Origin of the sequence: Sporosarcina sp. P26b (genome assembly GCF_002743245.1) — a bacterium.
GTDB classification, from domain to species: Bacteria; Bacillota; Bacilli; order Bacillales_A; family Planococcaceae; genus Sporosarcina; species Sporosarcina ureae_C.
Window position 1 is genome coordinate 288358 of the sequence record NZ_PDYW01000003.1, and the last position, 49567, is coordinate 337924.

The 49567-nt window shown below is 41.2% G+C and carries 49 protein-coding genes, 2 pseudogenes and 1 other annotated feature (1 of these 52 cut by a window edge); of the genes and pseudogenes, 14 read left to right on the forward strand and 37 right to left on the reverse strand.

The window, feature by feature from the left end:
* Positions 1–474 carry the 3' portion of an MOSC domain-containing protein gene (locus CSV69_RS05245; RefSeq protein ID WP_099692891.1) on the forward strand. It extends 210 nt beyond the left edge of the window, so 474 of the gene's 684 nt are visible here — the last part of the coding sequence; its start codon lies beyond the left edge, outside the window; it ends in the stop codon at positions 472–474.
* Positions 475–749: 275 nt separating this feature from the next.
* Here CSV69_RS05245 and CSV69_RS05250 read toward each other — a convergent pair whose 3' ends face one another.
* Together CSV69_RS05250 and CSV69_RS05255 are read right to left on the reverse strand one after the other, a co-directional pair.
* Positions 750–980, reverse strand: coding sequence for a hypothetical protein (locus CSV69_RS05250; RefSeq protein WP_099692892.1), 231 nt, complete (start codon positions 978–980; stop codon positions 750–752).
* A gap of 364 nt (positions 981–1344) precedes the next feature.
* Complete coding sequence (locus tag CSV69_RS05255; RefSeq protein WP_099692893.1) at positions 1345–1572, reverse strand: helix-turn-helix domain-containing protein; 228 nt, start codon at positions 1570–1572, stop codon at positions 1345–1347.
* Between the two features lie 444 nt (positions 1573–2016).
* Here CSV69_RS05255 and CSV69_RS05260 point away from each other — a divergent pair, with 444 nt between their 5' ends.
* Together CSV69_RS05260 and CSV69_RS05265 are read left to right on the forward strand one after the other, a co-directional pair.
* Positions 2017–2442, forward strand: a complete 426-nt coding sequence (locus tag CSV69_RS05260; protein ID WP_099625200.1) for an SRPBCC family protein — start codon at positions 2017–2019, stop codon at positions 2440–2442.
* A 2-nt stretch (positions 2443–2444) separates the two neighbouring features.
* Positions 2445–2768: an ArsR/SmtB family transcription factor gene (locus tag CSV69_RS05265; RefSeq protein WP_085426164.1), complete on the forward strand. Its 324-nt coding sequence runs from the start codon at positions 2445–2447 to the stop codon at positions 2766–2768.
* 78 nt (positions 2769–2846) lie between these two features.
* Here the strand turns inward: CSV69_RS05265 and CSV69_RS05270 are convergent.
* The 7 genes and pseudogenes from CSV69_RS05270 to CSV69_RS05300 form a co-directional block, all read right to left on the reverse strand.
* Positions 2847–3290: pseudogene (locus tag CSV69_RS05270) on the reverse strand (SgcJ/EcaC family oxidoreductase); the annotation flags it as partial.
* An 80-nt stretch (positions 3291–3370) separates the two neighbouring features.
* Positions 3371–3577 carry an ATPase gene (locus tag CSV69_RS05275; protein WP_099692895.1) on the reverse strand — a complete coding sequence of 69 codons (207 nt, stop codon included), beginning with the start codon at positions 3575–3577 and terminating at the stop codon, positions 3371–3373.
* Positions 3578–3927: 350 nt separating this feature from the next.
* Positions 3928–5538, reverse strand: a complete 1611-nt coding sequence (locus CSV69_RS05280) for a catalase (protein ID WP_099692927.1) — start codon at positions 5536–5538, stop codon at positions 3928–3930.
* Between the two features lie 462 nt (positions 5539–6000).
* Positions 6001–6726 carry an amino acid ABC transporter ATP-binding protein gene (locus CSV69_RS05285; protein ID WP_085426161.1) on the reverse strand — a complete coding sequence of 242 codons (726 nt, stop codon included), beginning with the start codon at positions 6724–6726 and terminating at the stop codon, positions 6001–6003.
* Between the two features lie 14 nt (positions 6727–6740).
* Complete coding sequence (locus CSV69_RS05290) at positions 6741–7382, reverse strand: amino acid ABC transporter permease (protein WP_085428940.1); 642 nt, start codon at positions 7380–7382, stop codon at positions 6741–6743.
* 63 nt (positions 7383–7445) lie between these two features.
* Positions 7446–8270 carry a transporter substrate-binding domain-containing protein gene (locus tag CSV69_RS05295; protein WP_085426160.1) on the reverse strand — a complete coding sequence of 275 codons (825 nt, stop codon included), beginning with the start codon at positions 8268–8270 and terminating at the stop codon, positions 7446–7448.
* Positions 8271–8858: 588 nt separating this feature from the next.
* The gene (locus CSV69_RS05300) at positions 8859–9443 is read right to left on the reverse strand and encodes a uracil-DNA glycosylase (RefSeq protein WP_085426159.1); all 585 of its coding nucleotides are present in this window, start codon (positions 9441–9443) and stop codon (positions 8859–8861) included.
* Between the two features lie 477 nt (positions 9444–9920).
* Here CSV69_RS05300 and adhP point away from each other — a divergent pair, with 477 nt between their 5' ends.
* Positions 9921–10934: an alcohol dehydrogenase AdhP gene (gene adhP, locus CSV69_RS05305; protein ID WP_085428939.1), complete on the forward strand. Its 1014-nt coding sequence runs from the start codon at positions 9921–9923 to the stop codon at positions 10932–10934.
* A 224-nt stretch (positions 10935–11158) separates the two neighbouring features.
* On the opposite strand, the gene bluB is transcribed toward adhP, so the two are convergent.
* Complete coding sequence (gene bluB, locus CSV69_RS05310; protein ID WP_099692896.1) at positions 11159–11821, reverse strand: 5,6-dimethylbenzimidazole synthase; 663 nt, start codon at positions 11819–11821, stop codon at positions 11159–11161.
* Between the two features lie 169 nt (positions 11822–11990).
* Here bluB and CSV69_RS05315 point away from each other — a divergent pair, with 169 nt between their 5' ends.
* Positions 11991–12830, forward strand: a complete 840-nt coding sequence (locus CSV69_RS05315) for a pyridoxamine kinase (RefSeq protein ID WP_085426157.1) — start codon at positions 11991–11993, stop codon at positions 12828–12830.
* 65 nt (positions 12831–12895) lie between these two features.
* Here CSV69_RS05315 and CSV69_RS05320 read toward each other — a convergent pair whose 3' ends face one another.
* The 11 genes and pseudogenes from CSV69_RS05320 to CSV69_RS05370 form a co-directional block, all read right to left on the reverse strand.
* On the reverse strand, positions 12896–14359 hold the full coding sequence (locus tag CSV69_RS05320) for an MDR family MFS transporter (protein WP_085426156.1): 1464 nt from the start codon (positions 14357–14359) through the stop codon (positions 12896–12898).
* Positions 14360–14511: 152 nt separating this feature from the next.
* Complete coding sequence (locus tag CSV69_RS05325) at positions 14512–15381, reverse strand: conserved phage C-terminal domain-containing protein (RefSeq protein WP_099692897.1); 870 nt, start codon at positions 15379–15381, stop codon at positions 14512–14514.
* Positions 15382–15547: 166 nt separating this feature from the next.
* A complete protein-coding gene (locus CSV69_RS05330; protein WP_085426153.1) occupies positions 15548–15901 on the reverse strand; it encodes a hypothetical protein in 354 nt (117 codons plus the stop codon).
* 230 nt (positions 15902–16131) lie between these two features.
* Positions 16132–17067: a ring-cleaving dioxygenase gene (locus tag CSV69_RS05335; protein ID WP_099692898.1), complete on the reverse strand. Its 936-nt coding sequence runs from the start codon at positions 17065–17067 to the stop codon at positions 16132–16134.
* 78 nt (positions 17068–17145) lie between these two features.
* On the reverse strand, positions 17146–17595 hold the full coding sequence (locus CSV69_RS05340) for a MarR family winged helix-turn-helix transcriptional regulator (RefSeq protein WP_099692899.1): 450 nt from the start codon (positions 17593–17595) through the stop codon (positions 17146–17148).
* 96 nt (positions 17596–17691) lie between these two features.
* Positions 17692–18216: a YceI family protein gene (locus CSV69_RS05345; protein ID WP_085426150.1), complete on the reverse strand. Its 525-nt coding sequence runs from the start codon at positions 18214–18216 to the stop codon at positions 17692–17694.
* Positions 18217–18370: 154 nt separating this feature from the next.
* Positions 18371–18967 carry an NADPH-dependent FMN reductase gene (locus CSV69_RS05350; RefSeq protein ID WP_198166196.1) on the reverse strand — a complete coding sequence of 199 codons (597 nt, stop codon included), beginning with the start codon at positions 18965–18967 and terminating at the stop codon, positions 18371–18373.
* A gap of 16 nt (positions 18968–18983) precedes the next feature.
* Positions 18984–19966: pseudogene (locus tag CSV69_RS05355) on the reverse strand (ring-cleaving dioxygenase).
* 193 nt (positions 19967–20159) lie between these two features.
* Positions 20160–20897 (reverse strand): pirin family protein, encoded by a 738-nt coding sequence (locus CSV69_RS05360; protein ID WP_099692900.1) that lies wholly within the window; start codon positions 20895–20897, stop codon positions 20160–20162.
* Positions 20898–20996: 99 nt separating this feature from the next.
* Positions 20997–21302 carry a monooxygenase gene (locus tag CSV69_RS05365; protein WP_085426147.1) on the reverse strand — a complete coding sequence of 102 codons (306 nt, stop codon included), beginning with the start codon at positions 21300–21302 and terminating at the stop codon, positions 20997–20999.
* A gap of 14 nt (positions 21303–21316) precedes the next feature.
* Positions 21317–22228: a DsbA family oxidoreductase gene (locus tag CSV69_RS05370; protein WP_099692928.1), complete on the reverse strand. Its 912-nt coding sequence runs from the start codon at positions 22226–22228 to the stop codon at positions 21317–21319.
* A 263-nt stretch (positions 22229–22491) separates the two neighbouring features.
* Here CSV69_RS05370 and CSV69_RS05375 point away from each other — a divergent pair, with 263 nt between their 5' ends.
* The 3 genes from CSV69_RS05375 to brnQ all read left to right on the forward strand — a co-directional run bounded on the left by CSV69_RS05375 (position 22492) and on the right by brnQ (position 25789).
* On the forward strand, positions 22492–23049 hold the full coding sequence (locus tag CSV69_RS05375; RefSeq protein WP_099692901.1) for a TetR/AcrR family transcriptional regulator: 558 nt from the start codon (positions 22492–22494) through the stop codon (positions 23047–23049).
* A gap of 42 nt (positions 23050–23091) precedes the next feature.
* Positions 23092–23796 (forward strand): anthrone oxygenase family protein, encoded by a 705-nt coding sequence (locus tag CSV69_RS05380; RefSeq protein WP_233192329.1) that lies wholly within the window; start codon positions 23092–23094, stop codon positions 23794–23796.
* A gap of 193 nt (positions 23797–23989) precedes the next feature.
* Positions 23990–24242 (forward strand) — a binding site (T-box leader).
* 245 nt (positions 24243–24487) lie between these two features.
* A complete protein-coding gene (gene brnQ, locus CSV69_RS05385) occupies positions 24488–25789 on the forward strand; it encodes a branched-chain amino acid transport system II carrier protein (RefSeq protein WP_099692902.1) in 1302 nt (433 codons plus the stop codon).
* 160 nt (positions 25790–25949) lie between these two features.
* On the opposite strand, the gene CSV69_RS05390 is transcribed toward brnQ, so the two are convergent.
* The 3 genes from CSV69_RS05390 to CSV69_RS05400 form a co-directional block, all read right to left on the reverse strand.
* Positions 25950–27758 (reverse strand): M3 family oligoendopeptidase, encoded by a 1809-nt coding sequence (locus CSV69_RS05390; protein ID WP_099692903.1) that lies wholly within the window; start codon positions 27756–27758, stop codon positions 25950–25952.
* A gap of 270 nt (positions 27759–28028) precedes the next feature.
* Positions 28029–28229: a cold-shock protein gene (locus CSV69_RS05395; RefSeq protein WP_085130578.1), complete on the reverse strand. Its 201-nt coding sequence runs from the start codon at positions 28227–28229 to the stop codon at positions 28029–28031.
* Positions 28230–28502: 273 nt separating this feature from the next.
* Positions 28503–29024 (reverse strand): GNAT family N-acetyltransferase, encoded by a 522-nt coding sequence (locus tag CSV69_RS05400; RefSeq protein WP_099692904.1) that lies wholly within the window; start codon positions 29022–29024, stop codon positions 28503–28505.
* Positions 29025–29208: 184 nt separating this feature from the next.
* Here CSV69_RS05400 and CSV69_RS05405 point away from each other — a divergent pair, with 184 nt between their 5' ends.
* Entirely contained in the window at positions 29209–29904 is a 696-nt protein-coding gene (locus tag CSV69_RS05405) for a pseudouridine synthase (RefSeq protein ID WP_099692905.1), read from the forward strand.
* Between the two features lie 133 nt (positions 29905–30037).
* On the opposite strand, the gene CSV69_RS05410 is transcribed toward CSV69_RS05405, so the two are convergent.
* The 3 genes from CSV69_RS05410 to CSV69_RS05420 all read right to left on the reverse strand — a co-directional run bounded on the left by CSV69_RS05410 (position 30038) and on the right by CSV69_RS05420 (position 34961).
* Positions 30038–31795, reverse strand: a complete 1758-nt coding sequence (locus CSV69_RS05410; protein WP_085426141.1) for a GMC family oxidoreductase — start codon at positions 31793–31795, stop codon at positions 30038–30040.
* Positions 31796–31823: 28 nt separating this feature from the next.
* Complete coding sequence (locus CSV69_RS05415; protein ID WP_158232613.1) at positions 31824–32618, reverse strand: gluconate 2-dehydrogenase subunit 3 family protein; 795 nt, start codon at positions 32616–32618, stop codon at positions 31824–31826.
* Between the two features lie 663 nt (positions 32619–33281).
* Complete coding sequence (locus CSV69_RS05420) at positions 33282–34961, reverse strand: hypothetical protein (RefSeq protein ID WP_099692907.1); 1680 nt, start codon at positions 34959–34961, stop codon at positions 33282–33284.
* Positions 34962–35110: 149 nt separating this feature from the next.
* Here CSV69_RS05420 and CSV69_RS05425 point away from each other — a divergent pair, with 149 nt between their 5' ends.
* Positions 35111–35860 carry a MerR family transcriptional regulator gene (locus tag CSV69_RS05425; protein WP_099692908.1) on the forward strand — a complete coding sequence of 250 codons (750 nt, stop codon included), beginning with the start codon at positions 35111–35113 and terminating at the stop codon, positions 35858–35860.
* A 120-nt stretch (positions 35861–35980) separates the two neighbouring features.
* On the opposite strand, the gene CSV69_RS05430 is transcribed toward CSV69_RS05425, so the two are convergent.
* The 3 genes from CSV69_RS05430 to CSV69_RS05445 all read right to left on the reverse strand — a co-directional run bounded on the left by CSV69_RS05430 (position 35981) and on the right by CSV69_RS05445 (position 39426).
* Complete coding sequence (locus CSV69_RS05430) at positions 35981–37246, reverse strand: YbfB/YjiJ family MFS transporter (protein WP_099692909.1); 1266 nt, start codon at positions 37244–37246, stop codon at positions 35981–35983.
* Between the two features lie 496 nt (positions 37247–37742).
* Positions 37743–38498: an SDR family NAD(P)-dependent oxidoreductase gene (locus CSV69_RS05440; RefSeq protein WP_099692910.1), complete on the reverse strand. Its 756-nt coding sequence runs from the start codon at positions 38496–38498 to the stop codon at positions 37743–37745.
* Positions 38485–39426: an MBL fold metallo-hydrolase gene (locus CSV69_RS05445; RefSeq protein WP_099692911.1), complete on the reverse strand. Its 942-nt coding sequence runs from the start codon at positions 39424–39426 to the stop codon at positions 38485–38487. The genes CSV69_RS05440 and CSV69_RS05445 overlap by 14 nt, the downstream gene beginning before the upstream one ends.
* A 191-nt stretch (positions 39427–39617) precedes the next feature.
* On the opposite strand from CSV69_RS05445, the gene CSV69_RS05450 reads away from it, so the two are divergent.
* On the forward strand, positions 39618–40757 hold the full coding sequence (locus CSV69_RS05450) for an SPFH domain-containing protein (protein WP_099692912.1): 1140 nt from the start codon (positions 39618–39620) through the stop codon (positions 40755–40757).
* Between the two features lie 10 nt (positions 40758–40767).
* Positions 40768–41874 (forward strand): TFIIB-type zinc ribbon-containing protein, encoded by a 1107-nt coding sequence (locus CSV69_RS05455; RefSeq protein WP_099692913.1) that lies wholly within the window; start codon positions 40768–40770, stop codon positions 41872–41874.
* A gap of 90 nt (positions 41875–41964) precedes the next feature.
* Here the strand turns inward: CSV69_RS05455 and CSV69_RS16775 are convergent, their stop codons facing one another.
* A complete protein-coding gene (locus CSV69_RS16775; protein ID WP_157129906.1) occupies positions 41965–42108 on the reverse strand; it encodes a hypothetical protein in 144 nt (47 codons plus the stop codon).
* A gap of 72 nt (positions 42109–42180) precedes the next feature.
* Between CSV69_RS16775 and proC the strand changes: the two genes are divergently transcribed.
* Positions 42181–42990 carry a pyrroline-5-carboxylate reductase gene (proC, locus tag CSV69_RS05460; RefSeq protein WP_099692930.1) on the forward strand — a complete coding sequence of 270 codons (810 nt, stop codon included), beginning with the start codon at positions 42181–42183 and terminating at the stop codon, positions 42988–42990.
* Between the two features lie 276 nt (positions 42991–43266).
* On the opposite strand, the gene rnz is transcribed toward proC, so the two are convergent.
* The 6 genes from rnz to mce all read right to left on the reverse strand — a co-directional run bounded on the left by rnz (position 43267) and on the right by mce (position 49131).
* Entirely contained in the window at positions 43267–44214 is a 948-nt protein-coding gene (gene rnz / locus CSV69_RS05465; protein ID WP_099692914.1) for a ribonuclease Z, read from the reverse strand.
* A 16-nt stretch (positions 44215–44230) separates the two neighbouring features.
* Complete coding sequence (locus tag CSV69_RS05470) at positions 44231–45421, reverse strand: DNA polymerase IV (RefSeq protein WP_099692915.1); 1191 nt, start codon at positions 45419–45421, stop codon at positions 44231–44233.
* A 107-nt stretch (positions 45422–45528) separates the two neighbouring features.
* On the reverse strand, positions 45529–45993 hold the full coding sequence (locus tag CSV69_RS05475) for a chemotaxis protein CheW (protein WP_085426130.1): 465 nt from the start codon (positions 45991–45993) through the stop codon (positions 45529–45531).
* Between the two features lie 36 nt (positions 45994–46029).
* Positions 46030–47154, reverse strand: coding sequence for a M20/M25/M40 family metallo-hydrolase (locus CSV69_RS05480; RefSeq protein WP_099692916.1), 1125 nt, complete (start codon positions 47152–47154; stop codon positions 46030–46032).
* An 18-nt stretch (positions 47155–47172) separates the two neighbouring features.
* A complete protein-coding gene (locus tag CSV69_RS05485; RefSeq protein ID WP_085426128.1) occupies positions 47173–48720 on the reverse strand; it encodes an acyl-CoA carboxylase subunit beta in 1548 nt (515 codons plus the stop codon).
* 3 nt (positions 48721–48723) lie between these two features.
* Positions 48724–49131 (reverse strand): methylmalonyl-CoA epimerase, encoded by a 408-nt coding sequence (mce, locus tag CSV69_RS05490; protein WP_085426127.1) that lies wholly within the window; start codon positions 49129–49131, stop codon positions 48724–48726.
* Between the two features lie 123 nt (positions 49132–49254).
* Between mce and prli42 the strand changes: the two genes are divergently transcribed.
* Complete coding sequence (gene prli42, locus CSV69_RS16780) at positions 49255–49350, forward strand: stressosome-associated protein Prli42 (protein ID WP_158232612.1); 96 nt, start codon at positions 49255–49257, stop codon at positions 49348–49350.
* Positions 49351–49567 lie beyond the last annotated feature (217 nt).

Here is a 49567-nt window from a genome sequence, read left to right on the forward strand (position 1 = left end):
AGCTACTGGGAACGCGCGCTGGATCGGCCGCTTTCGTATGGTGCGTTCGGCGAGAATTTGACGATTTCGGGTATCACGGAGCAAGACGTTTGTATCGGGGACTCGTTTCAGCTTGGTGAAGCAATTGTGCAAGTGAGTCAGCCGCGCCAGCCGTGTTTTAAGTTAGGGCTTGTGTATGAACGAAAAGACATGCCGCTACTTGTGCAGGATACAGGCTATACGGGATTTTATTTCCGGGTGCTGCAAGAAGGAATGGTTTCTCCCGAAGATAAATTAGTTCCGTTAACACGCCAGGCGCAGGCTATTACGGTGGCAGAAGCGAATCGTCTGATGCATCATGATAAACAGGACTTAGTAGGTGTTCGTCGGTTGCTAGAAGTTGAAGAATTGTCTCCGAGCTGGCGCAAGACGTTTGAAAAGCGTATGGTGGGTCAGGAAGTTGATAGTAGTGAGCGGATTTCTGGGAAAGAATAGAGTTTGTGGATGTTATTCTTTTGTGGCGTTGTTTTTGCGAAGAACCAACGCTCTTTTTATGGTGCCAATGATGTTCGTTCGAAGTATTCTATAAAACTAATAAAAGGCATTCCTTCACTCGGCTCTAAGCGAAGGAATGCCTTTTATTTAGATGCATATTCTCTAGTAGAAACATTGACGTCACGAGTCAGTAAATTCACCAACTTTGATCGGTTTGAAAGTCTATGAAATAAGTAGATTCCGAATCATACTATTCAATTCTACTAACAAATTAGTCATAGTGAATAGTAAATATCGTCTTCACTTTCATAGCGGACAGGTATAGAATATCCTTGATCTGATTTGAATTGAAGTGCCTGTTTATCTAAGCAACCTGTGAGCACAGAAAATGAATGGTGTTGTTGTTGTTCAGGCAAAAGAGAATAATGAATAATATCATGTATAAGAGAAGACATATCTTCAAACGAAGTAAAAATATAATACTCATTAACCATATAAGCCGGCATATCGCCCATCTCCTTTGTAGTTAGCTAAGAGGCTTCGTGGACTGGAGAAGAATCTGCTAATAATTTTTCGGCAGATATACAATTACCCACCATCGATATATGGTCAGCAACAAAGTATTCTGAATAGAAAAACTACTACATAGTAAGTATATGATATTTTGAGATAAAACACTATTGACAATTGTTAATATTTGCAAAGATGATTCTATCGATTATTTTTGTAAAGTAAGTCGCTTTTAAAAAGAGTATGTGAAAACCATTTTTTTCATAAACTACTTTACTCGATCCTAGGAGAGGATTCATGCCATCGTGTTTCAGATTTACATCGTTCGGAGATGTTTTATTTTTTAAGGAAGGAAATCACTTAATCCACTGTTTCATTGGTTGCATAACCTGCTAATTTCAATAACATATTTGCATCGGTTTTTAGTTCTTCTGATAATGTATAAACCGCTTCACGTGTAGGTTTATACCTACCTTTTTCTAGAGAATCAACGAATGAATAGCTAAGATTGGAGCGCTCTGCTAAGTAACGTAAAGACATCTGTCCTTGTGTGCGTAATTTCCGTAGGCAATTTCCGAATTCGTTCAAATTTATCCCCCGCCTTATCTATTTTATATATAAGTAAAGTACAAATACTGGTTATACAATATAAAAATTTAGGTAAAAAGACTAAGTTTAATATTTTGTAAAACGCCCGAATATTTAATTGTCAAATAATGTAATTAATTTACTGTAAAACAACTATACTAGAATATGAAATCTGATTATATTAACCTATATAATGAATATACTTCTTTTCTATGAAGATTACTATGCTCCATATCCCTAATTTTCTACTTTTCCTAGTACATATTTGTGTCTAGTAAGTAAAAAAAGTAAAATAACAGCTCGTTTTATTTTAAAATTGTTGACTTATTATTTAATTCCAAACAAAAACTATGTTAATTAGATAAAAATTGTTTACCTAACACTATTAGGTGTTACAATAAAACATGACACCTTAAAGTGTTAAATGAAACGGAGGTTTGAATGATGAATTCACAGGAGAAATTAGAAGATATCTGTAAAACCATTGTGCTTAATGCGCCACTTGAAAAAGTATGGGAAGCTGTTTCTACATCAGAAGGGATTGCAGCGTGGTGGATGCCAAATTCACTTAAACCCATTATAGGACATGAATTTGTACTTCATACAGGGCAATTCGGTGACTCTATTTGTACAGTAACAGAACTTCAACCCCCTACTCGTTTGGGCTTTGATTGGGGTAAAGATTGGCATGTTTTAATTGAATTAAAAAAATTGAATGAAGAGCAAACGGAGCTTACATTAATACATTCTGGCTGGGATGCCAATAAAGTAACCGAATTTGAACAACCTCATACAGTCGTTCGTGGATTTATGGAAAGCGGTTGGGAACGTATTGTAAAAGAGAGACTTCCTGATCTAGTAAAGGCTTAAATGTGGAGAAACCATCTACGCAAGACATTTTTCAAGCAATTTCCGATCCCACTCGTCGTAGTCTGTTAAAACTGCTTGCTGAAAAAGAATTATCCATAACCGATATTGTGGAATTCTATCCTATAAGCCGCACAGCAGTAAATAAGCATCTTCACATTCTATTTGATGCGGGCCTCGTCCACCGTCAAAAGGTTGGACGTGAAACACGTTATATGCTTAATTCTGAACCATTGATTGAACTAAAGGACTGGCTTCGTTTCTTTGAACAATATTGGGATAAAAACCTACTCGCACTTAAAGAATATGTAGAGAAACATAATGATTAGTCATCAGTGAAACCGAGAGTAGGAAACACAAATCTCTCGGTTCCTTTTACATGATTCGGTTACGACTTTGTCATTAATCATTACTTGTCTTAACTCATCTGTCATTTGCTCAACTAATTCTGGTCTTCCATGAAATTGTGCAGGTGTATTTTGGAAGAGCTCAACTTTCCAATTGCCGTCTTTGTTAACGGTAACTAGAGTTTGAAGGGCATTTACTGTGGGCTCAATATCTGTTTTACCTGGTGGAATCATCCCTGCAATAGCTTGTACGATTGCGGTATCCGTTCCGATTACACGAACGTCTTTCTCTTTCGTTACAAAAGGTGCTGTAGGATGTTTTTCAAAGATTGATGTAAGGTGCGATAAAATTTCCTGTCGTCCAACCATTTTACTTCCATCAAAACCAATTTGAATTCCTTGTTCTGTAAATAGTTCAGCCATTCCTTTTGCATCACGGTTGTTCCATGCGTCTATTAATCTTCGATACAGACTAGTGATTTCATCTACGTTAGAAATATTCATGCACTGATCCCCTTTTATTACGAATTATAGTATTTCCCTTACTTCGTCTCCTGTACAACGGTTAGCCACTACATGCTTTACTAGTTGGCATGTGATTTCGATTTGATAATAGTTTCACTAATAAACCCCATTACCATGCCAACACCGATCGGTAGTAGTGAAATTTCAGTATGCGAAAGTGAGAAATTAAATAGTAGAATATCTATATTCGCTATAAAACCTATTACATATAGTACTACCATCGTTCCAAATGAAACTAGTAATGGAATCCAAAAGGACTTATTCACAACTTCACCTCCCAATCTTTTTAGTGGGATGTCAGTATGTTTTTATTATGATAACTAATATTCTGATCTACTAGCTCTTTCATCTTTTGCACAGGTTGATCATTCAGCGCAATCTCCTTTAGACACTTCTTAAAATAAAGTATATCATTTTTCTGGTAAACTATCTAACTACTCTGTTATTTACTTTGTTGAATACAGCATAAAACTGTCAATATAAAAATCAGGATTTGAAAATGAAAAAACATCTATATAAGACGCAAATGTAAGTGCTTGCACAATCACATTTGTTACCTATACAGATGCTATTCACCATACATTTTAACTTGGATAGAAAGAGCTATTCCTTTTCATCAATAAGGATCTGCTTCATGACCTTTGTCTACTGCATCTTTCACAGCCATTTTGGAATCGGGCGTGCCTTGTCCAAATCTCGATTGACCCGCATCACGACCAGGGACTTTACGTTCTGCCGCCATCCCTTCGAACTCTTTCATTTTCCGTTCAATACCTGCTTGTACAAGACGTCCGTATTCAAAATCAGCTTGTGTGAAGTGATCGACCATCGCTTCTTGAATACGCACATCACACGCTGCGAGTGCATCGGAGAGGTTAGTAATTAATTCCTCTCGTTCCCACTCTTCAAACTGTCGGAACGTTTCGCCTGCTTGTCCATAATTATTCGGTCGGTCAATCGGTGAGCTCATCGCTGCTGCATTATACGTAGGTCGATGCGGAGGACGACTTTCTCCTGTTGCTTCTTTAAATCCACCGAGCATGGATGGTTCATAATTAATATGCGGATTGTCTCCCGACTCGCTTGGGTCTCGATGATCCATTTGACCACGTTGCTGGTTTGTCCGAACTTCTTTTTTGGGTGCATTAACAGGCAGTTGGAGATAATTCGTGCCGATACGATGACGCTGTGTATCGGAATACGAGAATGTACGGCCTTGAAGCATTTTATCATCGGAAAAATCCATTCCATCAACAAGGACTCCGGTTCCGAAGGCGGCTTGCTCGATGTCCATATGGAAATCATCAGGGTTGCGGTCTAATACCATCTTCCCTACAGGCAACCAAGGAAACTGTTCTTCTGGCCAAAGTTTTGTATTATCAAGCGGATCAAAATCCAATTCTGGGTGGTAGCCATCTTCCATAATTTGCACAAAAAGTTCCCATTCAGGGTACTCTTTCCGTTCGATCGCTTCAGATAAATCTTGCGTCGCATGTGCAACGTTTTTCGCCTGTATAGCGTCGGCATCTTCCTGTGTTAAATTTCGGATGCCTTGCTTCGGCTCCCAATGATACTTCACTAAAACCGCCTCACCTTTGTCATTGACCCACTTGTATGTATTCACACCCGAACCTTGCATATGACGGTACGTGGCGGGAATACCCCATGGTGAAAATAAAAATGTGATCATATGGATAGCTTCTGGCGATCGAGAGACAAAATCAAACATGCGCTGCGGATGCGATATATTAGAAGCGGGGTCGGCTTTGAATGCGTGAATCATATCAGGAAACTTCATTGCATCTCGAATGAAAAAGATTTTCAAATTATTTCCTACAAGGTCCCAGTTGCCATCTTCTGTATACATTTTCACCGCAAACCCTCGTGGATCTCGTGCAGTTTCTGGCGAATCTTTAGCGCCTGCTACAGTAGAGAAACGAGCGACTAAAGGCGTTCTCTTCCCAGCACCCGAAAACACTTTGGCACGGGTATACTTTTCAACTGGCTCATTTCCAGCTTTCCCATACGTTTCAAAATAACCAAAAGCACCTGAACCTCTTGCATGGACTACTCGTTCTGGTATTTCTTCACGATCAAAATGAGAGATTTTTTCAATGTAATGATAGTTTTCTAGCGTAGCGGGACCACGGTCACCAATTGTCCTGATGTTTTGATTATCCTGTACAGGATGCCCTTGGCGCGTCGTAAGTATTTCTCGCTCTTCCATTTGACGGTCATTTGGTTTATGCTGTTTCTTTTCCACTGTATTCCTCCTCGACAAAGTGCTTTCCATTTCTACTGACAGTATGACCAGATCGTGGAATTATAAACACTAATGCTTGGAGGATCGGTTATATCGCTACGCTAGGTTAGCTGAATATTGTGCTTCATAGAAAACCTCATAACTATGGACTTTGATTGGGAATCTAGTATCCCTTATTGAATTCTTCATTTCATTTCTCCTTACTATTTCTTATCTTTATTCTTCAAATCCTCGATCAGCTCTTTCATTTCCTTGATTTCTTTTTTCTGCGTTTCAATTATACAGTAAAAAGACAGCGCGAAAAATCCTCAAACCTTGTTTCAAGATTTGAGGATTCTAGAATTTTATTCATTATTTAAATGTTTCCTGTTGTTAAGGAGCTTCAGTAACTCGTGTAACTTCGGAATAGTTGTTTTAATCCCGTTTTTACACATCCACCATTTCTAAAAATTGCAGCGTACGTTCATTTTTGGAGTGGTTAAAGAACGTATCTGGATCCGCATCTTCAATGATGACTCCGGAGTCTAGCATAATGACTCGATCTGCTACATTTTTAGCAAATTTCATTTCATGCGTCACGACGATCATCGTCATCCCTTCTTCTGCCAACGTCTGCATGACTTGCAATACTTCTCCGACGAGTTCAGGATCGAGTGCAGACGTTGGTTCATCGAATAATAGCACTTTCGGTTCCATGGCAAGCGCCCGTGCGATCGCCACTCGCTGCTTTTGTCCACCCGATAATTTATTCGGATAAACGTCCGCTTTATCGGATAAACCTACCTTTTTCAAGATTTCGAGTGCCATTTTCTTCACTTTTGCTTTGTCTATTCTTTTCACCATCAAAGGCGCTTCCATTACATTTTCTAATACGGTTTTATGAGGGAATAAGTTAAAGTGTTGAAACACCATACCCACCTCCGCACGCACCTTGGCTAAATTATCTTTTTTCTGATTGATACTCTTTCCATCAATTGTAATTACGCCTTCATTCGTCAGTTCTAAGAAGTTTAAGCACCGTAAGAATGTACTCTTTCCTGATCCACTGACGCCAATAAGAACGACTACTTCACCGCGATGTACTTCCATATCAATACCTTTTAACACGTTTAAATCTCCGAATGACTTATGGATATTTTCTGCTTTAATCATCGTATTCGCCTCCATTATTTATCTACATCCAATTTGTTCTCATACCATTTTAATAGAGCGCTGAAAATAAGAACGAGAATGAGATAATAAAGACCTACAACGAGAAACGTTTCGAATTGCTTGAAGTTCGAAGCAGCTACTCGGTTCGCTACACCAAACATTTCAGATACTCCGATGACATACACTAAAGACGAATCTTTTAATGTAATGATGAATTGGTTTCCAAGCGGTGGAATCGCACGTCGTAAAGCTTGTGGAAAGACAATTCGTCTCATCGTCAATGAACTGTTCATACCGAGTGCTAGACTTGCTTCCCGTTGACCTTTATCAATTCCTTGAATAGATCCACGGAAAATCTCTGCAATATACGCACCGTTGTGGACGCCTAAAGCAATGGCTCCTGCCCAAAAGTTATCTAATACGATAACTGAAGTAATACCGAAGTATAAAAACATAATCTGTACAATAAGTGGCGTTCCACGAATTAGTGTAATGTAAATATTTGCGATCGTTTGTAGTATTTTTGAATTCGAGATCTTCATCAGTGCGAAAAAGATACCTAAGACGGTTCCAATGACAATCGCAATCGCTGTGATCTCAATCGTTAATAGACCTGCTTCTAAAAATCCTTTATACGTACTTTTGAATACATCCATAAATGTAAGTAAAAACTCAGGCACCGGCTCACCAACTCTCTAGAAAATAGATAAGGATTGTATTTATTCCAATAGTTCGACACCTTCTAGATCGATATCTAGTAGATTTCGTCCGAACCATTTATCGGAAATTTCCTCATATGTTCCGTCTTCAATCATTTCTTTTAATGCTTCATCAAGCGCTTTTGTTAGTTCTGGATTTTCTTTATTTACAGCAATAGAAGGTTGTTCTACCCACATCGGCTTGTCGACTTCTTTGATTTCGAATCCATTTTCGATTGCTTCAAAACCAACAATATCTGCAGTAATAACGGCATCTATGCGACCTTTAACCGTTAAGTCTTTTAAAGCGACTACATCACTTGTGTAATACTGTAAATCATCCGATAGTTCTTTGGCACTCTCTTCATATGTCGACTGTGCAATGACACCAATCTTTTTTCCTTTTAAGTCTTCTGGAGATGTAATTTCGTCATTATCTTTTGCTACGAAAATCATTCCACCTGAATAATAGTAAGGCTCCGTGAAGTCTGCTTGCTCCGCGCGTTCTTTTGTATACGCCATTGAACCGATAATTGCATCAAACTTATTGCCAACTAAACCTTGTAAAATAGTTTCAAAAGGATTCGTTACGGGATTTGCTTCAAGTCCCATTTTCTCAGCAAGTGCGTTTCCAATTTCTATATCAAAACCTGTAAGTTCGCCGTCTTCTTCATAACTAAACGGTTTATACACACCACTCGCAGCAAATGTGAATTTACCTTCGTTCACTAATTTGTAAGCGGTATCATCCGTGCTCTCAGTTGACTTCTCTTCATCACTTCCACACGCCGCAAGTACTAGTACAGATACAGCTAGTAATAACATCATCATGGTAAATTTCTTCATTCTCTCCATCTCCCCTTTAAGTTAGCTAACTAGCCAATTTTTCATGCCTTTTAATAGTACCCTATTTCTCCGTAAGAAAACCAATAATTCTAATAAAAGTTAATATTTTATTAATAAACAGACCCTATTAAATCAGTGATCTATTCATTTATTTTGAAAGCGCTTACAAATAGTATAGCATACAGTAATGCAATACTTCTTTTATTATAGCCTCCATAGTTTTTCGCTACATACTGAACTTAAAATAGACTCCTAGTAGGATCGAAAACTATTGTCCCCTACTACCTTCCCCTCGCTTTCTTCTATATAAGTTATCATCTATTAAAACATAAAACGTCAGGAAAGTGAACGATTAATTTTATTTTTATATAATCTATTCTAGTTTTATAATGAAGTTAAGTGTTCATTCCATGCGGAAGTTCTTGTATTTATGAAGAATAATATGAAGAATTATCATAAACAATAATACCTTATATTTACTATTAAAATAATAATCCAAATGAGCTGGTATAGAGTCAGACATCCTTCTGATCCGATACCAGCCTATATATACCCTCTCTATTTCTACATGGATGGAGTAGCTCCAAATTAATATATTCTGTTTAACTCACGGAACGCCTTCGCCACAAACGATAAGTCTTCCTCAAACATAGTCGATAGATTCGGACGACGCCTTACCGCAAGTGGGTGATAGGCGACTGAAGTTTTAAATCCCCTGACTTCATGCCACTCCCCGCGCAATCCTTTGACGTCCACTTCGGTATTTCGAAAAAAGGATTGAACTGCTACATTCCCTAAACAGACGACAAGGGAAGGTTGTTGCTGTTGCAATTGAGTTTCTAGATGATGAATACAAACTGATCGCACTTTCTCTTTGTCATATTTACGAAGGGGCCGTCTCTTCAGAACATATGTCACGTAAACCCACTCTTCCTCCAAACCAACTGTCGATAGGGTCCGTCTCAACGTTTGGCGCGTTCCGCAAACTATCGGATTGCCTTCACGGTCTTCTCGTGCGCCCGGATTATCCAGTATGATCATAATCGGTGCTTTCGGATTTCCTTCTCCCCAAATCATACGAGACCCTTGGTTATATAGCCCACACTCTTGGCAATCTTGCTGACTTATTGGTGTCGGATCTTCCCGCCAACTTTCTGAACAACTAGCATTCATCTTATCAACCTCCTAGATTTTCAGTATTCCCTTCGTACAAGTAAACATACTTACATTCATTGGCATGCACATGCATGAGCACGGCATAAATAATTATAAGTTGAGCTTTTTCATTTAAAATCGAACAACAAAACAGAATTAACTAATATTCTGTCGTTTTATGTATAAATTGGATAATAGTTTACATTTATTCGGTAGCTTGCTATACTCAAAGAGTCTTAACGTGAAAGGTTGTTTTATTCTGTTTTAGCCAAGCTGAAAACGTCCTGATTGTAAGGGTGTCTCGCGTCAAACCATTTTTACTATCTCGTTTGACGTACATCATGATGAATTTTCATACAACCCCCTATAGTAGCGCGCTTTCATCACTGGCATGCTCTGGCACTATGTAAAATTTTACACAAGAAAAGGGAGGAATCATTCATGAAATCAGCTATCGAAGGCAAAAATGCACAAGGAATCGCACTACAAACGTCCATGAAAGCAGCAATCGTTAAGGAATTCCAAACAGAGCTACAAATCGAGGAGACACTAAAACCAACACCAGGTGTAGGACAAGCGCTCGTTAAATTAGAGGCTTGTGGTGTCTGTCACACGGATTTACATGCGATTAATGGGGATTGGCCTGTCAAACCAAAACTTCCGTTGATTCCTGGCCATGAAGGTGTCGGTATTGTAGAAGCGATCGGACCTAACGTGACATCCGTAAAAGTTGGAGATCGCGTCGGGATTCCTTGGCTTTACTCCGCATGCGGTGAATGTGAATATTGTTTAGCAGGTAAAGAGACCCTTTGTCACGACCAAGAAAACGGTGGCTATTCAGTAGATGGTGGGTATGCAGAATATTGCCTTGCAGCTGCTGATTATGTAGCGAAAATTCCTGAAAATTTAAGTTCTGTTGAAGCAGCACCGATTCTTTGTGCTGGCGTGACGACGTATAAAGCGTTGAAAGTATCAGGAGCGAAGCCTGGAGACTGGGTTGCTATTTACGGTATCGGTGGTCTAGGTCATGTTGCATTGCAATATGCAAAAGCTATGGGCTTCAATGTAGTCGCGGTTGATATCGCAGATGAAAAGTTGGAGCTTGCGAAGAAACTAGGCGCTGACATGACAGTGAACGGTAAAAATGAAGATCCTGCGGAAGCGATTCAACAGCAAATCGGTGGCGTACAAGCGGCTATTAGCGTAGCTGTTTCAAAGGTACCGTTTGAGCAAGCATACCGTTCTATTAAGCGTGGAGGCACGCTCGTCGCGGTCGGACTTCCACATGACGAACTACCAATTCCTATTTTCCATACCGTTTTGAACGCGATCACAGTAAAAGGATCGATCGTTGGGACACGTCTCGATATGAAAGAAGCGCTAGATTTCGCCGCTCGCGGAAAAGTAAAAGCGCAAATCGAAACAGCTCCTCTTTCCGAAGTGAATACAGTGTTGGATAAAATGGAAAAAGGTCAAATTAACGGACGCATTGTGTTGACGTTTGATTGATCTTGCGTGTAGTTGCTATGAAGTAAAGTAGATTCCTTTCGAAAATATAGTTTCATATAAAAAGCGTATCTTCTAGGTGAATGAACAGCCTAGTTAATACGCTTTTATTACATCCAGCGTATACGTACGGGTTAGAATTTCCCTGGAAATACATCTATAGGATGTTCATCTAATGAGATAGGCGGTTTTTGCGTTCGGCGTTGTGTAACAACTGTACAACTGCTTCAATTGCCATTAGTAGGATCTTTTTTGTTACCCCAACCATCTTCGAAAATCAATGCATCTAGTTCCCTTCTCTTTTCCCAATTCGCAGACTCCAATATAGGCTTCACGGGATAGTTTTCCGTATAACCGATCGACAGTAATGCGATGGGATCAATATGAGGAGGAATGTTTAAAATATCGCGCACATCATTTTTCTTATAAAAACTTACCCAACCTAATGCTAATCCTTCGGCAGTAGCGGCTAACCACATATTTTGGATCGCACACGCCGTAGACAGCGCATCCGTCTCAGGAATAGAATTACGCCCGAGTACATGCGATCCGCCACGTGTAGGATCACATGTCACGCAAATAGTGATTGGTGCTTCTTTCAATCCTTGTACTTTCAGCCCTAAAAACTTCGTTTGTTTTTCCTCTTCATAATGGATCGCAAGCGCTTGTCGTTCTTTATCTGCGGCCCATGCCAACTTTTCTTTCACTTCATCAGACGACACGATGATGAAATTCCATGGTTGCATGAAACCAACAGACGGTGCATGATGGGCAGCGGTTAATATTCTATGTACGATGTCTTCCGGTATGGCGTCAGGTAAAAAAGTTCGGACATCTCTTCTCGTGTAAATCGCTTTGTAGACTGCTTCTTTTTCGGGTTGTGAAAACATGTATTTCTCCTCCTAGTGTGTGTAATAGTATATGTTGATTGTAGCAGATAGTACCACGCGACAAAAAGGATGACTAAATTCACTTTTCTACCACCGTAGATCTGCCAGTATACTACAGGATTTTTATGCTATGATACGTATAATACAAAGCTAGTTACGGAGGATTTCCATGAAAAAAGTTGCTGTTATTCAAGACCTGTCATCATTCGGTAAATGTTCACTGACTGCCGCCATCCCAGTGCTTTCGGTGATGGGCGTTCAAGCTTGTCCGTTACCTACTGCGGTTCTATCGTCACAAACGGAATATCCGAGTTATTTCTGTGAAGACTTAACGCGTATAATCCCCGCTTTTACAAATGAGTGGAAAAAGCTTGACGTTTCTTTTGACGGTATTCAAACGGGCTATATTACAGGTAAAGAAGAAATTCACCATATTTTAGATTTCCTTGAACATTTCCATACGAGCGAAACACTTTTACTCGTGGATCCTGTGCTTGGGGATAAAGGCAAAGCGTACGATAACTTTGACGCCGAACTTCTCAAACAGATGAAAGTTCTTGTGGCACAAGCAGATATTATTACACCGAACATTACGGAATGCTGTTTGTTGACGGGGTATGATTACGACACGCTACATAGTTGCACTAGTGAAGAGGATTTCTTGAATATTGTAGAGGAAGCAGGTAAGCAGTTGCAAAACGCTACGGGTGCCGAAATTATTATTACAGGTGTCCATCCACCAAGTAAAGATCATTCTGTTGGGAATCTATATATAAGCGAAAATGAAACGTATTACAGTTCTGTCCCTTACAACGGCAAAAGTTATTCAGGTACTGGGGATTTATTTGCTTCTGTGCTGATGGGTGGACGTATGCGTGGTATGAAAACGGAACAAGCGATTCAACTAGCAGAAGAATTCCTCGTAGCTGCGATAGAAGATACCGCTTTACAAAATACGCCAATGGTGGCGGGAGTGAATTTTGAGACGTATTTGCGGATGTTGTTGTGAAAAGTAGATCATGAAAACGATATATAAAAACCTCAATTCCAATTCAAGAATTGAGGTTTTTTCTATTACTTGTTTTCTTCTACATAATCTTCAGGTGTTGCACGATAGACGATGAATGACAGCACGACCGCCACGAGCGACATAGCAAACGCGATGAAGTACACAAGCTCTACTCCAGCAACCAGTGCGAGATCTGCTGTTAACGCATCTGTAGGCGTCTGAGACTTCTCTAGGAAGTGCAGTTGCCTCGCGTTCATAATACTGATGAACACGGACACGCCGATTGCACCAGCGACAGGTTGTAGCGTCGACATCACCGCTGTACCGTGCGGATATAATTTCTTAGGGAGTTGATTTAATCCGTTCGTCTCGGCAGGCATCATAATGGCAGAGACCGCAAGCATTAGTAAAATATAACTGACGACGACAACCCAAATCGGTGTCTCGAGCGTTAACCGGCTCATCATGAACATCGTTGCACTCAATACGATCGTAGCAGGTATCATCAGCACACGAGGTCCGAACTTATCAAATAGTGAGCCCATGAATGGTGACATGATACCGTTTAGTATACTGCCTGGCAGTAAAATCAAACCGGCTGTGGCAGCAGTTAATGCGAGAGGACCTTGCATGTAAATAGGCAAGATAATTTCCGATGCGAACATCGCCATAATGATGATCAGAAACAGAATGACGGCGTGTGTGAACATCGGGTAACGGAACACACGCATATTCATGATCGGTTCTTCTAGCTTCAACTGACGTAGCACGAACAGGACGATCCCGATCACTCCGATGCTAATAAACAGTAAGACGAGCGGATCTGCAAAACCTTTTGCGCTGTTACCAACAGAGCTGAACCCATAGACGAGTGAACCAAAGCCGATCGATGAGTAGACCAATGAAAGATAATCGATTTTAGGCTTTGTGACTTCGGTAACGTTGATCAAGTATTTAAAACCGAAGGCAATCGAGAATAGCGCGAATGGAATGACTAACAAGAATAGATAACGCCATCCTAAGTATTCCACTATGACGCCTGATAACGTCGGACCAATTGCGGGCGCAAACATGATGACAAGTCCGATAAGTCCCATAATCTTTCCGCGTTTATGTGGCGGATAAATGAGTAGGAATACATTGAAGATGATCGGCATGAGCAAGCCTGTTCCAACAGCTTGAATTAATCGTCCTGTTAAAAGAATTGCGAACGTCGGTGCACTCGCTGCTACGATCGTTCCGATAGTGAAGACGGTCATAGTACCAAGGAATAGCTGGCGCGTTGTGAACCATTGGATTAGTAATGCTGAGATGGGAATGACCACTGCCATGACGAGCATGAAGCCTGTCGCCATCCATTGCACAGTAGGTAATGTAATCGAAAATTGATCCATTAACGTAATAAGTGCGATGTTCAATAATGTTTCGTTTAGAATAGCGAAGAATGCGCCGATGATCAGTGCAAGCATAATGGGTATCACTTTGATATTCGGATTATCCGCCAAGTATTCGTATTTCTGTTCGTCCATCTGAAAACCTCTTTCGTTGATCACTTGAATTCGGCAATATAGATACCGTTCATTTATTCTTATCATGCTTTTTTATAGGCGATGTGTCAATCTTTCGGGTTCTAAAAGAACAACTTTTTTCAAAGATTTACTTTCTCGTTCACATTCGCTATCTAGCCTAAATTCTCACCTCGGCTAAAATCCAATACAGGCGAGCGATACACATGCCTTTGCACAGCTTGTGTAGGAATTACCGGTTGTTCATTCAAATAGTTTTCAAAGTTCGTCGGGTTGAATAACGTGGAAGGACGTAAGTATGCACGGTATTCAGGATTGTTATTCCACTGCGTAACTTTGAGATCAATGACTTGTATGAAATCTTGTTGTGTATAGCCTTCTTTCACTCTTGCGTTGATAAATTTCTTAGTTGCTGCAGATGTTGTTTTAAATTGCTTACCGGTTTTCTCGTTCAAATACGAAATGACGAAATGCGTAACGTCGAGAGGCTTCTCGACAAGCTCTTTATTCTTTATTTCTTTAAGTTCTTTAAGTTCTTTGGTTATAGGCCGTCTCACATTGGTACAGTCCCTCGTTTCATGTTGGTATGACACAGCGTTTCGAAGTGAAACGTCCGTTGTATCAGATTGAAACATCGCATGATCTACTTCCAGTTCACTTTTTGCTAGTACCGTTTCTTCTACCGACGTATCATCTTGACTAGAAAAAACCGGTAGTTTAGTATAATCAATCCGATACCATTTCGTCTTATCGATTTTCATTTTGTTATATTGCGAAGTCGAAATGAGGTATCCTTGCTTTTCCAAATTATAGATCGTGCGTTTGATCGTCATACATGACAAGAATGAAAATTCCTCCTGCCATTGATCAACCGTTTTATACACCCACCGATAGTCGTCGCGTACATTTTTTGAAATGAGTGAGCGGAAATGCAGTTGTTGCAGAAATAACGCCTCATTCAATCCGACTAAATGGACAAGAGACGGCAATAATTGTAATGGCTGTTCATTGATTAATAACTTCATACTGAATTCCTCCTAAAAAGTATGTAAGTGATAGCAATTCACCACTTCACTTACTATATAGAAGGCTTTTTGCATAAGGATACTCCTATTCAAACTATTTTTTCTAGCTACAAAACTCCACGAAAAAAGAGCGGAAGCATAAGCCTCCACTCATTCGTATTACACATTAGTTGATATTCACTACTTCCTCGCTCGCTGGTTGAAGCAAATGTATCGCATTCGACTTACATACTTCATAATCCACGAGGTACATCTTTTCTCCAAAGTTCTGTCGCTTCGAATAAATGCAGCCGGACTTCTCCAGTTTTCGTATTGCACGAATAATCGTAGCCATTGACCAGAAACTCATCACAGCATGCCACTCTTTATACGACCTGCGCACCCACTGCGTCCCTTCTTCCGTATCATACGGACCGAAAGACAGTTCGTGGATTTGCTGCAAGAACATCGATTCATTGAGTCCGATCTTCTCCGCTGTCTGTGGATGAAATTGTAGAAACGATTCATGGTTAAGTTGCATACTAGTTTCCCCCTATTAACTTGTTGTAAGTGGCAGCTATTTGCCTCTTCACTAGCTATATAGAGAGCTTTCTGAATAAGGATACTCCTTTTTAAAATAAAATTTCAAATATCTAAAAAAAGAAGTCAGTGCAGGATAGAACTGTCGTCTGTAAAACAGTAGACGAACATGTACACACCTTTCACTAACTTCTTTAAAGTAGTCACTTCAGAACAAGACGAGTTGATGGATTACAATTCACGGACAGTAATCGGTATCAATCTGCGCTCCATTTCATCACGTTGTTGCTCATATTGTGCAGGTAATTTCAATTCTTGTCCCATCGTTTCTTCCGACTCATCATGCGCAAAGCCTGGAGGATCCGTCGCAATTTCGAATAAAATTTCTCCATGCTCTCTAAAGTAAATCGCATTGAAGTAGTTTCGATCTTTAACTGCCGTCACGCCATACCCATGTTCTGAAACATGGTCTTGCCATTCCAATTGATCTTCGTCATCAATCGCTCTCCACGCAATATGGTGAACGGTTCCGACGCCCATTTGACCTTTACCCGTTGAAGTTGCTTTGAGATCGACAACATTTCCAATGTCTGCGGATGAACGGAAACGAATATAGTCTCCCTCTTTTTCGATCCGTTCAAGCCCCATGACGTTTTCCAATAGATCTGCTGTTTTAGTCGGTTGTGAAGAATATAAAGTAGCGCCACCGAAACCTTTAATCGCTACTTCAGGTGTCACGCCTCCAAATGTCCAGGCATTCTGTTCACCTTCCGCACGCTCCACTAGTTCAAGTTGAAGACCATGTGGGTCATTAAACTGTAGGTACTGCTCACCAAATCGCTCTGTCTTCGTTACATCCACGTTAAATTCGGCTAAGCGTTGTTCCCAAAACATTAGTGCTCCAAGAGGAACAACATAAGAAGTTACACCTACTTGGCCATCTCCTATTTTCCCTTGATAGGCATTTGCCCATGGGAAGAACGTGATAATCGAACCTGGTTTGCCACCTTCATTACTGAAATATAAATGGTACGTACCTGGATCATCAAAGTTCACTGTTTTTTTCACTAAACGTAAACCTAAAACGCCTGCATAAAAATCAACGTTTTCTTGAGGATGCCCAACAATAGCTGTAATGTGATGGATACCACTAGTTTGCTTCATCATATTTCCCACTCCTTTTGTTATTCACTATATGATTAAAGTCAATTAATCTAGTACGAATTCGAGGTATCAAATGAAAAGTTACAAGTTTTGCGCGTGAAAGCCTACTTTTTTCAGCTGTTCAATTACTTCTTGCTTTTCTTTTACGTCTAATCCACTAAAAATTTCTTTCATCGCTTTTTTATGTTCTGGAAAGACTTGATTCATCAGTCCGGTTCCTTCAGTGGTCAACGTAGCATGGATGACCCGACGATCTTTCGGACACGGTTTTCTCTTTAACAACTGTTTCTTTTCCAACTGATCGACCACATACGTAATACTACTACTGGCAATTAACACTTTCTCACCAATTTTTTGTATCGGTTGATCACCTTTGCTGTAAATGAATTCTAGAACCGCGAACTCTGTCGGGTTTAAACCCAAACATTTTATATCTTCAATGACACGCTTTTTTATTGACTCTACAGCACGGGTTAGAACAACGAATAATTTTAGAGATAATGCCTCTTCCAGTTGATCTTTTGCATTCATACTTATCATCTCACTTAGTTTTACTATTTTTTCATTCACTAACTAGTGGCTCAAGTAATCCTATTCAATCAGAAAGAGGCGAGTATCGTCTATTCGTTATGCTGGATTCACTTGAAGTTCTACTGTGATTTTAATATCGTCGCCTACTAATACGCCGCCTGTTTCTAGCGCTTGGTTCCAAGTTAAACCATATTCTTTTCTAGAAATTTTGATAGCTGTTTCAAATCCAACTACATCCACACCCCAAGGATTTTTCCCAGCTCCCGTACGCGATACGTTAAATGTAGTTTTCTTCGTAACATCTTTAACTGTCAAATCGCCAGTTACATCGTATTCGTCTTCTCCTGTTTTGACAATTTCAGTCGAATCAAATGTGATAGTCGGATACTGTTCTACATTAAAGAAATCAGCTGAACGAAGGTGGTTATCACGATCTTCATTATTTGTATTGATCGTGTTCACATCAATCTTGAAGTCAATCTTCGCATCTGTTAAATTGTCTAGATCTCCAGTAACCGATCCTTCCACTCCAGTGAAGCTACCTCTTACATTGGATACCATCATATGTCTTACTGAAAACCCTACGTTCGTGTGCGCTGCATCTACATTCCATTTTGTCATGTTAAAACTCTCCTTTTTATTTACGTATTAAGACCATTATACAATGTAACTGTCTCGAATTGAATATATTCAATTTGGTTGTATCTGAAATCGTTGTATTTAAGTGTAAACACTCTATTACTATGACCTATATAGAAAACTTTATACCTTTAGCTTATTTACGGATTGTATTCAAAGCTGTTGTCCAAGGAATTACTTGGTCTAACATTTGGTTTACTGAAGCGGCCTGTACGTCAGCAGCTTTAAGTTCTGTGCCATTTTCAAAGTCTGTAAACAATGATAATGCCGGGTGAACACGAACATGCGCTACGGATAATTCGCTCAAAATACCACGTAAATGTTCTGCTGCACGAGCTCCGCCAACTGAACCGTATGAAACGATACCTGCTGCTTTGTCGTTCCACTCTACGCGAAGGTAGTCTAATGCATTTTTAAGTGAAGCCGAAATGGAGTGATTGTATTCTTGAACGATGAATACGAACCCGTCTTGTTTTGCGATAATTTCTGACCATGCTGCTGCGCCTGATGCATCGCCGCCTGCTTCGCCCAGAAGTGGTAATTTATAATCCGCGATATCAATAATCGTGTAATTCGCATCTCCGCGTTTGTCTGCCAATTCTTTTACCCATGCTCCTACTTGTGGACTTACGCGTCCTTCACGTGTGGATCCTAAAATAATACCGATATTTGATTTTGTCATTTTTATTTCCTCCTGTTGTTTTGTTCCAAATAATTTACTGAAAAAACTCATTGTTCATTCCAACTCCTTACAAATACTCTTTATCAAATGTACGTGTGCTACGTACTGTATCGATCGGTCTAACTTTTGCTTCAATTTCTTCGCGGTGTCCTTCAAGGAATGGTGGTAATGAAAGAATCTCCCCAACTGTTTCATACGGTTCGTCTCCCATGAATCCAGGACCATCTGTTGCCCATTCAAATAGAATGCCAGGCGCGACTGCTGCGTATAAAGATTCAAAGAAGAAGCGATCCACATAGCCTGAAGTTCTAAAACCCGATGATTGCATATGATTTATCCATTCATGCAATACGTTCGTATCTTCCACGCGGAAAGCTGCGTGATGCACTGTACCAAATCCTTGTCGACCTTCAGGTAACGTTTCATTATGTTCCACGATGACTTGCGCGCCATTTCCACCTTCACCCACTTCGAATAAATGGAATGAACCTTCACTTGCAAAATTTCGCATGAACATTGCATTTTCCAAAACACCTTTAAACTTATCAAATTCAGCGATACGAATATGAATAGGTCCTAAACCTGTAATGGCGAACTCCAATGGTACGGGACCATTTTGCCAAGGTGTTCCTGACTCAATACCTTCGTTCAACTCATCGGAAACTAACATATATTGTTGATCATCAAAGTCTACAAATGAAATCGTCTTCTTACCGAAAACTTCTTCGATTCCATTATGTTGTACTTCATATTTTTCAAAACGTTTCACCCAGTAATCAAGTGCCGCATCTGTCGGTACACGGAATGAAGTTTTATAAATTTCATTCGTACCATGCGTACCTTTTGGAATACCCGGGAAATCGAAAAATGTCATATCTGTTCCAACCGAGCCTTTATCGTCTGCGAAGAATAAGTGGTAGGTTTGCACATCATCTTGATTGACAGTTTTCTTTACGAGACGCATTCCTAATACAAGGTGAAAAAATCATAATTCTTTTCTGCACTACTCGTAATTGCTGTTACGTGATGAATTCCTTTTAAATGGTTCATATACATCCTCCTATATATTAGCTCGTCTTCATATACTATCAATTCGAGGCAAATTTGTTTAAAAAAAAGAGATTGTCTTTAAATTAGCGTCAATCGCTTTTGCAATTAATTAACTTATCTCGAATTCAATATAAATATAACACGGGTAAATTTCATTGTCAACACATAAAATTTTAAATTCATTTATTCGTGGCTACTTCTTCAACCCACTAATAGTTCCATCCATAGACATAGCCGCAGTCATTTCAACAAAGAACAGGACAAGTGTAGTATCTTCATTCGCGACAAACGATGGTAGTGGATTGACTTGATCGGTTACCGCTTCTTGTTTGCCAATTGTCAGACGTTCCATCGTAATCTCTCCATTCATGACGTACAGGAAAGGAGTGAGACCTGAATAGGTTGGAACGTCAACCACTTCACCTGCTTTAGGGTGCGCGTCTAGAATGTAGACTTGTTGTCGTACATACAATGGGGCTTCGCTACCTTCAGGCCCTACCATGACATACCAATCCTTATTGTCTACCGGTTTATCATGAAATTGAATTTCCGGTGATAGATCGGTTTCATTCGGTCGCACGAAGATTTGAAGCATTTCTACTTCATCTTCTTTTACTTTTTCTTCATGCCAAAACCCTGCTCCTGCATTCATCAACATTAATTTCCCGCGAGCAATCGGCGCTTCAAATCCTGCAGAATCACGATGATGCATGACGCCAGAGCCAATATAGCTTAAAATTTCATCGTTGATATGCTGGTGCATTTTAATCGTTAACCCTTTTTTCATCACCGCATGGTCAATGATTGCTAATGGGCCAAACGCTGTGTCTGTTGTTTCATTGCCAAGAATATCGCCTGGTTGAACGCGTGTAATAGTGAAAGGTCCTCTAAATGGCACGGCATGATTTCCTGCTGCGAGTTTTTGTAACAATCGTAACTCCTCCTTTTTTCTTATATAATAAAATCGACTATCCAAAAGGAAGTCGATTTTATGTTATAGTACGTGTTTTACAGAAATACTTCTAGTAACTTAGTTTACAGGTCCTTTATTGATCGCAGTCAATGTAGAATTAACAGCAAAGATTTTTGCGTTAACGCCCGTAATACCAAAGCTAGCTAATCTCTTTGTGTGCATCTCTACATATTTTTCAGCCGATTCTTTTGTTTCGAAATTGTAAATTCCACCGGCTTCTTTAGCTTCAGGATCTTCTGTCCATATTTTCCAAATGAATCCCTCTTCTTCATTGATGCTTTTTGCCAAATCAGCAAATCCTTCTGCCATTTCTTCTCCAAACGGTCCATCCATTTTAAAATCAACTTGTGCAATGTAGCTCATGATCATTCTCCTTTTCATTCAGTAGTTGTGAAATAGACTTCTCCTAGAATTTCTTTTGCTTGATATGGATTCGGTGAAAGTTCTTTTTCTACATAAGAAGCTACGTCAGATTGTTCTACATCGTACATCACTTCAATTTCTTTTGAGAAAAGTAGTCTTTCTTTTTCAAGTAAGCTAGAAAGTGCTGGTTGTGGCTTTGGTTGTAGTGTGTCCACGTCAAGAACTTTTTTTAATCCATCGACGTAGGATTCAAGTGGACGACCCCCTACAATTTTCAAGCCTTTATTTTCTGCATTGATCATAATAATGCTTGGGAAACCCGTTGCGCCTAAACTTCTAGCTTGTGCAAAGTCTTCATTCAATAATTGTTGTCCGATTGGTTGTTCAGCTTCATTGACAATCGCTTCTCCGTCAAGGCCAAGTGCATTGACGATTCCAATCATCTCAGCGCGTTCTGAAATATTTTGATTGAATACGAAAAGCTCTTCTCTTGTACGTCGTAAATAGGCAGATGCCAATGTGTCGCCATGATTCTTTTGAATAATTTTAAATACACGAGACGGTGGATACGAAGATTGGACTGGATTATCAACCATTAAACTACCATCAATCGGCATTCTTGAATGTTCTCCAACTTCTCTCCAATGACCCGCGACGTCGGCCGGCTTATAAATACCATTTCCAGGATCGATTGGCCCGTCATGCCATTTTTCCAATAAACCGCCCATCACCGTATGCATGTTGAAATAATGACCATATTGTTCTACAAATCGACGAAGCTCAGGTTCAATCGCCCAACAATGAGAACATATAGGATCCGTCACATAATACAAATTAATCTCTTTCGCTGGCTGGTTAAAATCGATCATTTCCATTTCATCGCTTCCCGCTTCTCCACATATTCCTGTTTTCATATCACACATCATATTATTGTTGTTTTTCAATGTATTATTCCCCTTTTCTATAGTTTACGGAATCCGCGCTTTCTTCCGTTCGATTCTATTTTTTCTAATTTTCACTGCTAGCGTAAAATTTAATTACGTTTCGTATCCTCTGCTTTACGCGCTAATCATTTGCCTACAACTAAATTCTATACCATAATGAAAATGATCAACACCAATAGAACCTTGGTTTTGTCGCTTATACAACACATTGAAGACATTGTCGGAAAAGTAGGAGGGAAAACGACATGAATCAACCGAAGACGGACCCACGAATTCTACGTACACGTAAATTAATCATGGATACTTTTATGGAACTGTCGGGTAAAAAAGAATTTAAAGATATTACGGTTACAGATATTGCGGCGGAAGCGATGATTAATCGTGCAACGTTCTATTATCACTTTGAGGATATATATGACTTATTGGAAAAGGTATTATCTGAAGTGTTAGTAGTGAATTTGGATTGCAGCAATTATCAAGGCAGTGAATTAAACGAAGAAGTGATCACGAGTATTTTTGTAGCGATCACGAACTTCCAAAAATCCTTATCGAACCGTTGTCACAGAGGATACGAAGATACGATTGCTCGGAATATTCGAGAACAGCTCGAAATCATTTTTTATAGAATGCTGTTAAAACAACATAAAACAGAAGAAGATGAAGGGTTGAAGATTACCGCTGTCATCTTGAGCTGGGGAATCTATGGAGCTTCTGTAGAATGGAAACGAAAGAGTAACGAGATCACACCAGAAGAATTTATTCAATTAGCTATTCCTCATTTACTTCACAAGCATGACAATTGAATAACGCGTGACATGCATACACTAAAGGAGATATACACACATATGAATGGATTATTTACAGGGTTTCGTGCCCTCTTAGTCATTTTCTGCCTATCGCTATTGCCATCGACAGCATTTGCTTCGGATAATGTACCCCATCCTGAGATGAATGACAACCCGTTACAGCAATTCAGTTTTTCGCAACCGGCCGCACTAATATCCACGGAATTGAGTGAAGGGTTGATGGCTGAACAAAATGAGCCAATCGAAGACAATAAGTCATTACTCTTTACAGTTTTAGCGGGTCTCGCTGTACTCACAACCGGAATGATGGCTGGTATCGTCTTTGCATACGCCAACTCCGTCATGCCCGGTCTACGTAAAGCAGAAGATCGTACTTTCGTTCTTGCCATTAGACACTTGACTTCATCCGTAGCCAATCCACTTTTCCTTATCATTTCAAACGGTGCTCTTCTAGCGCAAATTGGATTTATTGTAGTAGCTGTTTTGACGCAGCAGTCTTCTCAAATTGTTTTAGGATCGATCGCATTGATCTTCTATATCGCGACTTTACTTATTACTTTCTTAGGAAATCTTCCGTTAAATAAAGACATTATCTCTGCAGAATTACCTGCAAGCGATGCTAAATGGAATGAATTAAGAGTACGTTTTGAATCTCGTTGGACACTACTGAACAACTTGCGAACTATTACTTGCATTTTAAGTGTCTCTACACTAATCGTAGCATTGCTTAGTACATATTATTGAAAATGCGTTTAAAAGCCATAAAGTCCAGTAATTAGTGAATGAAACTCTTCCAAAACACAATAAAAATACTAAACTTTCTATCGTTGTATTATCTTCCCTCTTACTCCAATATGTGAACGCGTTTCAATATTCCGAATATATTAAAAGGTATTGACCTTTCTAATAGTTGTCTGTTAAATTGTATTGTAGTATATAATATTCAGTGACGAGAAAGAGTACGATAGGAATCCTGTTCCCAAGAGAGTCAGCATTTGGTGAAAGCTGATGAACAGATCGTGTCCGAAAATCATCTCTAAGATGCAAAGTTGAAAATAGTAAATTTTGCCGGACTTCCGCCGTTAAACGGAACATGTATAATCGTATAGTGATAGTGAATGTAATTTTTCTATCGTTTTGCGAAGCTTTTCGAACATGGGTGGTATCGCGAGTAAAGACTCGTCCCTATTTAGGGGGCGAGTTTTTTATGCGCAAAAATAAAAGAAGATGTAAGCTGCACATCGTACCCGAATGATCGGAATCATTTTTGCGGAAAATGTATCTGTCGAATCAACGGTATTGGGTAAATTACCAATACAATTGACACTATATTTTGCAAAGTCGCAATATTCTAGATTACAATATCTCTATATAGCAATATTATGTACTTTCATTTTACTCTCAGCACACACAAAACACATCAGGAGGTATTATAGTGAGTAAAAAACACATACTATTCACAGGATTCATGCTCTTTTCTTTATTTTTCGGAGCTGGAAACCTTATCTTTCCACCATTTCTTGGATTAGAATCAGGAACGAACTTTACACCCGCCATTACGGGCTTTCTCATTACAGGCGTACTACTGCCTTTCATGGCAATCATGGCGATCGCCTTGTCTGATAACGGATTATTGTCGATGGGTAACCGTGTACATAAAGTGTTCGGAATGATTTTTGCCATCATCATCTATATGTCCATTGGAGCCTTTTATGGTATACCGAGAGCTTCAAATGTTGCATATGAGTTAGGGTTCAAGCAAATCGTTGAAGTGAATGGCAGCATCCCATTGCTTATATTCTCTATACTATTTTTCGCTTTAACCTATTACATCAGCTTAAACCCTAAAAAAATCGTAGATCGAATTGGCCAATTTTTAACGCCTATTCTTTTGCTAGTTTTAGGGGTACTCGTTGTCCAAGCTTTCATCAAATTTGATAACATATCTTCTGCTCCACAAGCAGATTATGCATCAGCCCCATTCGTAACTGGCTTCTTGGAAGGCTATTTCACAATGGACGCTGTCGCAGCGCTTGCTTTTGGAATTGTTGTCATCAACGCGTTAAAAGACAAAGGTTCCAGATCGAAGGCGGAGCTTGTTAAAGGGACTCTCGGTGCAGGCTTCATCGCAAGTATCGGATTGGCCACCGTCTATTTCTCACTCGGATGGATCGGTAAGGTGATTCCAAATGAACAATCTTTTGGAAATGGCGCAGAAGTATTAACGGAAGCAGCTCGCATGTTATTCCCAAGCGGTGGTGGACTACTTTTCGGAATCATTGTCATGTTGGCTTGTTTAACAACTTGTGTCGGTTTAATTAATGCCTGTTCAAGATTTTTCAATGAAATTTACCCAAAATTGAGTTACCAGGCGTATGTCGCTATTTTTGTATTGTTCGCGTTGCTAGTATCCAATTTGGGATTGAATGCCATTTTAGCTTTGGCTATACCTTTACTAGTGTTTATTTATCCGATCTCCATCGTGCTAGTCATTCTTTCGTTATTCCAACACGTTGCAGGTGGCGGAAAGATGATGTATCGACTTTCCATATTTATCACAACTGTTTTTGCGTTATATGAAATACTGACTAGCATAGGGTACAGTTCGGATCGCCTGACCGGGTGGCTAGAATTTATTCCATTTTTCGAACAAGGACTTGGCTGGGCTTTACCCGCGCTCGTTGCTGCCATTGTTGGTTACATTATGGATACGTTTAATCATCAAGAAAATCAATAAATCCAATCAAAAATCCCGATTCTTAAATAAAAGAATCGGGATTTTTTCGCTTTCTATTACCGTTTATTGATCTTTTGCGCAGTTTTATACCCCGCGACCACCATCAATACACCGACGATCACCATGATAATGATTGTAATCGGACTTCACTTCTTCAAGTTTACTTCTGTAAGGCGTCCGTCAATTCAACAAACTCTTCTACGTCTTTCGCAACGAGCGCAATGCCAGCCGCCCAGAAATCTTCTTTCGTAATATCTACATCTAAATGCTTCTTCGCTAAATCTTCTACTTTCATCGATCCCGTATCTTGCAATAACGCGATATACTTCTCTTCAAATCCTTCAGGTTGTTTCAAGTATTCCGCGTAGATCCCTAAGCTGAACAAGTACCCAAATGTGTACGGGAAGTTATAGAACGGTACACTATCGATAAAGAAGTGTAATTTCGCTGCCCAGAAATGTGGATGATAAGAAGACAAGCTATCACCGAATGCTTCCTTTTGCGCTTCGACCATTAATTCATTCAAACGAGTTTCCGAAACGATGCCATTTGCGCGCTCCGTATAGAATTTATCCTCGAATATAAAGCGGGCACGGATATTTAAAAACATAGCCGTTGCACCTTCTAATTTATTGGCAAGCAAAGAAATTTTCTCTTCATCCGATGCAGCATTTTTCACCGTAGCATCTGCAATAATGGTCTCAGCAAACGTACTGGCCGTTTCCGCCACGTTCATCGCATACCCTTGATTTAGTTCGGGTAGATCTTTCATGACGTGACTATGGAAGGCATGCCCGAGTTCATGCGCTAATGTACTCGTATCACTTGGTGAACCTGTGAAGGTCATGAAAATACGCGACTCTTTGAATTCAGGCAAGCTTGTGCAATAACCGCCTGGGCGCTTATTCGAACGATCTTCCGCTTCAACCCAGCGATTTTCAAGTGCATGCTTTGTGAAGGCGGTGAGTTTCGGTCCGAATGAAGCGAAATTTTCAATAATGAAATCGCATGCTTCATCGTAAGTGAAACGAGTCGGTTTCGTTTCCCCTACTGCAACAGGAGCCGCCACGTCTTGCCAACCAAGTTTTTCTACGCCAAATAAATCTGCTTTTTGTCCTAAGTAATCAATAAACGTTTGTTTCTGCGCATCCACTGCCGACCACATCGCAGACAACGTCTCTTCGGACATCCGATTATATTCAAGTGGTTCTTCTAAATGGCCTGTTCTCCCGTGTACTTCTTGCAATGTCAGACGGTAACCTGCCAAGTGATTCAAGATATCCGCAAAGATCGGTCCGTTCGTCGACCACGTTTTCTCCCAACTGTCAAAAAGGTCTGCACGGACTTGTGGATCCGGATCAGCGTACATTTTGTTCATCGCTTGCCCAATGGATAAGTCCGTTGTGTCACCGTCTTTATCTGTAAAAGGAACCGTCATCGTGGAGCCCACCGTATTATACAAATCGCTCCATGCTGCAAGGCCATCTTTATTTAATTTAGCAATCAGCTTTTCTTCGTCTTCAGATAATAAACGTTTACCTTCTTCGCGTATTTCATTCAACGCAAAGCTGATTTCGTGTAACATATCATCTTGCAGAAGACTTCCCCAATTTTCATCCGAAATCGCTACAAGTTTCTTCGTAAAGATCGTAGACAATTGCTGAATTTCACTACCTAACTCCATCACCTGGCCTTTGACAACGCTTGCATGCGCATCATCCATGAAAGCGTCCCGCCACATATTGATGAATGTGCCAACCTGCCCTAAACCTTTCCCAATGACTTCTTGCTGTTTCAATAATTCAGCTAGTGTAGAAGCACCGTTCGCCGGCTCATAATTCCACGCTTTTAATTGATCTGCATACACGACAATATCTTCTTTTACAGCCGAAAGCTTAGTTTGTACTTCTTCAGACTGGGTTCCCCCAGCAAAAATAGTTTCTAAATCCCATGTGTTTTCATATTTCAATGGATGTCACTCTCCTTATATCCTTCCATTTTAAACTTTATTAGTGAATTAAGAAAGATTTGTTAACTAAGTTTCTGATAAATCATAAATTACGCATAAAATGTACGGTTACTATTGCGCTTTTATTTTTCTCTACCCATATTTGGTTTAACCTTTAATATTCAAAAAGCGTACTAATTCTCAAATGAATTAGTACGCTTTTACTTCTTATGTAGCATAAATATAATCATAAAAAAAGACCCTCCATAGAGGGCCTTTCTAAAGCTTAAATTAAGCTTTTTGAACGTTAGTAGCTTGTAGGCCACGTTGTCCTTGTTCGATTTCAAATGTTACACTTTGACCTTCGTCTAAAGATTTGAAACCGTCGCCTTGGATAGCTGAGAAGTGTACGAATACGTCTTCTCCTGCTTCGCGCTCGATGAAGCCAAAACCTTTTTCTGCGTTAAACCATTTCACTGTACCTTGTTCCATAATTAATTGCCTCCTAGTGTGGATGTCCACACAATGATGTTACTATACTTGCTCAAAACTTTAGACGAAAAACAAAATATATTTCCATGAAATATATTCTCGATCTGAAAAAGAACAAAGATAATACTCTTTAAATATAACAGACATTAAATAAAAAAGCAACCCAAATGATTACTTCTTCGTATTTTGGTACTGCAATCTTCGTATACTAGCTATTAAAACCTTGTCAGATCAAGCTAGATCAACCAATAAAATAATTTTATTTTCTTATAATTAGAAACATTTCTCCATACGAATATCCGCGCGCATATCTCCTTCGTAATACGTGAAGTTTTCTATCCGGCCGATTTCTCGATACCCTAATTTCTTATACAGTTTCAAAGCGGGCTCGTTAAACTCAAATACACCCAATTCCATTCGCTTAAGACCTTGTCCTTTAATTTGTTGTTCCAAGTAGTCGAGCGCCGTAAAACCAATGCCCTTCCCTCGTCCTTGACGTTCCCCAATGGAAATACTGATCCACGCCGTCCCGGGTTCTTTTTTAAGTAAATGATCAGGGTCCACAGTATAGCTCATTTCACCGATTAGCTGATCCTCCAAATAGATAAGGAATGTATGTTGATATGCTAACTTTTGAATAACATCTTCTATAGTGAGAGTATGTTCTTGCTCTAATGCTTCTTTACTTGGATTCGGTTGATTCAAAGGTTTCAAATACGTATCATTCCCCCATCGATTCAGCGTGTGGATTAGCGCAGCTGTAGGTTCCGTTAATTTCACAAAGTTTATCATCATAATATTACCCTCCTGAGTCTGTATTTCCTCGTGCAGCCAGTCCTACTCATTAGACGTTTCCTTCATTATATCAAAACGCTCTCCATTTGCTTCCTATCGAATACTTATCCGAATGCCGTGCGTAGTAAAAAGAGCAATCATGATATACTAAAAGAAACGTTATAGAAAGACAGGAGCGGACATGTTGAGATTGAATCAATATATTAGTTCTTCAGGATTTTGTTCGAGAAGACAGGCAGAGCGGTATATTACAGCTGAAAAAGTTTTAGTTAACGGCAAGATTGCTTCCCATGCGTATCTAGTTGAAGAGAACGATCAAGTTGAAGTCGATGGTCATCTAATCGCACATACTTCCGAAGACGTATATATCATGCTCAATAAACCAAGTGGCATTACGTGTACAGCTTCTCCTGCTATTGCTGGTAATATTATCGACTTCATTTCCTTTCCTGAACGGATCTTTCCCGTTGGACGTCTAGATAAAGAAACGGAAGGTCTGATTTTATTAACGAATGACGGAAGTATTGTGAATGCGTTAATGAAAGAAGAAAATCAGCAAGAAAAAGAATATGTAGTAACTGTTGATAAAAAGATTACGGGCACCTTTATAGAAGACTTATCAAACGGTGTAGATATTTACAACCCAAGAATTAAAGGGTACACCACGACTAATCCTTGTCCGGTCACTCAGATCGATGACTATACGTTTCGTATGACGCTTTCCCAAGGATTGAATAGACAAATCCGTAGAATGTGCAGACGTTTTCAATATACTGTAACGCATTTACAGAGGGTACGAATCAAACATATTGAGCTTGGATCATTAGCAAGCGGTCAGTGGCGTTATTTGACTGAAGAGGAGACCGCAGGGTTAAAGTAGTTATACGAGTACATACACGATTAAACCGTTATAGTTATCCGTTTGTATTTCATTAAGTTTAAAAAATAGCCTAGTATCGCATTTGCGACACTAGGCTATTTTAAATACATTATTTATTTATATAATTACTCTTTTACGCTTTACTCGTTTGTTTAGCTTCCACTAACAAGCCGCCTTCGCCTTCAAGATACTGGATCATACCTTCTGAAGCGCGGTAAGCAAACGCACCGATTGTTTCAGTCGGGTCATGGTTACTGTTGTGTGGGAATGAAGATCCACCTAGCACGAACAAGTTTTCCATATCCCACATTTGCGAGTACGAGTTGACAGCGGATGTCTCAGGATCTTCACCCATGATCGCACCGCCGAGGAAGTGATTTGTGTAGAACTTGCTGTCAAACTTCACATCATCCGGAACATCGACTAGGTCAATAATATCCGCACCCATTTCTGTCATAATTTCTTTACATGTTTCTACACCATGCTGCGCGCGTTTAATATCTTGCTCTTCATAGTGCACCGTTGCACGAATCAACGGATCGCCTAGCTCATCTTTATACGTAGGATCTAAATCCAAGTACGTGTACCGGTTAGGCAGAAACGCAGTCTTCGCTCGAATGATCAAGCTGCGGTTATGATAAAACAAGTTCTTCTCTTTGTATTCTTTACCCCAAGCAGGCGTGCCTTCTGGTACATGGTTATTATCGATAGGACGCTGACCTAAATGGTAATAGCGGATTTCATAACCGTGAAGGAAATCAAGGTCTGTATGATCCACGTTATCTCCCGCAAAGTCGTCTACCTTTGCACCTAGCGCACCTGTACCCATCGATAAATTCCACTTTTCATTATCGAAGAAACCACGTGCACCGATATACGTACTAATATTACTGAAGTGGCCTGTAAAGTTTTTACCGATTACGCCTTCTTGCGTTTCAGGATTGTACGGCTTACCTATTTTCGACTTCAATAATAGCTTATTATTCGTAAAGACGAAGCCAGCGAGTACGACGATATCCGCAAGTTGGATAAATTCATTTCCTGTAATATTATCGATATATTTCAAACCGATCGCTTTCGTTCCGTCATGAATGACTTCCGTAACTGTCGATTCATTGCGGATCTCAAAATTACCCGTTTTTCTAGCTGTTTCAAGTACGGTAACAATTGGATCCCCTTTGGCACCGAAGTCACACCCGTACTCTTCACAGAACGCACAATACATACATGCATTGATTGTCTCGCCATCGGGATTCGTATATTGCTCAGACATATTAGCTGCTGGCAAACGATATGGGTGATACCCCAAGTTTGTTGAAGCTTTTTTAAACAACTCGATCGATGGAGTGGTTTTCAATGGCGGATTCGGATACTTGTCCGAACGTGGTGGCCCAACAGGGTTTTCTTCACCAGAAACTCCAGCTGTTTTTTCAAATTTATCATAGTACGGTTCCATGTCATCGTACGTAACTCCCCAGTCCTGTATCGTACAGTTTTCTGGAATTTTTTCCTTGCCGTATCGTTCTACTGTTTGGCTATGGATCTCAAAATCATAAGGCAACCAACGTAAGCTCACGCCATTCCAGTGAACACTTGCACCGCCTGTGTCATTCCCGAAACGTGCATAGTTGTTATTTCGCACTGGTTTCGCCACTTCGTCCATACTTCCTCTTGCAGTTACCGTATCTTTTGATAAATCTTGCATCATATTGTAGCGAATAGAATATTTCAATTCGTCTTTCGCACCGATAAAGTCGTCACGTGACTGTTCTTTACCTCTTTCAAGTGCTACTACGTTGTAACCTTTTTTCGTCAGCTCGGCCGCCGTAATTCCACCTGCCCAGCCAGAACCGACGATGACGACGTCTACTTTTTTTAACTCTACTGCCATATGTCTTACCTCCTGGAAACGCTAAATTTTATTTCTTTCGTTGATAATCTGTCAAACTGATTGGATCCAGTACGACGAAGTCTTCACTTTCAATGACGTCCGCATAAGAAGGTCGCGCACCGGCAAATTCTTTCATGCGCCAGCCGTCCATGTTTTTATTGCCACCATATAACGGATCCGAAAATGCACCTTCCAACGTCGCTTGCTTAAGTAGTGCGAAAAACGCATCCGATGGAATGGATTTCATATCGAGCTTACCCGCTTCAAGATCGCTCATGATCTCATGTTGTTGCTCTTCTGTCGCCTGATTAAATGAAGTATCAAATCGTTTTGTGCTTTCATTATTCATCAAGCGCAATCCTTCTAGGAATATCTTCCCACGATTCGCGCGTGAATGATTGACTTTTTCATCAGCCTTCTCGATTTTCTTCAAACCTTCCAGATTGGTAAAAGGTGCTTGACGGTAGTCGTCACCATTTATGCCCCAAGTTCCTGCGAGTTGTTTATCGATAAAATACGGTACATCCAACCCGATAGCTCCTGGACCACTGTCGTCTTCAGGGAAAATAAGTTCCGTAGCCGTTGCCAGTACGATAAAGTCTTCAAAGCGTCCGAAGAAAACTCGTGCGTGGGACGGATCCACATTAGCAGCAGTCTTTTCGTTTTCCCCTTTTTTCCCGTCATCAGATTTCATCTGATTGGTAAATAAGCCGCCCAGCAAAGATCCACCTGCTACGCCACCTACTACTAAACCAGTGTTTTTCAAGAAATTTCTACGTCCTGGATCATGACTTTCTGTTTTTGGATTGTTGTTGTCAGCCATTTCATCACTCCTATGCATAAAAGTTTTTGTGCATTGTTATGTACTGTGAAATTGCGCGGATATTCATTATGTTCTGAAATTTCATTTGAGATTAAACCATTTACTTCAATGAATGCAGAACTGTATTCACTTCCATACTTTGTCGAGTCGGGAGAACATTACCATTTTCGACAAGATAAACTAAACACCGCTACAATAACCCGACTTTACCATAGTTCATTTTGCTAAACAATACATTATGTAATAATAAATACTAATTTGCTAGAAACGTATAATTGATTGAATTTCTTATAAGCGAAATCTTATGAACAAAAACACATTTCCTTGCTGGTTATGCCATTAGATTATTTTTAAAAAACGTGGTTCTATTTAGAAGAATTCTCCACAGTAAATTTGACCTAATATTTTAATTTAAAACTCTATATTATAATGTTTTTCCGTTTATAGGGAATGTCGTCATTACGTAAAAGCAGTACAAAAGTTTTTTATTGAATTTTATAATTATTCATTGATGAAAACCATTCATCACCGAACAATATTCACGATAAACTTGTAGCGTATTCTTCTCATTGAATTTACCAATATATTTTAAGGTGGTTTATTTGATATTATTATAAAAATACCCCGACACCGCGAGTTGCGATACCGGGGTATAAGGAATATTTATTTCACGTTCTTATTCATTAATGCTTTTACAGGAAGGAATAACTCACCTGTTTCCAAATACGTCACAATCAGTTGATCGCCCACTTCTACATAAATTGAAAGTGGTGCCACTTCCGATGAAACAAGGAAGTTTCGGCCGTCTTCTGTTAGGAATGAGACAAGCGTGAAATCACCTACACGTTCTTTAAACACCCGTGCAACCGTGACATTCGCTTTCGCTTCTACTGCATTTGAACTTCCATCTACTGTACTACCACCTCGTTGGAGCGCTGTTTTATATAATTTCAACGCTTCATTTGGTGAATTCGCAAATACAGAAATCTCTGGATTTGCAGCGGAAACAATAAAGTAGTTTTGCAAGAATCCATTGGAATCGAGGACCGGCGTCAACCAACTGGCTTCCCCGTAGAAATTATACAAGACAGGCATTTCCCCGCTCCATTTTTTCTCAATAAACTTCTTCTCAATAATCTGGAGCGCACCTTGTGAATCCATGTAGGACTCTTCCAAGTTCCCCGTGTAATACGTTGCTTTCCCTGTTCGGCCATCGGTTAATGCATAGCCAAGCATCGAATCTACGCCTTCTTTCGGGCTAGTGAAATCCGTAAAGTAATACATATGTCCATCCGCATCAAAGATTGGGCTAACATTTGCTTCTGTCCCTTCGTCTGAAGGAAGTTTCACGTCTTTCTTACCGACTATAGAGTTCCAAAAACCATGAATATAGTTTCCGAAATAACTATTTTGAAGACTTACCGCTTCAGGCGAAATCGCTCCGTTAATAAATTCCGGAACATCTTTCAATGCATATTTCTTCGTAGCACCCGTTTCCGGATTCAACATGACAATTCCCTTCGCGTTAAATCCATTACGTGCCGTTATGAATTCCCCGTATGTGCGAATATAATGCGGCTTGCCTTCATCATCAATTTCCAATTGAACATCTCCGTAAAAAATCAAATCCGGCATATCCATACGCATTTTACGATACACTTTTTTATGCAAATAGGAAGAAGTTGTATACGCCATTTCCGTTTTGATAAATTTAGGATTATCCGATGAATCCGTCGCACTCATCGTGAAATAACCTGGTGTAGTTTTCCCGTTGAACCACTTAAAGAAACCTGAAAACTCTACAGGCGCAATGTAGACGAATTCATCTTGTACTTTTTGAATTTGCAAATGACCCAGTTCATAATAGCTCGTATCCGGGACTTGACCGAACGCTTTTTTCATTTTATTGCGTGCAAACTTCGGCGGTACACTCGCAGGCGTTTTCGTTTCATCAAACGCTGTGATCTCCACTTTTTGCGCCATCGCAACCGTTTCATACTTTTTATTCGCATTAAACAATGGGGCACTCAAGATATACACACCGACTAGAAGCGCAGCAAATGACACGACCAGTTTGACTTTGCGTTCTAAACCTTGAGAAACAACGGCTCCTAAAATAGCCACTATAAGAAGCAATGCCCAAAGCGATGTCCAGTTACGATCCAAATTCGTTATATAATAAAATACGAATACACCAATCGTAGCAATCACCGCAAGTGTGCCGAAAGCAACCCATCGGTTAAATGACAACTTCTCATTTTTATTATTTACCGAGAGGAATGGAACGATAATAGCACTTGCCACGACCCCTGCGAGTAACGAAAATAATAGTAAACTCCACATATTCAACACTCTTTTCTAGGAACAAGATTTTTATTTCATACTCTGTATACGTATAAGATCGAAAACCGTTTCAAATTTATATTCATCTTCTCTATTGACTCTTACGTAACGTTATACTTTAAAGTAGTAATTGTAGGGAGGTGCATACAATGAAATGGATGGTAAAGGAAGTTGCTGAATTAGTAGGGATTAGTGTACGCACACTGCATCATTATGACAAAATCGGTCTCCTAACGCCGGATGAGATGACGGAATCTGGATATCGTCTGTACTCAGCTGAAAATCTGGATACATTGCAACAAATACTGTTCTTCAAAGAACTCGACTTCCCACTTAAAGAAATAAAAGAAATGATTAGTAGTCCATCATTTGATCGTCAAGAAGCGCTGAAGCTCCAACGCCATATGTTGCTGCAAAGACGCGAGCGGATCGACAGACTGATTGCCACAATTGACAAGACTACTAAATTTGAGAAAGGAGAGAAACAGATGTCTAATAAAGAAAAATTTGATGGCTTTGATTTCAGTCATAATTCGTATAAAGAGGAAGCGCGTCGTAAATGGGGCGATGAAATAGTGGATCAATCGACTGCTGCCATTGAAAACAAATCTACTTCAGAACAACATGAGATGGGCGAGAAGATGACAGCGATCTATAAAAAATTGGCCTTGCTGAAAGATACGTCACCTGAATCTGTTGAGGCACAAGTAGGTATCAATGAATGGTATGACTTCTTGAACAAGCACACTGGCCACCATTACTCGTTAGATGCATTTAAAGGACTCGGGCAACTGTATGTGGATGATGAACGCTTCACGCAGAACATTGACCAATTTGGAAACGGCTTGGCAACATTCATGCGCGATGCTATGAAGATCTATGCCGAGAAGAACAAATAATACGAAGAGTAAACAAGCGCCGACATTCCTATATGGGATTGTCGGCGCTTATTTTTCTTCCTATATAGTTGTAGTAAGAAGTGTAACTTCATTTAACAAAAATGAGTACTACCCATCCATTCACACTTCCTTGGCAGATGTCTCTTTTATAGAAAAGTTGTCCAGCACAGGTTTCGCTTCTAACTCCGTGACATCCAAATCGACCGCATGGGCTTTCATTCGAATCGACAGCAAGAACGCTATGCCAAGCAATGCACTACACATAATAAGTGCAAGCGGTATTTGCTGAAAACGATCAATAATCCAGCCACCGATACCTGGACCGAGCAACTGCCCTCCTGCGAAGAAAAATGTCACATAACCAAGTGCGACAGGTGCGTATGTCGGATGGACTTGTTCCGTAGACAGCGCTTGACAGAGCGACAGCATCCCGACAATCGTTGCTCCCCATAGGAATTGGCTAATGATGAGTCCGATATAGACCGGGAACATCACCGGAATGATTAGAGAAACTGCTCCAATACCAAGAGTTGTAAGCAAAGCCGATTTACGACCAATACGGTCCGAAACCCCGCCCCATAAAGGCCCACTGAAGATCGCCATAATTCCACTGATTGCCATGATCTGCCCCGCCTGAAACTTCGTCAGCCCTACTTCGAGAATATAACTGAACAAGAAGCTTTGCGGCACCAAATAGGCAAAGCCCACAAGGCCGTAAATGAAAGCGACGCGAAGTACGCGTTTATTGAAGTATACTTTCGTCCAAAATGAACGTTTCTGCGTCTCCTTCGGCAATAATGGGATCGGTGGGTCACGCAAGATAATCATCGCGATTATAATGGAGACGATTGACACAGCGCCATAGAAGAACCATAAATAGCGCCAGCCCATATCCCCGAACCACGTCGTGAAGAATGGAATTAATGCACTTGAAATTAATGTTCCGAGCCCCATGCCGCTGACAAGGAATCCAATCAGCATCCCGCGCTTTCTCGGAAACCACCCGACTAATATAGTAATAAGTGGCGTATAGGTGAAAGCGGTTCCTATTCCGAGTAATAACATCGCAGAAAGCGTCCAGCCATACCCTGTGATAAATGACAGCATGAATAATCCGAATGAAACGAGTCCAGTTCCGAAGATGACGAGCTTTTTGGCACCGAATTTCGTAACGAGCAAACCGACAAAGATCACCATCATCAAATAGCCGATCGACACGGTCGTGGCGAGTAGTCCGGCTTGTTTATAGGACATTTCCAAATTTTCTTTCATGAAGGGCATAATAATTCCATACGACATCCGTCCAAATCCGAGAGAACTGACGGTGACGGCGACACTCGCAAATGCATATTTCCAAATATTTTGTTCGTGCTCCTTGGCTAACATAAGAATTCCACCCTTTCTTCGCGTTGTGCTTCATTCTTTGTGAGAGAATTCATTCAGAATTGCGTCAGGGTGTTAAGTCGTAGTAGCTTCGGCAGGAATTCTGAGTTTATGTATTTTATGTCTAAAGTGTGAATTCTATCCCTAACACTATAGCATTCATGTTAGATTATTCCAACTTCTTTTTAGTTTACATAATCCTATTATTGTTACCTTTAAAGAAAGTGAGGAGATGGATACAGTTGATCTTCGTTCCAGGCGGACGCTTTCCGCGGGCACGGCTTCAATCTCCTCGTTCGCTTCGCTACCTGCGGGGCTTTCAGCGCGCGCTGTTCCCGCTGGAGTCGCTGCCTGGAACGAAGATCAACTAGTTTAGTGTGTTAACGATCGTATTAAACTACATACTACATGACGTTACTGCTTTTCTTCACAACGCTAAAAACGCTGCCGCCACAAGTCGTAACTTCACGACTTCTAGCGACAGCGCTCTATATAATTCTTACTTCTTATAGAAGAATGGTTTTCCGATAGTTTCTACTAGACTCGGTGCGAGTGCGTAAAGTCTGCTCGTTAAGCCAGTGATTTTCGGTAAGTTTATTTCACGTCTAGGTCGCTCGATTGTGTCCATGACGGCAGAGACGACTGTATCGACTGATAGTAGCTGGCTGCCCATTGCTTGTTTATAGCCGCCGGTGACGTCCGCGAGTTCGATGAATGGCGTGTCGATTGGTCCCGGATGGATGACGGATACGTCGATGTTATACGGTGCGACTTCCATGCGTACGGCGTTCGTGTAGCCGATCAGTGCATGCTTCGTTGCGGCGTAGACTGATGTTTTCGGCGTAGCTACTTTCCCTGCCTGTGAGCCTATATAAAGTAAGTGCCCGTGCTTACGCTTGATCATTGCAGGTACTACGCGAGCAGTCAGTTGCATCGGTACACGGACATTTGTCTCTAGCATTGCCTGCGTGTCTTCATCCGTTGTCTCGTATGCCAAGTGGAACTTCCCTACTCCAGCTGAGAAAACAACAAGGTCAGGTGTTTCGATAGAAGATAATAACCAATCGAGTTGCTTCGTATCGCGCAGATCGGCACAGTATCCTTCCACGCCAAGCGTACGCAGTTCTTCTAACGCTTTCGCATTACGTCCTGTGGCGATGACGCGGTAGTTCTTCAACACCGCCAAGCGCTTGGCAAGTTCGAACCCAATACCACTCGTTGCGCCTGTGATCAGTACCGTTTTAGATGCGGACATAGTGATGAACCCCTACAGAGTCAGTTGTTTCTGAAATTAATTCATTGGCTACTAAATAATCCAATTGTCCGATCGTTTCAGACAGTGTCAATCCGAGTTCTTTCTCATAAACGGCCGGGAATAATAACTTGGTTACGTCATAGACTGTCTTCGATTCGTCTAGCATCGCGAGCACTTTCATTGCACGGTCATGTTGCTTCGCTAGGCGTTCCGTAATGAGTTCATGGGCGTTCATAATCTCGCCACCATGTCCACCGTAGACGAGTGATACCGGCAAATCCAACAAACGTTTTAGAGATGCATTATATTGTAGCAACGACTTCGGACGTCCTTGCTCTTTTTTTAATGGAGGCTCAATTAATGGATTTGATGACACTTTCTCAAGCAATAAGTCCCCGCCGATAAGAATACCTTGCTGCTCATTGAACAACGATAAATGACTTTGCGCGTGGCCGAGTGACTCTTGGATTTTCCAACCTGGATGCCCTGGCAAATCATCGCCTTCATTCATGATTCGGTCAACGGGACGATCGCCCATCATGTCGACCGATCGGCGGAAACGTTGAAGCCATTTCGAATACTCATCCGGCACGCCTTCTTCTAGTAAAGACTGTTCGTAAAAGCGGTCGTGGCGATCGAGAAATTCTGCATCACGTGATAACCAGTAGTTTAAGTATGGGTGACCTAGAATTTCCGCGCGGTCGAACTGCTCTACCAGACCGCAGTGATCGGGATGGTGATGCGTGACGAATACTTGCTCTATATCATGAAACGTATAGCCCATTTCCTTTAATTTCATCTGCAATACTTCACGTGCTTCAGGTGTTTTCGTAGCCGCGTCCACGAGCGTCAGCGTGTCGCCTTTTAATAAAAAGCAGTTCACATCACCGACCGCAAATGGCGTCGGTGTAATAATTTTCGTAATCATAAAACTTCCCCCTCATAAATGAATGACTGTTCAGTCTATTGTACCCTTTATTTTCATGAGCGTCACGTCTAGTTCACTCATTTACAGAAAGTATTTTCCTGCAAAATGAAACCATTTCCCCTATTCTACGTATGGTATACTACAAGAAATCGCATGATTTGCAAATATCATGTCGAGTTGGAGGGATCACTATGGGATTTTTTAATATGTTCAAAAACCAATTCATCGAAGTAATCGAATGGCAAGCGCAAGACGCCAATACATTAGTCTATCAGTTCCCAGTTCATAATAATGAAATTAAAATGGGAGCAGAACTAACCGTCAGAGAATCACAAGTCGCAATTTTCGTCAATGAAGGCGAAATCGCAGACGTTTTCGGACCCGGCCGCCACATTCTCTACACACAAAACATGCCCGTCCTCACAAAGTTAAAGTCGTGGAAATACGGCTTTGATTCGCCATTTAAAGCGGAAGTGTATTTCATTAATACAAAGCAGTTCATCAATCAAAAATGGGGAACGGCGAACCCGATCATGATGCGCGATCCTGATTTTGGGATGATTCGTCTTCGTGGGTACGGAATTTATTCGTATCGTGTGGCAGAGCCTACTGTTTTCCTACGTGAACTATTTGGAACGAATAGCTCTTATGATACGAATGCAGTCGAAGGACAGTTGAAGAAAATGATTGTTTCAGGTTTGTCTGATCTATTCGCGGAGTCGCAAATACCAGCGCTCGACCTGTCGATGCATTACGACGAATTAAGTGATAAAGGTAAAGAGAAAATGATGTCTCGTTTCGCAGCATTTGGATTCGAAATCACGTCACTTTATATCGAAAATCTGTCATTGCCTAAAGAAGTTGAAGAAGCGATGGATAAACGCACATCGATGGGTGTGCTTGGTAATATGCAACAATACCAGCAATATCAAGCCGCAGAAGCTATGCGTGACGCTGCACAAAATGAAGGCGGCATGGCAGGTGCAGGTGTCGGTATGGGCGCTGGAATGGGCATGGGTCAAGTGATGGCCAATGCGATGAATCAGAACCAAACACAGCAGCCCAAAGCACAAGCTGCGACGAAATCATGCCCGCATTGTCAAGCTACGATCAATGCAGATGCGAAGTTCTGCGGTCAGTGCGGAAAGTCTGTCGAAACCGATAAAGTACCGTGTATTAAGTGCGAGGTTATGATTCCGAAAGATGCAAAGTACTGTAGCGTTTGCGGTACATCTCAAGTCGCGGAGAAAATTTGTCCTGCCTGCTCACACGCCAATCTGCCAGGTGCGAAATTCTGCGCAGAATGCGGTGAGACGTTAGACGTAAAGTGAGGGATGTACGTTGACTTCATTTGATGAACAAAACACTGTCGTAGAAGATACGCAAAATATCAAATGTCCTTCCTGTGGCGGAAATACGGAATATGATCCCGAAACACTTGGCTTGAAATGTCCATTTTGCGGTCATGAAATGCCGATCGAAGCAACGTTCGACCACCACGTAGAATTGGATTTCAATGAAGCAGGAAATAATCTACAACATCTATGGAATGAAGAGAAACGTGTTTTCTCTTGTGGCAACTGTGGAGCGGAATCCGTACTCGACGCACATGTCGTCGCGGATTTCTGTTCGTTTTGTGGTTCCTCCCATATTACAGTGACCGATCAGGACGCGGGGATCCAGCCAGGGTTATTGATTCCATTCCAAGTCTCAAATGAACAAGCCCAAGCGAAGTTCAAAGAATGGATCAAAGGGCATTTCTTCGCCCCCAATACACTAAAGAAAACCTATCGACTCAATAAAATCTCTGGCGCTTACTTGCCATACTGGACGTATGATAGCCAAACCTCTTCACAATATGTCGTGCGTGTCGGAAATTACTATTATGTTACTGAAACTCGGACGGTGTATGAAGACGGCAAAGCAAGACAAGTGACCGAGCAAGTGAGGAAAATCCGCTGGCATCAAGAAAGCGGCAATTATCGCGAGTTTTTCGATGATATTCTCATTAAAGCATCGCACACCGTCGAACCGAAATTATTGCAAAAAGTACAACCTTTTCAATTGACGAGTTTGACGGATTATAAAGTAGAGTACATGTCCGGATTCCTCGCTGAGCGTTATTCCGTTTCATTGCAACAGGGATTCTCTGAAGCGAAAGATATCATGACACAAGGAATCGTTAACGGTATCGAACGCTCCGTTGCAGGTGATATCGTGGAAGTAGCTAGTCTTTCAACCGACTACAAAGACATCACGTACAAGCATATATTATTGCCGATCTGGATTTCTTCATTTCATTTTAAGGAGAAAATTTATCAATTCATTGTCAATGGACAAACCGGAAAAGTATCGGGCAATTATCCACTGAGCGCGATGAAGATCACTTCGCTCGTCATCTCCATTCTGATTGTTATATTCATCGTCTACTTGTTCATTGACAGTTAAGGGCGGTTTGACTTTTCAGTTTGTACATGACATAATCATAAAAATAGTATGGAACGGGCAATGAGGAAGATTAGTAAAGGGTGGATGGATTTAAGAGAGCATGGCCAAGGCTGCGAGCCATGTATCCCACTCCCCTTCGAACCTCCTTCCGAGCTGTTGTGGAAACACGACCGTATCTTCTGCGATAAAGAAGACGTGAAGTGTGCTGTCGCAAACAGCAAATTTAGGTGGCACCGCGGAAACCGAGCGTTTTCGTCCTGAACTATGGGACGAGAGCGCTTTTTTATTTTGGGAAGGATGTTGGAAATGGAGAAAATTTTATTTGTAGGAGCCGGACAGATGGCTGAAGCTATTATTGCGGGAATCGTAAATAAACGAGTACTATATGAAGAAAACGTCTATGTGATGAACCGTTCAGACAAAGATCGTTTAGATGAACTCGAGTCGCGTTACGGCATTACGAAAGTGTGCGAAGACCGGGATTTCATTAAGAATGTGGACTTGGTCGTTCTCGCGACAAAGCCTAAAGACGTAGAGAAAGTTATGCAGGATATCGCCCCGTATCTCGGAGAAGACACGACGGTCCTTTCGGTCATTGCTGGCATTTCCATCGAGACATTTGAAAACGGCCTTGGCAAACGTCCGATTGCGCGCTCGATGCCGAACACGTCCGCTACTATAGGAAAAGCGGCAAGCGGTATCGCATTCAATGAAGCAGTGTCAGATAAAATGCAACAATCCATTTTGAGCCTGTTGAATGCGATCGGCATCGTTAAAGTCGTCGAAGAAGATGATCTGCACGCAGTCACAGCCCTTTCCGGCAGCGGCCCGGCATATATTTATTACCTCGTCGAAGCGATGGAAGAAGCGGCGGTAGCTCAAGGTTTAGATGCAGCGGATGCTAGGGAGCTCATTGTTCAAACCATTTACGGAGCGGCATCCATGTTGCAAAAGACTGGTGAAGAACCAAGTGTGTTGCGGACAAATGTGACGAGTCCTGGTGGTACGACCGCAGCAGGTCTGCGTTCTTTAGAAGACCATAACTTTAAGACAATTATTTCGGACTGCTTGATAAGTGCAGAAAATCGGTCACGTCAACTCGGTTCTAGGAAATAATAGTAGACACAGACGCTTGCGGGATAGATATTCCGTTAAGCGTCTTTTTCTATGAGCGGAACTTTAGGTGCTATGAGCGGAATTGAAGCTGCATAGAGCATTCGCGACGGCTAATAGAGCGCCCGCGAGGCTTGATAGAGCAGTCAAGCGGCCTCATAGAGCGGTTACGTGGAAACATTGAGCGCTAGCAAATTCGCACGCAAGCCTCCACCTCAAAACGAATAAAAAAGCGCCATCGCAAAAAGTCTCATGCAAGACGACTTCTTGGATAGCACTTTAATTTTTCACTAACTTCGTTAATTCGCCATGTTTCCACTGATAACGCGCAAAATCATCCGCAATGGAAATAGCCTCGAACACTTCAGTACCTTCCGCAATGAATGCGGGCATTTCACTTGGCATAAAACGTGCGCTAATATGGTTGGCAATTAAATTCTTAACGTTTGCTTCTTTCGCGACAGTCGCCGCTTCCACAATAGTTGAATGACCGAATTCTTTCGCGCCTTCAGCGTATTCATCGGTGAATGTTGCTTCGTGAATGAGGATATCTGCGTCTTGTGCCAGTTCAACGGAAGCCGCGCAATACGACGTATCCCCAATGACTGTAATAACAAAGCCTTTTTTCTTCTCTGTCGTGACGTCTTTGCTGTAAACAACCTGCCCATTGTCGAGCTCAACATCAAGGCCGTCTTTCAATCGCTGTAACAACGGACCTTTCGGAACACCTTGTTCAATCGCTTTGTCGATCAACAATGTACCGGGCAACTCTTTTTGTTCAATACGAAAGCCAAAACTTTGGATGACATGCTGGACTTCTTTCGCGTAAACCTTGAACTCATCCGTTTCAAGAATCATGCCGTCATGAATTTCATGAACGTTCAGCTTGTAAGGCAAGTATGTACCCGTCACTTTATAGGTATGTTGCAACCATTCTTTCAAGCCTGCTGGCCCATACAGATCAACGGGATCACCGCCGCCTAAAAATGCGCGCGAACTGAGAAAACCAGGTAATCCGAAAATATGGTCACCATGTAAATGCGTAATGAAGATTTTTGTGATTTTCTTTGGCTTGATCGCACTGTGCAATAATTGATGTTGCGTCGCTTCTCCACAGTCAAACAGCCAATTTTCCTTGTTCTCATCTGTCAGGTCGAGAACGAGTGCAGATGTATTGCGTTGCTTTGAAGGCATTCCTGCGCCTGTCCCCAAAAATTCTATGTCCACATTCATTCCCTCCTTCCTAATTCTTCGTAAATCCTTTTTTAATAATACCATCTCCGAAACGTTGCGTCAGGCTCGACATGAGCTGATCCATTTCATATTCCTTTTCCTGTTGTTCATAATTATCGAACGTCAGTTGTTTGACCATTTCGGAACGTTCAATGACGTTGGCCGCCGTTATGCCAAGCAATCGAATTGGCTCGTCATTCCAGTGTTGCCGAAACAATTGCAGTGCCACTTTCGTAATATCTTCTTCAAGATAGACAGCTTGCTGAAGCGTTCTGCTCCTCGTCGTGTTCTGCCAATCGGCGTAGCGGATTTGGATACTGATCGTCATGCCTGCCAGAAGTTTCGTTTCCAATCGCGCGGCCACTTTTTTCGCCAAACGTTCGAATATGGGCACGCATTCTTCAAACTCAGTCAAATCAATTGGCAGTGTCGTGGAGCTGCCGATACTTTTGCGTTCTTCTGCGCTTTCTGGATCAACTGGCCGCGTATCGATTCCGTTTGCACGTTGTTTCAAGCGCAGCCCATTTTTTCCGAGTAATGCTTCTAACGTGATTTTTTCAGCAGTAGCCAAATCACCCAACGTCTTGATACCCGCACTATGCAATTTCTCTTCCGTCCGCTTGCCGATTCCATGCATCTCTATAACCGGCAATGGCCAAAGTTTTTTCTGTACTTCACGTTTGCGTAAAATTGTAATTCCCATCGGCTTCTTCATGTCAGAAGCAGTCTTTGCTAAAAATTTATTCGGTGCAATGCCAATTGAGCATGGCAAATCGAGTTCTGCTAAAATACGCAACTGGATTTCCCGGGCCAAATCATATGCACGTGTCAATCCACCAATCTCCGTCGTATCGATATACGCTTCATCGATGGAAACAGGTTCCACCCATTCTGTATAACTTCGGAGGATTTCAAAAACGGAATCAGACATCTGCCGGTATAATTCATGACGTGGTGGAATAATCGTTAAATTTGGACAGAGGCGTTTAGCTTCTCCAACAGTCATCGTCGTGTAGATACCGAATGCCCTTGCCTCATATGAACATGTCACGAGAATTCCTCTGCGTTCTTTCGGGTTACCGGCGACCGCAAGTGGAATTCCTTTCAGCTTAGGATTCGCAGCCTGTTCAACAGAGGCAAAGAAGCTGTTCATATCAAGATGCATAATGACACGTGGATTAGCGATAGTCAGATCCGTCATGTAAACACCTTTCTTTCCTGGGAAATATTTATGTAATAGGAAAAAGCGGCAAACCGACTTCAGTCTGCCACTCCTCCATTTTAACAAATGTATGTTCTTTTTGCCTACTAATTTGATTGATGCTGTTCCTTCATATAGCTAGAGATTTCATCCATCCCATGAAGTGTGTCCGCCATAATATTCGGATCAATGACAGTTACGACGCGATCTTCCAAATTCGCTACCGTCACGAAATAAGGCGTTTTGGAATATGCCTTTAACGCGGTAGAAGTTAACCGGTCCTCTGGCAATTCCAAGATCTCTCTTGCGTCTAGCACTAATAAACCAACTTCAAGCTGATCCGTTTTCACGACAACTACATGGGATTCGATATCCCGTGGTGTCGCTTGATGATATAGGATTTGACTTAAATCGAGAATAGGCACCAGTTCACCACGCGATTTCATCAGTCCAAGTAAATACGGTGGAAGATGAGGAATCGGTGTGACGTATTCCAGTTTCTCGATGGAAATCACCGATTCTACCGGCAGTGCATATTCTTCATTGCCTGTCCGTACTATCACAGTTTGCATAGTTGCACCTTCTTTCAAGGCTCTTGGTTGAGATTATTACGCCGTGTGAATTGCATTACCGACAATTTCTAGCAATAATTCAGTCAGCTTCTCCAACTCTTTCACCGGCATGCGTTCATTTTTCGTATGAATCTCTTCATAACCGACAGACAATGTGACAGTTGGAACACCCATACCGTTGAACACATTGCCATCACTTCCGCCGCCACTTGTCATAATTTTAGGTTCACGACCGATATTGCGGATGGATTTCATCGCGACTTGCACGACTTCTTCGTCATCCCCGATCGAGAAACCAGGATACATGAGTTGTGTTTCAGTTACCGCTTTACCACCTAACGATTCAGAAGTTGAAGCAAACTTCTCGACCATTAAGTCGATTTGTTGCTTCATTTTATCAGGATTGATCGAGCGAACTTCAGACAGGATGAAAGCTTCTTCACAAACGATATTCGTAGCTTTCCCACCTTCAAAACGACCGATATTCGCTGTCGTCTCTTCATCGATTCTACCTAGTTTCATGCCCGCAATGGATTTAGCTGCAAGTGAAATCGCGGAAATTCCTTTTTCAGGCGCCACACCAGCGTGAGCTGTCTTACCGTAAATTGTCGTCCATAATTTTGACTGATAAGGAGCAGCCGTAACAATGCCGCCTACTTCTCCGTCGCTATCGACCGCAAAGCCGTATTTCGCCTTCAAATAGTCAGGATTCATTGCTTTCGCTCCGACTAATCCGCTCTCTTCACCAGCAGTGATAATGAACTGGATTGGGCCATGAGGCTTTTCTGACTCTTGGATGACTTTTGCCATTTCCAGAAGAGCAGCAATCCCAGCTTTATCGTCAGCACCCAAAATCGTTGTGCCGTCACTGTAGACATAGCCATCTTCTTTGACGATTGGCTGAATAGATTGTCCTGGAACGACTGTATCCATATGACATGTGAAGAAAATCGGATCCGCGTCAGTCACTGTACCCGGCAAGTTGGCAATTAAATTACCTGCACCGTGTCCTGTCTTTTCCGCTGTATCATCTTCCGTCACGTCAAAGCCTAATTCCTGCAATTTCTTCGTCAGAATGTCTGCAATATTTCGTTCGTTTTTAGTTTCAGAATCAATTTTTACTAACTCCAAAAATTCTTGAAGTAATCGTTGTGTATTCAAGATGTAAGACTCCTTTATTTATAGTGGAATGTTGCCGTGCTTTTTCTTCGGACGATCTTCATGCTTATTGCGCATCATTTCAAGTCCTTGAAGCAATTTGATACGAGTTTCGCGTGGATCAATTACATCGTCGATCATGCCGTGTGAAGCCGCAACATATGGATTTGCAAATTTTTCACGGTATTCTTCGATTTTCGCAGCACGCGTTGCTTCCGGATCTTCACTTTTTGCGATATCACGTGCGAAAATGATGTTCGCTGCACCTTCAGCACCCATTACAGCTACTTCTGCGTTCGGCCAAGCGAAGACTAAGTCCGCACCGATTGATTTAGAATTCAGTGCAACATATGCGCCACCGAAAGCTTTACGCAAGATTAATGTGATTTTTGGTACTGTCGCTTCTGAATATGCATATAAAATCTTCGCCCCGTGTCGAATGATTCCCCCGTGCTCTTGTTTTATACCTGGGAAGAAGCCTGTCACGTCTTCAAAAGTGATCAATGGAATATTGAATGAGTCACATGTACGGATGAAACGTGCGATTTTATCAGAAGAGTTAATGTCTAGTCCGCCTGCCATTACTTTTGGCTGGTTACAAACAAATCCTACTGTTTCACCTTTCATACGTGCATAACCGACTACTGCGTTCTTTGCAAATTCAGGCTGAATTTCAAAGAATGACCCTTCATCCACTACTTGCTCCAATACTCTCCGCACGTCATATGGACGGATCGTTTCATAAGGTACGACATCCGCCAAATCTTCACGATAATCATCCTGCTCTTCGAATGGCTGAATCGGCGTCTTTTCTGTATTGTTCTGTGGTAGATATGTTAATAATTCACGAGTTTTTTCCAGTACTTCTTCTTCACTTGCTCCACGAAGATGCGCGTTACCACTGATCGTGTTGTGGACTTTTGCTCCACCTAGGTCTTCAGAAGTGATTTTCTCACCTGTTACTGTTTCGATAACTTTTGGTCCCGTAATAAACATTTGGCTTGTTTTATCCGTCATGATTACGAAGTCCGTGATCGCCGGTGAATACACCGCACCACCCGCACATGGCCCAAGAATTACAGAAATTTGTGGAATAACTCCAGAATAAATTGCATTACGATAGAATATTTCACCGTAGCCGTCAAGAGATAGAACACCTTCTTGAATACGTGCGCCACCTGAATCGTTCAATCCAATGAATGGAGCACCGTTTTTCGCTGCCAAATCCATAACATTGGCAATTTTCATTGCGTGCATTTCTCCAAGTGCGCCACCGAATACCGTGAAGTCTTGGGAGAATAAATAAATAGGACGACCGTGAACTTTACCGTAACCCGTTACGACACCGTCGCCAGGGCCTTCTAGTTTGTCCATACCGAAATCGCGTGTGCGGTGCACAACAAATGGATTCAATTCGACAAATGTACCTTCGTCAAGTAGTAATTCAATCCGTTCACGAGCCGTCAGTTTCCCCTTTTCGTGCTGCTTCAGAATTCGATCATCACCGCCGCCTAGCTCAATTTCACGTTTCTTGTCGTACAGTTCATTAATTTTATCGTAAATATTCATCAATTATTCCCCCTTAGTCTTTTCACATAATTCATACAGAACTCCATAAGATGATTTCGGATGCAAGAATGCAACTTCTGCTCCGCCAGCACCTGGTTTGGGTTCAGTTGAAAGTAGTTGAACGCCTTTTTCTTCCAATTCCTTCATTCTTGAACGAATATCTGTCACTCCGAATGCGATATGGTGAACCCCTTCACCGCGTTTTTCTATAAACTTCGCAATCGGGCTTGTCTCTGTCATCGGTTCAAGCAACTCAATCTTGACATTATTCGAATCAATGAACGCCACTTTAACACCTTGGCTAGCCACTTCTTCGATCGCTAAAACTGTCAATCCGAGTGTATCTATGTAATATGGTAATGTTTCCTCAATACTTTTCACAGCAATCCCAATATGATCTACCTTGTTCATAAGACATTCCCCTTTTACTACGTATCTAGTATGTGTACATAGAACAGCCATTCTAGTTGTGAAAATCCTTATTTCTGTTAAAATAGAGACAAACCTATTCCAACGCGTAAGGAGTTTTGCTGCATGAGTAATAAAAAAATTCAAAAAACAGTTGTCTACTTGATGATTGCTGCCATGATCGCGTCTACTATGTTCATGGGTCTCAGCATGTTCTTCTAATAATTAAGGGCAGTTCGCATACTACTGTATGCGAACTGCTTTTTGATTCTAAAGCAGAATGCGCCGATCTTCTGAATTGCTTTAAGCACCCGAGCGTCCGTTAAGACTAGACGGCGCATTCCGCTTTTGTTTCATCTAGCTACATGCGCCAGTCTCTCGGATCGCTTCGGTCCTGATTCAAAAGGCAAGTGCGGCCTTTTGCTTCAGGACCTCCAGC

What these genes read in the sequence shown, in the direction of transcription:
- CSV69_RS05425 (WP_099692908.1), top strand. Translation starts at nt 35,111, where the DNA reads ATGAAATGGATGGTAAAGGAAGTTGCTGAATTAGTAGGGATTAGTGTA.
- CSV69_RS05430 (WP_099692909.1), bottom strand. Translation starts at nt 37,246, where the DNA reads ATGTTAGCCAAGGAGCACGAACAAAATATTTGGAAATATGCATTTGCG.
- CSV69_RS05315 (WP_085426157.1), top strand. Translation starts at nt 11,991, where the DNA reads ATGAAAAAAGTTGCTGTTATTCAAGACCTGTCATCATTCGGTAAATGT.
- CSV69_RS05285 (WP_085426161.1), bottom strand. Translation starts at nt 6,726, where the DNA reads ATGATTAAAGCAGAAAATATCCATAAGTCATTCGGAGATTTAAACGTG.
- CSV69_RS05300 (WP_085426159.1), bottom strand. Translation starts at nt 9,443, where the DNA reads ATGAATGCTAGTTGTTCAGAAAGTTGGCGGGAAGATCCGACACCAATA.
- CSV69_RS05345 (WP_085426150.1), bottom strand. Translation starts at nt 18,216, where the DNA reads ATGACAAAATGGAATGTAGATGCAGCGCACACGAACGTAGGGTTTTCA.
- CSV69_RS05470 (WP_099692915.1), bottom strand. Translation starts at nt 45,421, where the DNA reads ATGACGGATCTGACTATCGCTAATCCACGTGTCATTATGCATCTTGAT.
- CSV69_RS05295 (WP_085426160.1), bottom strand. Translation starts at nt 8,270, where the DNA reads ATGAAGAAATTTACCATGATGATGTTATTACTAGCTGTATCTGTACTA.
- CSV69_RS05340 (WP_099692899.1), bottom strand. Translation starts at nt 17,595, where the DNA reads ATGAATGCAAAAGATCAACTGGAAGAGGCATTATCTCTAAAATTATTC.
- CSV69_RS05330 (WP_085426153.1), bottom strand. Translation starts at nt 15,901, where the DNA reads ATGCAACTTAACCATGAATCGTTTCTACAATTTCATCCACAGACAGCG.
- CSV69_RS05485 (WP_085426128.1), bottom strand. Translation starts at nt 48,720, where the DNA reads ATGAATATTTACGATAAAATTAATGAACTGTACGACAAGAAACGTGAA.
- bluB (WP_099692896.1), bottom strand. Translation starts at nt 11,821, where the DNA reads ATGTTTTCACAACCCGAAAAAGAAGCAGTCTACAAAGCGATTTACACG.
- CSV69_RS05450 (WP_099692912.1), top strand. Translation starts at nt 39,618, where the DNA reads ATGGGATTTTTTAATATGTTCAAAAACCAATTCATCGAAGTAATCGAA.
- CSV69_RS05395 (WP_085130578.1), bottom strand. Translation starts at nt 28,229, where the DNA reads ATGGAACAAGGTACAGTGAAATGGTTTAACGCAGAAAAAGGTTTTGGC.
- proC (WP_099692930.1), top strand. Translation starts at nt 42,181, where the DNA reads ATGGAGAAAATTTTATTTGTAGGAGCCGGACAGATGGCTGAAGCTATT.
- CSV69_RS05260 (WP_099625200.1), top strand. Translation starts at nt 2,017, where the DNA reads ATGAATTCACAGGAGAAATTAGAAGATATCTGTAAAACCATTGTGCTT.
- CSV69_RS05335 (WP_099692898.1), bottom strand. Translation starts at nt 17,067, where the DNA reads ATGATGAAGCAAACTAGTGGTATCCATCACATTACAGCTATTGTTGGG.
- CSV69_RS05290 (WP_085428940.1), bottom strand. Translation starts at nt 7,382, where the DNA reads ATGGATGTATTCAAAAGTACGTATAAAGGATTTTTAGAAGCAGGTCTA.
- CSV69_RS05350 (WP_198166196.1), bottom strand. Translation starts at nt 18,967, where the DNA reads ATGAGTTTTTTCAGTAAATTATTTGGAACAAAACAACAGGAGGAAATA.
- adhP (WP_085428939.1), top strand. Translation starts at nt 9,921, where the DNA reads ATGAAAGCAGCAATCGTTAAGGAATTCCAAACAGAGCTACAAATCGAG.
- mce (WP_085426127.1), bottom strand. Translation starts at nt 49,131, where the DNA reads ATGAACAAGGTAGATCATATTGGGATTGCTGTGAAAAGTATTGAGGAA.
- CSV69_RS05365 (WP_085426147.1), bottom strand. Translation starts at nt 21,302, where the DNA reads ATGAGCTACATTGCACAAGTTGATTTTAAAATGGATGGACCGTTTGGA.
- CSV69_RS05325 (WP_099692897.1), bottom strand. Translation starts at nt 15,381, where the DNA reads ATGAAGTTATTAATCAATGAACAGCCATTACAATTATTGCCGTCTCTT.
- CSV69_RS05400 (WP_099692904.1), bottom strand. Translation starts at nt 29,024, where the DNA reads ATGATGATAAACTTTGTGAAATTAACGGAACCTACAGCTGCGCTAATC.
- CSV69_RS05420 (WP_099692907.1), bottom strand. Translation starts at nt 34,961, where the DNA reads ATGTGGAGTTTACTATTATTTTCGTTACTCGCAGGGGTCGTGGCAAGT.
- CSV69_RS05320 (WP_085426156.1), bottom strand. Translation starts at nt 14,359, where the DNA reads ATGGACGAACAGAAATACGAATACTTGGCGGATAATCCGAATATCAAA.
- CSV69_RS05370 (WP_099692928.1), bottom strand. Translation starts at nt 22,228, where the DNA reads ATGATGTGTGATATGAAAACAGGAATATGTGGAGAAGCGGGAAGCGAT.
- CSV69_RS05250 (WP_099692892.1), bottom strand. Translation starts at nt 980, where the DNA reads ATGCCGGCTTATATGGTTAATGAGTATTATATTTTTACTTCGTTTGAA.
- CSV69_RS05415 (WP_158232613.1), bottom strand. Translation starts at nt 32,618, where the DNA reads ATGGCTGACAACAACAATCCAAAAACAGAAAGTCATGATCCAGGACGT.
- CSV69_RS05475 (WP_085426130.1), bottom strand. Translation starts at nt 45,993, where the DNA reads ATGCAAACTGTGATAGTACGGACAGGCAATGAAGAATATGCACTGCCG.
- CSV69_RS05440 (WP_099692910.1), bottom strand. Translation starts at nt 38,498, where the DNA reads ATGTCCGCATCTAAAACGGTACTGATCACAGGCGCAACGAGTGGTATT.
- prli42 (WP_158232612.1), top strand. Translation starts at nt 49,255, where the DNA reads ATGAGTAATAAAAAAATTCAAAAAACAGTTGTCTACTTGATGATTGCT.
- CSV69_RS05410 (WP_085426141.1), bottom strand. Translation starts at nt 31,795, where the DNA reads ATGGCAGTAGAGTTAAAAAAAGTAGACGTCGTCATCGTCGGTTCTGGC.
- CSV69_RS05375 (WP_099692901.1), top strand. Translation starts at nt 22,492, where the DNA reads ATGAATCAACCGAAGACGGACCCACGAATTCTACGTACACGTAAATTA.
- CSV69_RS05380 (WP_233192329.1), top strand. Translation starts at nt 23,092, where the DNA reads ATGAATGGATTATTTACAGGGTTTCGTGCCCTCTTAGTCATTTTCTGC.
- CSV69_RS05445 (WP_099692911.1), bottom strand. Translation starts at nt 39,426, where the DNA reads ATGATTACGAAAATTATTACACCGACGCCATTTGCGGTCGGTGATGTG.
- CSV69_RS05280 (WP_099692927.1), bottom strand. Translation starts at nt 5,538, where the DNA reads ATGGAAGAGCGAGAAATACTTACGACGCGCCAAGGGCATCCTGTACAG.